This window comes from Streptomyces sp. M-16 (genome assembly GCF_052114405.1).
In the GTDB taxonomy this organism is placed as follows: domain Bacteria; phylum Actinomycetota; class Actinomycetes; order Streptomycetales; family Streptomycetaceae; genus Streptomyces.
Window position 1 is genome coordinate 1 of sequence record NZ_JBFRER010000093.1, and the last position, 49335, is coordinate 49335.

The following is a 49335-nucleotide window of genomic DNA, read 5'->3' on the forward strand; positions in this document are numbered from 1 at the left end:
GAGCGGGGGCGGGGGGGCGGAGCGGAGCGGGGGCGGGGGGGCGGAGCGGAGCGGGGGCGGGAGGGCGGAGCGGAGCGGGGGCGGGAGGGCGGAGCGGAGCGGGGGCGGGAGGGCGGAGCGGAGCGGGGGCGGGGGGGCGGAGCGGAGCGGGGGCGGGGGGGACCCGGGGTCCGGGCCTCGGGGCGGCGCGAGCGCGGACACCGGGCCGCGCGGCCCGGGCATGGGGTGCGGGGTACGGATCCCGGGCCCGGCCCGCACGGAAAGCGGGCCCGGGTGCGGAGCCCGGGTGCGGAGCCCGGTGCGGGGTCCGTGTCCGAGTCCGTGTCCGACGGGGGGCGGCCCCCGGCCCGCCCGAAAGGACTGCGGAAGGCGGCCACGAGAGGGCACCACGGCCTCGCGGTCCCCCTCGACGGGTCGATCGCGGAACCGGGCCCGGGACTCGGCCCCGGGCTCGGGGTGAGGTCACCCGGACCGGGCGGCACTCCCCGCGGAGGGACCCGTCACCCGATCAGGACCGCGCCTATGGACCCCCCGCCCGCCGGGCCGGCGGCCGGAGCGGCACGGACGGCGACTGCGACTGCGACGGCTGAAGCGGCGACGACGGCGATGACGGCGGCCATGGGCGTCCGAGACTCCTCGCATGGGGGGACCGGGCGGGCAGAACGTCCTGCCAGTGATCAACACCCTCCGCGAAAGCCCGCCCCCGCGCGCGCCGGACGCACTGTTGGAGTGACGGCGCCGCCGCCACCCGCCGCCCCGTCGGCCCCACCGGCCCCCACCGCCCGTGCGGCATCATCGTCTCCGTGACGACACGACGCCTGATGCTCCTGGACACCGCCTCCCTCTACTACCGCGCCTACTTCGGCGTGCCGGACTCCGTGAAGGCCCCCGACGGCACCCCGGTCAACGCGGTGCGCGGGCTGCTCGACTTCATCGGGCGCCTGGTCCAGGACCACCGCCCGGACGACCTGGTGGCCTGCATGGACGCCGACTGGCGGCCCCACTGGCGGGTGGAGCTGATCCCCTCCTACAAGGCGCACCGGGTCGCGCAGGAGACGGAGACCGGCCCCGACGTGGAGGAGACCCCGGACACCCTCGCCCCGCAGGTGCCGATCATCGAGGCGGCCCTGGACGCCTTCGGCATCGCCCGGGTCGGCGTCGCCGGGTACGAGGCGGACGACGTGATCGGCACGCTCACCGCACGGGCGACCGGCCCGGTGGACATCGTCACCGGCGACCGGGACCTCTACCAGCTGGTGGACGACGCCCGGCAGCGCCGCGTCCTGTACCCCCTCAAGGGCGTCGGCAGCCTCCAGGTCACGGACGAGGCCTGGCTGCGCGAGAAGTACGGGGTGGACGGCCCCGGCTACGCGGATCTCGCACTGCTGCGCGGCGACCCGAGCGACGGCCTGCCGGGCGTTCCCGGCATCGGCGAGAAGACGGCGGCGAAGCTGCTGGACGCGTACGGGGACCTCGCGGGGATCCTGGCCGCGGTCGGCGACCCGAAGTCGAAGCTGACCCCCACCCAGCGCAGGCGGCTGGACGAATCCCGGCCGTACCTGGCGGTGGCGCCCAAGGTCGTCAAGGTGGCCTCCGACGTGCCGCTCCCGGCCTTCGATCCGGCCCTTCCGCACCTTGCGGCACAGCCGGAACTGGTTGACGCCCTCGCCCATCGGTGGGGTTTGGGAGGAGCCGTGTTCCGCCTGAGCAGCGCACTGCGCCCATGAGGTGCTAACTTAGGTAATCCTAAGCTTCGTGAGTTCAGGGGAGACGCCGTGGCAGAAGGACGCGCCCGCACTGTCGGCACCGCAGTCGTCGTACGCACCGAGCGGCTGACGCCGCACATGGTCCGGCTCGTGCTGGGCGGTGACGGGCTGGCCGACTTCGGCGCGGGCGTGTACACCGACCACTACGTGAAGCTCCTGTTCGCCCCCGAGGGCGTGCGCTACGCGGAGCCCTGGGACCTGGACCGGATCCGCGCGACGCACCACCGCGAGGCCTGGCCGCGCCAGCGCGCTTACACGGTCCGCGCGTGGGACCCGACGCACCGGGAGCTGACCCTGGACTTCGTCGTCCACGGCGACGAGGGCCTGGCCGGCCCCTGGGCGGCCCGCGTCCAGCCGGGCGAGCGGGTGCACTTCCTCGGCCCGGGCGGCGCCTACGCCCCCGACCCGATGGCCGGATGGCACCTCCTGGCGGGCGACGAGAGCGCGCTTCCGGCGATCGCCGCCGCCATGGAGCGGATGCCGGCGGGCGCGCGGGTGCACGCCTTCATCGAGATCGACGGCCCGGCCGACGAGCAGAGGGTCGCCACACCGGACGGGATCGTCCCGGTCTGGCTGCACCGCGGGGACCGTCCGGTGGGCGCGGCCCTCGTGGAGGCCGTCACCTCGCTGGAGTTCCCCTCCGCGGACGTCCACGCCTTCGTCCACGGCGAGGCGGGCTTCGTCAAGGAGCTCCGCCGCCACCTCCGCCTGGACCGCGGGATCACGCGCGACCGCCTGTCGATCTCGGGCTACTGGCGCCAGGGCGAGACGGACGAGGGCTGGCGTGCGATCAAGCGCGACTGGAACGCCACGGTGGAGGCCGAACAGGACCTCACCTCGGCCGCGGCGGCCTGACCGCGACCGCCCGGCCCCGATCCCGCGGGCCCCGGGCCGCCGCGCTTCCCCCCTCACCCCCTACGACGGCGACACCTTCCGCTTCGTGACCACCGGCGAGAACGCCGTCGGCCGCACCGGCGTCCCTTCTCGAAGGGCACGGTCCGCGTCGAGCGCCTGGACGGGAACCACCTCGGCACCTTCACCCGACGCAGCCCCCTACCCTGGTCCCGATGAGCCGCAGATCCCACATCCCGCCCGCACCGCTCCCCCAGATCGCCGGCATCGACCCGGTCCGCATGCGCCTGCCCCCCGATCCGGACGGGCGGTGGCGGCTCCTCGGCGACTACCTGACCGAGCGCTACGCCGGCACGCGCGGCGCCGAATCGATGGCGCGGCTGCTGTCCGGCGGCCGGGTGCTCGGCCCGGGCGGCCGGGTGCTGCGCCCGCAGGACCCGTACGAGCCGGGCGGCTGGCTCTGGTTCCACCGGGACATGCCCCCCGAGCCCCGCGTACCGTTCCCGATCGGTGTCGTGTACCGCGACCGGCACCTGCTGGTGGTGGACAAGCCGCACTTCCTCGCGACCATCCCGCGCGGCAGCCACGTCACGCAGACCGCCCTGGCCCGGCTGCGCGAGGAACTGGACCTGCCGGAGCTCAGCCCGGCGCACCGGCTGGACCGGATGACGGCGGGTCTGGTGATGTTCAGCATCCTCCCCGAGGACCGCGGCGCCTACCAGCTGCTGTTCCAGGAGCGCCGGGTCCGCAAGGAGTACGAGGCGATCGCCCGCCACGACCCGGCGGTGGAACTCCCCCGCGTGGTCCGCAGCCACATCGAGAAGGTGCGCGGGGTGATGGCGGCGGTCGAGGTCCCCGACGCCGAACCCAACGCCGAGAGCCTGGTCGAGCTCACCGGCACCCGGGGCCCCCTGGGCCGCTACCGGCTGACCCCCCACACCGGCCGCACCCACCAGCTGCGGGTGCACATGAACGCGCTGGGCCTGCCCCTGCTCGGCGATCCGGTCTACCCGGTGGTGGCCGCGGCGGCCGACCCGGCGGACTACCGCCGTCCGCTCCAGCTGCTGGCCCGGACCCTGTCCTTCACCGATCCGGTCACCGGCCTGGACCACCGCCTGGAGACGAACCTCACCCTGCGGGCCTGGGAGGACCCGGAAGGCTGGGAACGGGACCCGGGGCCGGCGACGCCGTGACCCCCGCGATCCGCAGGGCGGCGTCGGCGGCCGCCTCGGCGAAGGCCGCCACCGGGCGGCCCGGAGCGGACCGGTGGATCAGCATGACGCCCTCGATCAGGCCGAACACCAGGTCGTTGCGGAGCGTCAGGCCCTCGGCGTCCCCGGCGAGTTCGGCACCCACGGACGTGGCGTGCAGCAACGTCCGGTAAGCGTCGCGCAGTTCGTCGCGCATCCGCCGGAACGGCGCGAAGCGCGGACCCCGCAGCTCCGGCAGCAGGTACAGGGCGCCGAGGTCGTACGGCCCCCCGCACAGCAGCAGCACGTCCGAGCGGCACAGCTCCCACAGCCGGTGCGCGGCGGGCCGGCCGCCGTCGGCCAGCAGCCGCCGGGACAGGGCCAGGGAGGGCGTGACCGTGGACTCCAGGAGTTCGGCGAGGAGTTCCTCCTTGCCCGCGAAATAGTGGTACATCGTGGCCTGGCGCAGTCCGGCCCGTTCGGCCACCGCCCGTGTGGTGGTGGCCGCGTACCCGCGTACCGTGAAGAGCTCGGCCGCCGCGCAGAGGAGCTCCTCGCGCGGCGGCCGGCCGCTGTACGGTCTCAGCTGGTCGGCACGTGGCCGACCGACCCGTCTCGGTCCTTCGTCCGTTCCCCCACTCATGCGCCGATCGTCGCACAGGACACGCGCGAACGATCATGGCAAGAGATGAGATCCGGCCATCCCGGCCTTTAGAGGAAGACCCAAAAGGACCTATCCGACCGAGCTGTAGGCCACTACACCCCGAAGCAGGGCGTCCACGGCCTTACGGGCATTGCGCGCCACCGTGCTCCCGCCCTCCGAGGACGCCGGGGCCGAGGAGCCCGGGGCCGCCGCGGCGATCTGCCCCAGGACGTCGATGACCTGCTTGCACCAGCGCACGAAGTCACCGGCCGGCATCTCCGCCTCGCGCAGCACCTCGTCCAGGCTCTTGTCGGAGGCCCACTGGTAGGCCGCCCACGCGAAGCCGAGGTCCGGCTCGCGCTGGCCCACGCCCTCCGCCTGGTTGATGCGGTGCTCCTCCTCCAGCGCGTCGAGCCGGCCCCAGATCCGGACCATCTCGCCGAGCGCCGCCTTGGCCGGACCGTTGGGCACCTTCGGCGGCACGGCGTCGTCCGACTGCCGGGCCTCGAAGACCAACGCCGAGACACAGGCCGCCAGTTCCGCCGGGCTGAGCCCCTCCCAGACCCCCTCGCGCAGACACTCCGACGCCAGCAGGTCGAGCTCGCCGTAGAGCCGGGCGAGCCGCTTGCCGTGCACGGTGACCTCGTCCTCGCGCAGGTAGTCCAGCTCGGTCAGCAGCGCGTGGATCCGGTCGAAGGTGCGGGCGATGGTGTTCGTCCGGCCCTCGATGCGCCGCTCCAGCTGCTGCGTGTCCCGCTTGAGCCGGTGGAAGCGCTCCGCCCAACGCGCGTGGTCCTCGCGCTCGTCACAGCCGTGACAGGGGTGCGCGCGCAGCTCGGCCCGCAGCCGGGCGATCTCGCGGTCGTCGGCCGCCGCCGCCCGGCCCGGACGGTGCCGCTCGGGCGCGATGTGGCCGGCCTTGTTGCGCAGCGCCGTCGCCAGGTCCCTGCGGGACTGCGGCGAACGGGCGTTGAACGTCTTGGGGATCCGCATCCGGTCGATGGCCTCGACCGGCACCGGGAAGTCGATCGCGGCGAGCCGCTTGACCTGCCGCTCCGCGGTCAGCACCAGCGGGCGCGGGCCCTCGGCGTACTCGTACCCGCGCTGGCCGTGGACCCGCCCCGCCGGCACGCCCGGGTCCAGCACCAGCGCGAGCCCGGCGAACTTGCCCGTCGGCACGTGGATGACGTCGCCCGGCTTGAGCCGCTCCAGCGAACTGGCCGCCTGCGCCCGGCGCTGCGCCGCGCCCTGCTTGGCCAGGTCCGTCTCACGGTCCTTCAGGTCGCGGCGCAGCCGCGCGTACTCCTCGAAGTCCCCCAGGTGACAGGTCATGCCCTCGCGGTAGCCCGTCAGGCCCTCCTCGTTGCGCTGGACCTGCCGGGAGATGCCCACGACGGAGCGGTCGGCCTGGAACTGCGCGAAGGAGGTCTCCAGGAGCTCGCGCGAGCGGTGGCGCCCGAACTGCTGGACCAGGTTCACGGCCATGTTGTACGAGGGCTTGAAGCTGGAACGCAGCGGATAGGTACGGGTACCCGCGAGCCCCGCCAGCCCCACCGGGTCCATGCCGCGCTGCCAGAGCACCACCGCGTGGCCCTCGACGTCGATGCCGCGCCGCCCGGCCCGGCCGGTGAGCTGCGTGTACTCGCCGGGGGTGATGTCGGCGTGCTGCTCGCCGTTCCACTTGACCAGCTTCTCCAGGATGACCGTGCGCGCGGGCATGTTGATGCCCAGCGCGAGGGTCTCGGTGGCGAAGACGGCCTTGACCAGACCGCGGACGAAGAGCTCCTCCACGACCTCCTTGAAGGTCGGCAGCATGCCCGCGTGGTGCGCGGCGATGCCCCGCTCCAGGCCTTCGAGCCACTCGTAGTAGCCCAGGACGTGCAGGTCCTCGGCCGGGATGGAGGCGGTCCGCTCCTCGACGATCTCGCGGACCTTCAGCCGCGCGGTGTCGTCGTTGAGCCGCAGGCCCGCGTACAGGCACTGCTGGACGGCGGCCTCGCAGCCGGCCCGGCTGAAGATGAAGTTGATGGCGGGCAGCAGGTTGTCGCCGTCCAGGCGCGCGATGACCTCGGGCCTGCTGGGGGTCCAGATCCGGCCGCGGGAGCGGCGCTCGCGCTCGCGGTCGGCCTCGCGGACCATCTTGCCGCGCCGCCGGTCCTTGGGACTGTAGGTGCGGGTGCTCTCCTCGCGGGCCATGCGCAGCAGGTCGGGGTTGACCTCGCGGCGCGCGGAGCCGCGGCCGCCGTGGTCGGACTCCTCCTCGAAGAGGTCGTAGACCCGCCGGCCGGCCATCACGTGCTGCCACAGCGGTACGGGCCGCTCCTCGGAGACGATCACCTCGGTGTCGCCGCGCACGGTGTCGAGCCAGTCGCCGAACTCCTCGGCGTTGGAGACGGTGGCGGACAGCGACACCAGGGTCACCGACTCGGGGAGGTGGATGATCACTTCCTCCCAGACGGCTCCGCGGAACCGGTCGGAGAGGTAGTGCACCTCGTCCATCACGACGTAGCCCAGGCCCAGGAGCGACTGGGAGCCCGCGTAGAGCATGTTGCGGAGCACCTCGGTGGTCATCACGACCACCGGCGCCTCGGAGTTGACGCTGTTGTCGCCGGTCAGCAGGCCCACCTTGGATGCGCCGTAGCGCTTGACGAGGTCGGCGTACTTCTGGTTCGACAGGGCCTTGATCGGCGTCGTGTAGAAGCACTTGCGCCCCTGTTGGAGCGCGAGGTGCACGGCGAACTCGCCGACGATGGTCTTTCCCGAACCGGTCGGGGCGGCGACCAGGACGCCCTTGCCGGCCTCCAGTGCCTTGCAGGCCTCGACCTGGTACGGGTCCAGGTCGAATTCGTACATCTCGCGGAAGGGGGCCAGGGCGGTGGCCTCTTCGGCGGCGCGGATCCGGGCAGCGGCGTACCGCTCGGCGGGGGAGAGTTCTTCGGTCATCTTGCTGTCGAGCCTACCCGCCACCTCCGACAACAGTCGCGATCATTTAAGTGAGCAGCCGCAGGGCCCCGGGGACGCACCGCGCGGTCACCGGCAGCGGGCCCAGCCGCTCCCCGTCGGCGTAGGCGGTGAGCGCGGCGGACTCCAGGGTGACCTCGGCGGCCCGGTGCACGGTGACCTTGGGGTGGGAGAGGTGCGTCCCCTTGTAGACCTGCGGAAACACCTTCAGCAGGGTGCCGCGGCCGCAGTCGCCGACCACCGTGACGTCGAAGAGCCCGTCGTCCGGCTCGGCGTCCGCGCAGATGCGCATCCCGCCGCCGTACGAGGACCCGTTGCCGACGGCCACGAGCGTGGCCTCCGTCTCGATCACCCGCCCCCCGTCGAGGGTGATCCGGTACGGGAAGGGCCTGAAGGCGGCCAGCTCCGCGAGGATGGCCAGGTCGTACTTGAAGCGGCCGAGCGGCAGCCGCATCCGGTTGCCGCGGTCGTTGACCCGCGAGTCGAAGCCGGAGCACAGCACGGTCCCGTACCAGGTGTCACCGGCGCGGCCGAGGTCGATCTCCCGTATCCGGCCCTCCTTGAGGGCGTCGGCGGCGAGCCGCCCGGCCCGCTCGGGCTCCCGTACGGGCAGTCCCATCGAGCGGGCGAAGTCGTTCCCGGTGCCGGCCGCGACCACGCCGAGCGGGACCGCCGTCCCGGCCAGTGCCTGGAGGGCTAGGGAGACCACCCCGTCACCGCCGACCGCGATCACCGCGCCGGTGCCGTCGCGGACGTCCGCGCGCAGCCGGGCCAGGGCGTCGGCCGCGTCGGTGCCGACCACGGTCCGGACGGAGAATCCGGCCTCCCGGAGCGCGGAAGCGGCCGGCTGCGCGGCGTGCGCGCCCCGGCCGCGTCCCGCGGTGGGATTGACGAAGAGCGTGATCTCGGAGGACACCCCGGGAATGTACCCGAGGGTGATCTCCGCGCTCACCGCCCCCCGGGGTGCGCCTCCCGGCGGTGGCCGGGGGCGCACCCGTCAGGTGGCGTCGTCGTAACCGTTGATCTGCCGACGGCCGCCGTCGGCCTGCTCGGGGAGGGCGGAGGCGGCCGGGGCCCGCTCCGTCGCGCCGATCGGGGCCGGGGTCAGGTCGATCTCGGAGGCCTCGTCGTCGTCGAGGTCGGCGTCGGGGTTGGCGCGCCTGCGGCGCCGGTCGTTCAGCAGGCAGATCCCGAGGGCGATGAAGTACAGGGCCACGATCGGGGAAGCCAGCGTCAGCATGGTGAGCGGGTCGCCGGTGGGCGTCGCGAAGGCCGCGAAGATCGTGATGCCTAGGACCATGGCGCGCCACCAGCTGCCGAGCCGCTTGGCGCTCAGCACACCGGTGAAGTTCAGCAGCACCAGCATCAGCGGCAGCTCGAAGGCGAGGCCGAAGACCACGACCATGCGCGTGACGAGGTCGAGGTAGTCGTCGACCGGCAGCAGGTTCTTGACGTGGTCCGGCGTGAAGCCGAGGAGGATCTCCGCCGTCTGCGGCAGGATCTTGTACGCGAGCACCGCGCCGGCGAGGAACAGCGGGGCGCCGACCGCGACGAAGCTCAGCGCGTACTTCTTCTCGTTCCGGTGCAGACCCGGGGCGGCGAACGCCCACAGCTGGTAGAGCCAGACGGGCGCGGACATCACGATGCCCGCGGACAGGCCGACCTTCAGCGCGATGGAGAAGGGCGCGGTCAGGCCGTTCGTGGTCATCTCGGCGCAGGGGGCACCGTTGCTCTGGTGCGTGGCCCCGTTGGTGCAGCCGACGGACGAGAGCATCGGCTCCAGCAGGAAGTCGATGATCGGCCGGTAGAAGTAGGCCGCGACGATGGTCACCACGACGATCGCCAGCACCGACTTCAGCAGGCGGTTTCTCAGCTCACGCAGGTGCTCGACCAGCGGCATGCGCCCTTCGGCGTCCTTGGCCCGGTCCTTGTTCCCCTGCTTGCGGGCAGACTTGAGCAACCCACGTCCCTTGTCTCGTTACAGATGACTCGTACGACGGGCGACCGCCGGATGTCAGGCCTGGGTGGTGCGGTTCGGCTCGCTGACCGGGCGGGCGCTGGTGACGTCACCCGGAGCGGCCTGGATGGTGCGCGGGGCGACGGGCTGGGCCGGGGCCTGGTCGGCGACCGGAGCGGTGGCCGCGGCGTCCTCGGCCTCGCCGTCCTTCTTCATGGCCTTCGCCTCGCTCTTGAGGATCCGGGCCGACTTGCCCAGGGAGCGGGCCATCTCGGGAAGCTTCTTGGCGCCGAACAGCAGCACGATGACAGCGATGATCAGAAGGATCTCAAGGGGCTTCAGATTGCCGATCATGTGTGTCTTCCTTCTCACCGAAACGGCTGGTTGTGGTGGCCCGGCGCCTCCGGACGGAGCTCCGGCACCTCTCTGACAAGGATCGTAACCCCCGAGGGTTAACGCCCGGCAATCCCCCGGGGTATCCCCGCTTGCTTACCGCACCGACGGTACGGGTCCTCCTCCACGGATTCCATAAGCGCGGGCCGGCGGTCCGCGCGCCCAGGTCCGCGCGCCTAGGGCCGCAGTCCCTGCCCGGCCCGCGCCAGGTCGGCCGCCGCCTGTTCCAGGTCCCCCGAGGCCTGGGTGATCCGGCGGCTGGCCAGGGCCACCTGCCCGGACAGCCGCCGCACCTCCAGGAAGACCCGCGCGGCCAGCACGGCGAGGACGGCGACCCCGAGGAAGCCCAGGACAATTGCGAGCATCGGCCACAGCATGGGACCGAGCCTAGCGCGCCCGCCTCACACGCTGCGCAGCGTGCTCACCCCACCCCCGGTCAGCAACTCCACGATGCGCTCACCTGCGGGTTTACGGACCGGAGCCGAGCATTCGGGGCAGGTGAAGGAGTAGAAGGTGGCCCGCCGRCCGATCGCCAGCCGCAGCGCGTCCGCGGCCAGCTCGAAACGGGCCCGGCACTCGGGGCAGGCCGCCTTGAAGGTGACCGCCGCCGGCCCAGATGATGGCGACATCGCTGCCCGCTCCCCCTAGATCCGTTCCCCGTACCCCGCGAGTGCCTCTGCGGCGGCCTTCCGCGCGCTCTCCGCCAGTTCCGGAGGCGACACGATCCGGCCGTCGCGGCCCAGGCGCAGCGCCAGCCGGCGCAGGGAGGCCGGGTCGGGGCTGCGCAGGGTGATCCGCAGGCCGCCGTCGGGCCGCTCCTCGGCACTGTCGTGCGGGTAGTACTCGGCGACCCAGCGCCCGCCGGGCCCCACCTCGACCACCACCTCCGGGTCCTCGGCGGCCGGCTGCACCAGCCCCTCGGACAGGTCCCGGGGCTCGATCGCCGGCGGCTCGGCCCGCTCGTCGAGCAGCCTGATCTCGGCCACCCGGTCGAGCCGGAAGGTGCGCCGGGCCTCCGAGAGGTGGCACCACCCCTCCATGTAGGTGTGCCCCACGGCGAACAACCGGATCGGGTCGACGGTGCGCTCGGTCAGCTCGTCACGGGCGGGCGAGTAGTAGCGCAGCCACAGCCGCCGCCGCTCCGCGATGGCCCGGTCGACGTCCGCGAACACCCCGCCCTCGGACTCGAAGGTCACCGACAGCCGGGAGCTGGCCCCGGCCGCCTCCCCGGCGGCCGCCTCCAGCTTCGCGGTGGCGCGCAGCAGCGCGTCCCGGTCGCTCTCGCGCAGCCCCGGCAGGGTCGACACCGCGCGGGCGGCGACCAGCAGGGCCGTCGCCTCGTCGGCGGCCAGCCGCAGCGGCTCGGCCGTGGACTCCCCGGAGGCGTCGGGATTGCGCCACCAGATGCGCTCTCCGTCGGTGTCGATGTCGAGCAGGTCCCCGCCGCGGAAGCTGGTCCCGCACATGGGCAGCACGTCGAGGTCCGAGATCAGCTCGTCCTCGGTGATCCCGAAGGCGCGGGCGACGTCGGCGACGTGCGCGCCCGGCCGCTCGCGCAGGTAGGTCACCAGGGACAGCATCCGGCGGGTCTGGTCGATGGCGTTGGCAGCCATGCTGGTACGTCTCCCCCTCAGGGCGTTGCTACGGATGGTGCGGTTCAGCCCCGGGCGACGGCGCGCAGCCGGTCCACCACGTCGGCCCGCAGATCGGCCGGCTCCACCACGACGACGTCCGGGCCGAACTCCACGAGCCAGGCGTCGAGCCCGTGCCCGTACGGGATCTCCAGCTCGTCCCAGCCGTCGGCGCCCTCGCGCACGGCGGTGGCCTTGGCCCGCAGCGGGTACCCGGCCCCGGCCCGCAGGCGGATCAGCGCGGAACGCTCGCCGCCCTCCCCGGCCCAGCTCGCCACGGTCTCCCGCACGGTCACCACGTCGGGCACCTCGGCGGTGTACTTCCCGGCCCGGGAACGGACCTTCCCGGTGATCCGCGACAGCCGGAACACGCGCTCCGCCCCGCGGTCGCGGTCGTAGCCGGCCAGGTACCAGTGGCCGCGCCAGCACTCCAGGGCCCACGGCTCGACCTGACGGGGCTCGGGCCGGGCCGCGTTGGACTTGCGGTACTCGAAGGCCACCGGCCGCCGGTCGCGGCAGGCCAGCATCAGCGGCTCGAAGGCCGCCTCGTGGACCGGGATGCGCGGCTCGATGGCACTGTGCTGGCCCTCGTACGGGTCCCCGGCCTCGGGCATCCCGCCGGCCCGCAGCTTCTGCAGGGCGCCACTGGCCGCCCCGGCGAGCCGGGCCTGCTGCCACACCTTGGCCGCCAGCCCCAGCGCGGCGGCCTCCTCGGCGTCCAGCGAGACGGGGGGCAGCCGGTTGCTGTCCCGGCGGGCCAGGTACCCGATCTCCCCCTCCAGGTTCTCCACGGTCTCGATCACCAGACCGAGTTCGCGCAGATCGTCCTTGTCCCGCTCGAACATCCGGTTGAAGGATTCGTCGTTCCCGGCTTCCAGGTAAGCCTCGATGGAACCGCGCAGCTCGCGCTTGCTGAGGGGACGACGGGTCCCCAGCAGACACAGCGCCAGATTCATCAGCCGCTCGGCCTTGGCAATCGCCATCGACGCCGTTCCCCCGCTCCTCGACACACACTCGTGACCGTTGACCGTACCGCCCCGGCCGTCCCGGACAAAAGCGAGGGCCCCCGCCTCACGGCGGGGGCCCTCACGACGACTGCCGGTGAATCAGGCGGCCATCAGGTCACAGACGAAGATCAGCGTCTCGCCCGGGGCGATCGCATCGCCCGCGCCGCGGTCACCGTAGGCCATGTGCGCCGGGATCGTCAGCTTGCGACGGCCGCCGACCTTCATGCCCGCGATGCCCAGGTCCCAGCCCGCGATGACGCGGCCGGCACCGAGCGGGAACTGCAGCGCGGAGCCGCGGTTCCACGAAGCGTCGAACTCCTCACCGGTGGAGAAGGCCACGCCCACGTAGTGGACGGAGACCATGGAACCGGCCTTGGCCTCGGCGCCGTCGCCCTCCCAGATGTCCTCGATGACGAGGTCGGTCGGAACCGGGCCCTCGGGGAAGTCGATCTCGGGCTTCTCGAGCTTCTGGCTCACGGAACTGCTCCTCATACGTACGAAACGGTCAACCGGAACAGTCTTACACTGCCCCGACGATGTCCACGACGAAGACCAGCGTCGAGTTGGCCGGCAGGTCCTCACCCTTGGCCTGATCCTTGTACGCCTGCTCCGGCGGGATCACCAGCAGCACGCGGCTGCCGACCTTCTTGCCCACCAGGCCCTTGTCCCAGCCCTCGATGACCTGGCCCTGACCGATCGCCGTCGAGAACGGCGCCCCGGTCTTCCAGGACGTGTCGAACAGCTTCGCCGCGTCCTTGCCCTGGTTCGGCGCCCACGCCGCACCGCTGTACTGCATGTACACGGTCTGGCCGGACTTGACCTCAGGACCCTTGCCCTCGATCAGGACCTTGTCGACCAGCTCCTTCGGAGGGTCGTTCTTCGGGACCGTGATCGTCGCGGCCTCGTCCTTGTCCGCCTTCACCTGCGGCAGGTCGGACGGGATCGGCGCCTGCGTGCCCTCGGCCTTCTTCGGCATCACCGAATCCAGGTCCAGCACGAACACCAGGTTGTCGGTCGGCCCGACCCCCAGCTGGGGCTGGCCCTGCGCACCGAACGCCGCCGCCGGCGGGGCGACGACCAGCACACGGCTGCCGACCTTCTTGCCCACCACCGAGTCACTGAACAGCGGCAGGATCGACTGCGAACCGGCCGGCACGACCAGCGGCTGGCCGTCCTTGTCGTAGGAACCCTGGAGGTCCTTGCCGCTCTTCCAGACCTTGCCGGTGTACTTCGTCAGGACGAGGTCGTCCTTCTTGATCTCCGGGCCGCTGCCCTCCGTGACGGTGTGCACCACGAACTTGCCGCTCGGCTCGCCCTTGGGGACGGTGATCTCCGCCTTCTTCCCCGCCTCACCCGCCACCGATGGCATCGGGTCCGCGGAGTCCACCGGCTTCGGAACGTCGGCGGGCTTCGAGGCGTCGGCCGACGGAGACGCGGAGTCCTTCTTCCCGGAGTCGTCGCCCCCTCCGCAGGCCGCGGTGAGCATCAGAGCCGGCACGATGAGCGCGGCAGCAAGTCGGCGTCGCACAATGGTCCTCAGGGTCGCTGGAATGGTCCGTCCTCGCGGCCCACTCTACGGGCTGCCCCCTCCGCGACAAGGCGGTGGCGTGCGAAGACCCCGCACGCCACCGCGCACGGGGTCCCCGGGCCACCGGCCTCACATGCCGGCGATGAGCTTCTCCACCCGGTCGTCCACCGACCGGAACGGGTCCTTGCACAGCACGGTCCGCTGCGCCTGGTCGTTGAGCTTCAGGTGCACCCAGTCGACGGTGAAGTCCCGCCGCTGCTCCTGCGCCCGGCGGATGAAGTCGCCGCGCAGCCTGGCCCTCGTCGTCTGCGGGGGCACCGACTTGCCCTCGAAGATCTTCAGGTCGTTGCAGACCCGCGCCGCCTGCCCCTTGCGCTCCAGCAGGTAGTACAGCCCCCGCCGGCGGTGGATGTCGTGGTACGCGAGGTCTATCTGCGCGACCCGCGGATTGGACATCGTCATGTTGTGCTTGGCCCGGTACCGCTCGATCAGCTGGTACTTCATGACCCAGTCGATCTCCGTGCCGATCCGGTCCAGGTCCTCCGCCTCCACGGCGTCCAGGGTCCGGCCCCACAGCTCCAGGACCTGCTCCACCACCCCGGTGCGGATGCCCCGCCGCTCGGCGAAGTCCAGCGCCTTCTCGTAGTACTCGCGCTGGATCTCCAGGGCCGACGCCTCGCGACCGCTGGCCAGGCGCACCTTGCGCTGACCGGTGATGTCGTGGCTGACCTCCCGGATCGCCCGGATCGGGTTCTCCAGGGTCAGGTCCCGCATCACCGTGCCCGCCTCGATCATGCGCAGCACGAGGTCGGTGGCCCCGACCTTGAGCAGCATGGTCGTCTCGGACATGTTCGAGTCCCCGACGATCACGTGCAGGCGCCGGTAGCGCTCGGCGTCCGCGTGGGGCTCGTCCCGGGTGTTGATGATCGGCCGGGACCGGGTCGTCGCGGAGCTGACGCCCTCCCAGATGTGCTCCGCCCGCTGGCTGRCGCAGTAGACCGCGCCCCGCGGGGTCTGGAGCACCTTGCCCGCGCCGCAGATCAGCTGGCGCGTGACGAGGAAGGGAATCAGGATGTCCGCCAGGCGGGAGAATTCTCCGTGCCGGGCCACGAGGTAGTTCTCGTGGCAGCCGTACGAATTGCCCGCCGAGTCGGTGTTGTTCTTGAAGAGGTAGACGTCGCCCGCGATTCCCTCCTCGTGCAGGCGACGTTCTGCGTCGACGAGCAGGCCTTCGAGAATGCGCTCGCCGGCCTTGTCGTGGGTGACCAGTTCGATCAGGTTGTCGCATTCGGGAGTTGCATATTCCGGATGCGATCCCACGTCGAGGTACAGACGGGCGCCGTTCCGCAGGAAGACATTGCTGCTGCGGCCCCATGACACAACACGGCGGAAGAGGTAGCGCGCCACTTCGTCAGGAGACAGTCGGCGCTGTCCCCTGAACGTGCACGTGACGCCGTACTCGTTCTCCAGCCCGAAAATGCGGCGGTCCATGACTGAACATTACGCCTTCTGCCCTCTTCTGAAACCGGGTTCGAGAGCGGCGTTCCGATCAGTTTTTGATCAGCGGCTCCACGACGCCGTCCACGACACCCTCCACCGGCCCCGTCGAGGACCCCGCCACGGCACGGCTGCGACCCCCACCGGACAGGGCCCGCTGAGTGGCCGTCAGCACCAGCAGCGCCGCGACACCCGCCCCGCAGGCCGCCGCGTAGCCCGCCACCGTGCCACCCGCCTCCACCGCCGGACCGGCCGCGGCCGTACCGATGGCCGCACCCACGCCGAAGAAGGTCACCAGCCAGGAGAAGGCCTCCGTCAGCGTGCCCGCCGGAGCGTGCCGGTCCACCACCACGAACGCACACGCCAGCGACGGAGCCAGGAACACCCCCGCCAGCGCCGACAGCCCCACCATCGCCACCGTGCCCACCGGCACCATCAGCGGCAGGTAACACACCGCCAGCAACGCCACCAGCAGCCGCAGCCGCCGCTCCGGCGCACCCGCCCACTGCCGCGCCCCGTAGAACACGCCGCCGAACAGCGCGCCCAGCCCCAGCGCCGCCAGCAGCCAGCCGTACACCGCCTGACCGCCGTGGCCGTCCGCGTACGACACCGCGGCCACCGTGATCGCCCCCAGCGCCATCCCCACGAAGAAGAAGGCCCCCAGCAGCGCCAGCAGCCCGCGCGAACGCAGCGCCCCCAGCCAGTGCGCCTCACGCGGCTCCGAGCGCCACGTGCGCGAAGGCTCCGACACCACCACCGACAGCGCGCCCAGCACCCCCAGCGCGTTCAGCGCCAGCAGCGCCACCGCCGGCGACCACAGCGCCACGAACAGGGTCACCAGCAGCGGCCCGACCGTGTACATGATCTCCTGCGCCACCGCGTCCATGGCGTACGCGGCGTGCACCCGCTCCTCCTTGCCGCCCAGCACCGTCGGCCACAGCGCCCGCAGCCCGCCCTCCAGCGGCGGCGTGAACAGACCCGCGATCACCACCGCCGCATAGGCCACGACGGCCGAACCCGTACCCGCGAGGGCCAGCCACACCATGCCCAGCGCCGAGACCACGGCCGCCGGCAGCTGCACGCGCGGCTGCCCGTACAGGTCCACCGCCCGGCCCAGCAGCGGCTGACCCACCGCGTTGGCCAGCCCGTACGCCGCCGCGAGCGCGCCCGCCAGGCTGTAGCTGCCGCCCTCGGCCCGGGTGAAGAGCACGATCGCGATCGGCCCCGTGCCGTTCGGCAGCCGGCCCATCAGCGTGCCCGCCAGCAGCCTCGCCGCGTGCCGGGTCCTGAGCAGCTCCGCGTATCCCGCGGCCATGTCCGCCCCCTTCTGCCCGGACCCTGCCGGAGTAATACGTATAACTTGACCCGTCATACGTACCATGGCGGCAGTCCACAGGTCCACCCGCCGAACCGCCCCCACCCCCTCCCACCTCGCACTTCAGGAGCACCGTGTGACGAGACCCACCAGCCGCGACGTGGCCACCGCCGCCGGGGTCTCCCAGGCCACCGTCTCCCTGGTCCTCGGCGACAAATGGCGCGGCCGCGTCTCCGAACGCACCGCCACCCTCGTCCGCGAAGCCGCCACCGAACTCGGCTACCGCCCCAACCTCGCCGCCCGCAACCTCCGCCTCGGGAGCACCCGCACCGCCCTCCTCGTCGTCCCCGCCCTCACCAACGAATTCTTCGCCCGCGTCTACACCGGCGCCGCCCGCGTCGCCGCCGACCACGGCTTCGGGGTCGTCCTCTACCCCTCCCCCGACGGCACCGGCCCCGCCCGCGACCCCTTCGCCTCCGCCCGCGCCGCCCTCGACGGAGTCATCGCCTCCTCCATGGCCGCCGACGCCCTCGCCGCCATCGGCGGCGACGACCTCCCCCTCGTCATGCTCGACAGCGACCCCACCTCCACCGGCGCCGCCGCCCACGTCAACCTCGCCATGGCCGACGGAGTCCGCCAGATCTGCGCCCACCTCCGCGGCCACGGCCACCGCGACATCCTCCACCTCGCCTCCGCCATCGACTCCTGGACCTTCGAGGTCCGCGCCGAAACCCTCGCCGCCCTCCTGGACCCCACCACCCGGCTGCGCACCGTACGGGCCGAGCTCACCGTCGAAGCCGCCCGCACCGCCATGGAGACGGCCCTCGCCGCCCCCCACGACCGCCCCACCGCCATCGTCTGCGACGACGACATCCTGGCCGCCGGCGCCTGCAAGGCCGCCCGCCGCCTCGGCCTGCGCATCCCCGAGGACCTCTCCGTCACCGGCTTCGACGACCTCGCCCTCGCCACCGCGGTCGAACCCGAACTCACCACCGTCCACCTCCCCGCCGAACAGGTCGGCGAGCAGGGCATGACCGCCCTCCTCTCCGTCCTCGAAGGCACCCCCTGGACCGCCCCCGACATCCCCGTCGACCTGATCGTCCGCGACTCCTCGGGTCCCGCCCCCACCCCCTGAACGCGCCGGGGCCCCGGCCCGCCGAAAACGGCGGACCGGGGCCCCACACACGCACACGCCCTACTGGGCGTCGTCCTCCGGCGCCTCGTCGTTCGAGACGGCATCCGCCTGGGCGGCCGCCGGAACGTCCGCCTCCAGCAGCCTGGACAACTGCCGGCCGCGGATCCGCTTGAACTTGCGCTGCTGCGACCGCGTACGGTCCAGCACCGCCACCTCCAGCCGCTCCGCCGGAATCGCCTTGTCCGCGCCGTTGGCCTGACTGGACAGCGCCTGCACCGCCAGCTTCAGCGCCTCGGACAGGGTCATCCCGTCCTGGTGCCGCTGGTCGAGGAAGGTGCTGATCTGCTCGGCGTTCCCGCCGACCGCGACCGAGCCGTGCTCGTCCACGATCGAGCCGTCGTGCGGCAGCCGGTAGATCTGGTCCCCGGCCGCCGTGGCACCCACCTCGGCGACGACCAGCTCCACCTCGTACGGCTTCTCACCGGCCGAGGAGAAGATCGTGCCGAGCGTCTGCGCGTACACGTTCGCCAGCCCACGGGCCGTCACGTCGTCACGGTCGTAGGTGTATCCGCGCAGATCCGCGTACCGCACACCGCCGATCCGCAGGTTCTCGTACTCGTTGTACTTGCCGGCGGCCGCGAAGCCGATCCGGTCGTAGATCTCGCTGAACTTGTGCAGCGCGCGGGACGGGTTCTCGCCGACGAACACGATGCCGTCGGCGTACTGCAGCACGACAAGGCTGCGACCGCGGGCGATGCCCTTCCGGGCGTATTCCGCCCGGTCGGCCATGGCCTGCTGGGGTGACACATAGAACGGAGTCGACACCGGCTGTCCGTCCCTTTCTTCTGGGCTCCTACGGGGCGACGGATGGTCAGAGCAGGGCGGCGCGCGGGCCGTCGGGCTGCTCGAGACGACGGTTGGTGACCGTACGGGCGAGTTCCTGCGACTCGTCGTCGGTCAGCCTGCGGAAGCCCTCGTCGGTGATGACGGTGACGATGGGATAGATGTGCCGGTACAGGTCCGGCCCACCGGTCGCCGAGTCGTCGTCGGCGGCGTCGTACAGCGCCTGCACGACCAGCGTGGTGGCCTGCTCCTCCGTCAGGTCGGGACGGAACAGCTTCTTCATCGAGCCCCGGGCGAAGATCGAGCCCGAACCGGTGGCGGCGTAGCCGTGCTCCTCGGAGCGGCCGCCGGTCACGTCGTAGGAGAAGATCCGGCCCTTCTCCTTGGCCTCGTCGTACCCCGCGAACAGCGGCACGACGGCCAGCCCCTGCATCGCCATGCCCAGATTGCTCCGGATCATGGTGGAGAGCCGGTTGGCCTTGCCCTCCAGGGAGAGGGTCGTCCCCTCCACCTTCTCGAAGTGCTCCAGCTCCAGCTGGAACAGCTTGACCATCTCCACGGCCAGACCGGCCGTACCGGCGATGCCCACCGCGGAGTACTCGTCGGCCGGGAACACCTTCTCGATGTCCCGCTGCGCGATCATGTTCCCCATGGTCGCCCGCCGGTCACCGGCGAGCACGACCCCGCCGGGGAAGGTGGCGGCCACGATGGTCGTCCCGTGCGGCGCCTCGACGACGCCCTCGGGCAGCTTGCGGTTGCCCGGCAGCATCTCGGGCGAGTGGGCGCCCAGGAAGTCCATGAAGGACGACGACCCCGGCGTCAGGAAGGCTGCCGGTAGACGCCCTGTGCTACGAGTGTTGGGTTCCACAGGTTTCCTTCCACGTAAGCGGCTGCACGCCGTATGACGTCCGGCCGATCCTTGAACTGCCCCAAGGCTGCGTTACAGCTGAAGCACAGTACGCCTCGGACCTTACCCGTCTGATGATCGTGATCAACGTGCTCGGCCGGAGCAGTCCGGCAGAGCACGCAGACCGGGCGTTCCTCTGCATTCGCCGTGCGGCTTGACCACGGCACACCGCCGGCACAGCTCGTGGCCGGGCCGGACGGGACGTCCACCTTCTCCTTTACGGCCTTGCCCCCCGGCGGCGCCGGTAGCGCTGGGCGCCGTACTCCGCCACGCACTCCCGGCACCGCGGCTGCAGGCCGTCACCACGATTTCGATCCGCGGCGAATCCGCTCAGCGGCACGTCCCGGCAACAGCCGCGACACACTTGGTTCCATTGGACATGCCCAAATGGTGGCGAGTTCGCCTTGGATTCGAAGGCTATTCGCCGCCTTTTTGTACGAAGCTCCGAACGAAATCTTCGGCGTTCTCCTCGAGCACATCATCGATTTCGTCGAGTACCGAGTCGACGTCGTCGGAGAGCTTCTCCTGACGCTCCTTGAGGTCGGTCGATTCCTCGACCGCCGCCTCCTCGACCTCCTCGGTCGAGCGCGTCGCCTTCTGCTGTCCGCCGCCGGTGTCCTTGGTCGCCATGTCTACCTCACCCCGCTCGGTTCGCACGCCCACATGGAAAGGCCCCGGGATTCGGGACCTCTCAAGATCAGACCCTACGTCGGACCCTACAAGGAGGGCCCGACATTCGTCCCCGCACTTTCATAACGTCCGGGCATTCTCATGATTCCCGGACCGGAGCCATTTCAGGCCACCTTCGGGTGCCTCACTGCCCCGAGAGCACCCGCACCAGGTCCTCCGCCGTCCGACAGCGGTCCAGCAGCTCCTTGACGTGGTTGCGGGTCCCCCGCAGGGGTTCCAGGGTCGGGACCCGCTGGAGCGAGTCGCGGCCCGGGAGGTCGAAGATCACCGAGTCCCAGGAGGCCGCCGCCACGTCGTCCGCGTACTGCTCCAGGCAGCGCCCGCGGAAGTACGCCCGGGTGTCCTCCGGGGGCTTGCTCTCGGCCCGCTCCACGGCCGGCTCCTCCAGGAGCCGCTTCATCTTCCCGCGGCCGACCAGACGGTTGTACAGGCCCGTCTCCGGACGCACGTCCGAGTACTGCAGGTCGACCAGGTGCAGCCGGGCCGCGTCCCAGCCCAGTCCGTCGCGCCTGCGGTAGCCCTCCAGGATCTCCCGCTTGGCGATCCAGTCGAGCTCTCCCGACAGGCTCATCGGGTCGGTCTCCAGCCGGCCGAGTACGTCCTCCCACCGAGTGAGGACATCCTTGGTCTGCTCGTCCGCGTCCGACCCGAAACGCTCGTCCACGTACTTCCTGGCCAGCTCGAAGTACTCCATCTGGAGTTGTACGGCGGTCAGGGTGCGCCCGCTGCGCAGGGTGATGAGGTGCCGGAGGTCCGGGTCGTGGGAGACCTGGTGCAGGGTGCGCACCGGCTGGTCCACGGCCAGGTCGACGTTGATGAACCCGTCCTCGATCATCGACAGGACCAGCGCGGTCGTGCCGAGCTTGAGGTAGGTGGAGATCTCCGAGAGGTTCGCGTCGCCGATGATCACGTGGAGCCGGCGGTACTTCTCGGCGTCCGAGTGCGGCTCGTCGCGCGTGTTGATGATGGGCCGCTTGAGGGTGGTCTCCAGCCCCACCTCGACCTCGAAGTAGTCCGCGCGCTGGCTGATCTGGAAGCCGTGCTCGCGGCCGTCCTGGCCGATGCCGATGCGGCCCGCACCGGTGACGACCTGGCGGGAGACGAAGAAGGGCGTCAGGTGGCGCACGATCTCCGAGAAGGGGGTCTCCCGCTTCATCAGGTAGTTCTCGTGCGTGCCGTACGAGGCGCCCTTGTTGTCGGTGTTGTTCTTGTAGAGGTGGATGGGCTGGGCGCCGGGAAGCTGGGCGGCCCGCTCGGCCGCCTCGGCCATGATCCGTTCGCCTGCCTTGTCCCAGAGCACGGCGTCGAGCGGATTGGTGACCTCCGGCGAGCTGTACTCGGGGTGCGCGTGGTCGACGTAGAGCCGTGCGCCGTTGGTGAGGATGACGTTGGCGAGGCCGATGTCCTCGTCGGTCAGCTGGCTGTTGTCGGCGGCCTCGCGGGCGAGGTCGAAGCCGCGGGCGTCCCGCAGCGGATTCTCCTCCTCGAAGTCCCAGCGGGCGCGTCGCGCCCGGTGCATCGCCGCCGCGTAGGCGTTGACGATCTGGGACGAGGTGAGCATGGCATTGGCGTTCGGGTGCCCCGGAACGGAGATCCCGTACTCCGTTTCGATCCCCATTACTCGCCGTACGGTCATGCGGCCCTCCTTGCCCGGCGGCGCTCCCGTTCGGGAGCGGCGCTCAAGTACCGCTTGTTCTCCGGTGGGTCATGTGCGGTGTCCGTCCCCGCACTGCGGAGGAGGCGGTACGGAAGAGCCTAGAACCACTCCGCGCTGGTGGGGAGATCATTTCAGTCATTGACTTTGCCCTGTCACCGGCCGAAAAGGGCGGGCGGCAATGCCGGGGGTAAAGCAGTCGGCTGCGGGTGCCCGGTGAGGGCACCCGCAGCCGCCCCGCTCGGTCAGAGGTACTGGCCGGTATTCGCCACCGTGTCGATGGAGCGTCCGGTGTCCGCGCCCTGCTTTCCGGTGACGAGGGTGCGGATGAATACGATCCGCTCGCCCTTCTTTCCGGAGATCCGGGCCCAGTCGTCCGGGTTGGTGGTGTTCGGCAGGTCCTCGTTCTCCTTGAACTCGTCCACGCAGGCCTGGAGGAGGTGGGAGACGCGCAGGCCCTTCTGGTTGTGCTCCAGGAAGGCCTTGATCGCCATTTTCTTCGCGCGGTCCACGATGTTCTGGATCATCGCGCCCGAGTTGAAGTCCTTGAAGTAAAGGACTTCCTTGTCGCCGTTGGCGTACGTGACCTCAAGGAAGCGGTTTTCCTCGGTTTCGGCGTACATCTGCTCGACGACGGTCTGGATCATGCTGTGGACGGTGCCGGCCGTGGAGCCCTGGTGCTCGGACAGGTCGTCCGTGTGCAGGGGCAGCGAGGCCTTGAGGTACTTGGCGAAGATGTCCTTGGCGGCCTCCGCGTCCGGGCGCTCGATCTTGATCTTCACGTCGAGGCGGCCGGGGCGCAGGATGGCGGGGTCGATCATGTCCTCGCGGTTGGAGGCGCCGATGACGATGACGTTCTCCAGGCCCTCCACACCGTCGATCTCGGCGAGCAGCTGGGGGACGATGGTGTTCTCCACGTCCGAGCTGACGCCGGATCCGCGGGTGCGGAAGAGGGACTCCATCTCGTCGAAGAAGACGATGACGGGGGTGCCCTCGCTGGCCTTCTCACGGGCCCGCTGGAAGACGAGGCGGATGTGCCGCTCGGTCTCGCCGACGTACTTGTTGAGGAGTTCGGGGCCCTTGATGTTCAGGAAGTAGGACTTCCCGGCGGGCTGGCCGGTCACCTCGGCGACCTTCTTGGCAAGGGAGTTGGCGACGGCCTTGGCGATGAGCGTCTTGCCGCAGCCGGGAGGGCCGTACAGCAGGATGCCCTTCGGGGGCCGCAGTTCGTGCTCCTTGAAGAGGTCGGGGTAGAGGTAGGGGAGCTCGACGGCGTCGCGGATCAGCTCGATCTGGTCGCCCAGGCCGCCGATCTTGTCGTAGTCGATGTCCGGGACCTCTTCGAGGACGAGTTCCTCGACCTCGCTCTTGGGGACCACTTCGTAGACGTAGCCGGAGCGGGGCTCCAGGAGCAGGGCGTCGCCGGGGCGGATGGTGATGTCCAGGAGCGGCTCGGCGAGCCTCACCACCCTTTCCTCGTCGGTGTGCCCGACCACCAGGGCGCGCTCGCCGTCCTCCAGGATCTCCTTGAGGGTGACGATGTCGCCGGCGCGCTCGAACTCCATGGCCTCGACCACGTTGAGCGCTTCGTTGAGCATGACCTCCTGGCCGCGCCGGAGGTCCTCCGGTTCGACGCTGGGGCTCACGTTCACGCGGAGCTTGCGCCCCCCGGTGAAGATGTCGACGGTGCCGTCCTCGTTCGCCTGCAGGAAGACACCGAAGCCGGCCGGCGGCTGTGCGAGCCGGTCGACCTCTTCTTTGAGGGCCACGATCTGGTCGCGGGCCTCACGGAGGGTGTTCGCCAGTCGTTCGTTCTGCGCGGAGACGCCTGCCAGATTCGTCTGGAGCTCGACGATCCGCTCTTCGAGAATCCTCGTGTGACGCGGAGAGTCGGCGAGCTTGCGTCGCAGGACGGCGATTTCCTGCTCTAGATAGGCAACCTGGCCAGCGGGGTCCTCAGACCCTCGCCCGGGCCGGATGCCGCGGTTGATGTCGTCGTCGTGGGCTGCCACGGTCCTCACCTCCTCCAAGGGGAGCTGGACGCTTCCTGACCCTACCTGGGCTGGTGGTGATTGAAACCCCTAGATCACAAAGACGGTAGAGGTGTGTCCGATCTTCACCCTTGCGTACTCCCTCACGCCAGGGAAATACCCACCCTTCAACATCGGAAAGCAGCCGGTTGTAAGGTCGAACTGTTCAACACCCGTCAGGGCTCGCGCGACTTGTCGCGAGTTGTGTCCGGGACGGATCACTCAGGGCAGGAAACGGCAGGAGATATGACCGTGCAGCAGGAGGCTCCGACGGGCGGTACCGGCGAGGCCGGGGAGCCGCTTGAGGTCTGGATCGACCAGGACCTCTGCACCGGGGACGGCATCTGCGTGCAGTACGCGCCGGAGGTGTTCGAGCTGGACATCGATGGTCTGGCGTACGTGAAGACCCCGGAGGACGAGCTGCTGCAGGACGCGGGGGCGACCACTCCGGTTCCGCTGACGCTGCTCCAGGACGTGGTCGACTCGGCCAAGGAATGTCCGGGCGACTGTATTCACGTAAGGCGCGTTTCGGACAGGGTCGAGGTGTACGGCCCGGACGCGGAGTGACGCTTCAAACACGCGTGGCGGCCGAGTCCGTCAGCTCCTGGCGGAATTTCCCGCCGGTCCAGCGCCACTTGGCGAGCTGCTTCACGTCCGGGCTGTAGCGCGGGACCGAGGGCGAGGAGTAGCCGAGGAGGCGGGCGGTGACGGTCCGGTCGCTCACGGTGAGCCCGGTGGCGGTCTGCCGGCGGGCGGCGTCGAGGAGGGTGGCGACGACGCGGGGGGCGGCGCCCTGTTGCCCGTCCCGGGCGAGTACGTAGATCGCGTGGGGCGGGGTGCCCGAGCCGGCGTCGCAGCGTACGGCGGCGACCGTCTCCGGGTTGCCGTCGCCGTCGAGGTCGCCTTCGGCCGTGTCCGTGACGGCCTGTGGGGCCCCCTTGCAGTCGAGGGGGTACGTGACGGCGTGCGCGTCGGGGGCGGGGGCCGGCGGGCCGCTCGCCGCGGTGGGTCCGGGGGTGGCTCCGGTGGCCCGGTCCGGTTGGAGCAGTCCCCCGCCGGCTATGACGGCGGCCATGGCGCAGGCGGTGGCGACCCAGTGGACGGGGCGGGTGTGGTGGTGCGCCAGGACGTCCAGTGCCGGGGCCGGCGGGGTGGGGCTGTGCAGCACGCGGGGTGTCTCCTGTGCGAAGGGTGACGGGGAGCCAGCATCGTGCCATACCTCACACGGGGGTGGAACGGCCGGGTCCGGGTGGGTTTCCCCGGTGCAACGAAAAGGCGCTGTGGCGCAGTTCCCGGGTTGGCCGGGGAACTGCGCCACAGCGCTTTCGTGTTGGGCGTGAGGACGGGTCCTAGGCGGAGCGGTCGCTGCCGGGGCCCTCGTAGTCCTCGCCGTAGGCGCCCTTGGAGGGGCGGCGGCGGCGCATGGGGGGCTCGACGCCGTCCGCGAGGCGGCGGGCGGTGACGAGGAAGCCGGTGTGGCCGATCATCCGGTGGTCCGGGCGGACGGCGAGGCCCTCGACGTGCCAGTTGCGGATCATCGATTCCCAGGGCTGCGGTTCGGCGTAGCAGCCGAATTCGCGGATGGATTCGACGGTGCGCGAGAGCTGGGTGGTGGTGGCCACGTAGCAGCAGAGGATGCCGCCGGGGACGAGTGCCTTGGAGACGGCCTCCAGGCACTCCCAGGGGGCGAGCATGTCGAGGATCACGCGGTCGACGTCGGTGTCGGACAGGTTGTCCTGGAGGTCGCCCACGGTCAGCTGCCACGCGGGGTGGGGGCCGCCGAAGTAGCGTTCGACGTTGGCCGTGGCGATCTCGGCGAAGTCCGCGCGGCGCTCGTAGCTGTGGAGCATGCCCTGGTCGCCGATGGCGCGCAGCAGGAAGCTGCTCAGGGAGCCGGAGCCCACTCCTGCTTCCACGACGCGGGCGCCGGGGAAGATGTCGGCGAAGGCCAGGATCTGGCCCGCGTCCTTGGGGTAGACCACGGCGGCGCCGCGGGGCATGGACAGGACATAGTCGGGGAGCAGGGGGCGCAGCGCGAGGTACGCGACGTTGCCCGTGGTGCGGACAACACTGCCCTCGGGAGCACCGATCAGCTCGTCGTGCGGGAAGGAACCCTTGTGGGTGTGGAAATTCTTCCCGGCTTCGAGCGTGAACGTGTAGTGGCGGCCCTTGGGGTCGGTGAGCTGAACCTGGTCCCCGACCTCGAAGGGCCCGCGTCGGCGGGCGGCACCGGTCGGTTCGGACATGTGACCAGTGTATTGGGTTCAGGACTGGGGCCGCGCCATGGCCTTCACGAAGGCCTTCTCGACGTCGAGGGTGGACAGGACGCCGTAGATCTCGCCGCCGGTTTCGAGGACGAGGTATTCGCTGGCGGGGGTGGCGCGGAGGTGGTCGAGGAGTTCTTCGCCGGTGAGCTCGGCTGAAACCTTCATGCCGTCGGTGAGGTCCTGGGCGAGGGTGCTGACGGCGACCCAGGGCCGGCGGTGTTCGGGGACGGAGGCGATGGCGGTTTCGCGGACGATGGCGGTGGGGTCGCCGTGGCCGTCGACGACGACGAGGGCGCGGGCTCCGGCTTCGTTGGCGCGGCGGAGGGCTTCGGAGAGGGGGGTGGCGTTCTCGACGGGGATGGCGCGGCGGGTGAGGGCGCGGGCCTGGAGTTCGGGGAGGTGTTCGCGCAGGCGGGCGAGGCGGAGGCTGTTGCCTGCGCCGGTCCAGATGATCGCGGCGAGGATGGCGGCGAGGAGGGCGTCCATGACGGTGTCCATGCCGCCGATCTCCTGGGTGCGGTTGCCGAGGAGCCCGGTGTGGGTGAGGAGGGGGAGGCCGAGGAGGACGGTGACGGCGAGGCCGCGGCCGACCCAGGCTGCGGCGACGGTGCCGGTCATGGGTTTGCCGGTGATGCCCCAGATCACCGCGCGGAGCATGCGGCCTCCGTCGAGGGGGAGGCCGGGCAGGAGGTTGAAGGCGGCGACGAGGAGGTTGGAGATCATGAGGCCGGCCAGGAGGACGCCGGGGACGGTGGCGGGGTCGACGGCCTTCATGCCGAGGTAGAAGAGTCCGGCGAGGACGAGGGAGAGCAGGGGGCCGACGAAGGCGAGGACGAATTCGCGGCCGGGCGTCTCGGATTCCTTCTCGATCTCGGAGACTCCGCCGAAGAACTGGAGCTGGATGCGGCGCACGGGGAGTTTGAAGCGGAGCGCGGCGACGGTGTGGGCGAGTTCGTGGACGAGGACGGAGGCGTAGAAGGCGACGGCGAAGAAGAGGGAGACGAGGTAGCGGGTCGGGCCGAGGTCGGGCAGGACCTGGTCGAGCCGGTCGCCGAAGACCCAGGTGATGAGGGCGGCGACGAGGAACCAGCTGGGCGAGACGTAGACGGGTACGCCGAAGGGGCGGCCCATGAGGATCCCGCCGCCCGGGTCGGAGCGCTTGGCCGTGCGCTCGCCGGTTTCGTCGGTGTCTGCCACGGTTGTCCTTCGTTCGGTGCCGGTGGTTCCAGTGTGGTCCATGTCGTGGGTGCGCCGCTTGGTGCGGTAGCGCGGTGTGATGCTCCGATCATGCAGTGCGAGGGCGCCGGAGTCGATGGTATGCGCGTGCTGTCGGCGGTGGGCCGTAGGGTTTCACGCATGACGACGATCCCCGGTGCCGATCCTTCCCCGGCTGCTGCCCGGCCCACCTCGCTGTCGCCTTCGCGGGCGGGTGATTTCATGCAGTGCCCGCTGCTGTACCGGTTCCGGGTGATCGACAAGCTGCCGGAGAAGCCGAGCGCGGCGGCGACGCGGGGCACTCTGGTGCACGCGGTGCTGGAGCGGCTCTTCGATCATCCGGCGGCGGAGCGGACGGCGCCGGTGGCGAAGGCGTTGGTCCCGGGGCAGTGGGACCGGTTGCTGCGGGCGAAGCCGGAGCTGGCGGAGCTGTTCCCGGAGGGGGACGAGGGTGCGGGCCTGGCGCGGTGGCTGACGGAGGCCGAGGCGCTGGTGGAGCGGTGGTTCACGCTGGAGGACCCGACGCGGCTGGAGCCGGTGGAGCGGGAGTTCTTCGTGGAGACGGAGCTGGAGTCGGGGCTGCGTCTGCGGGGGATCATCGACCGGGTGGACGTGGCGCCGTCGGGTGAGGTGCGGATCGTCGACTACAAGACGGGGAAGGCGCCGCGGCCGGAGTACGCCGAGGGCGCGCTGTTCCAGATGAAGTTCTACGCGCTGGTGGTGTGGCGGCTGAAGCGGGTGGTGCCGCGGCGGCTGCAGCTGGTGTACCTGGGCAGTGGGGACGTGCTGACGTACGACCCGGTGGTGGCGGATCTGGAGCGGGTGGAGCGCAAGCTGCACGCGTTGTGGGAGGCCATCCGTGAGGCGACGGAGACGGGTGACTGGCGGCCGCGGCCGACGAAGCTGTGCGGCTGGTGTGATCATCAGGCGGTGTGTCCGGAGTTCGGGGGRACTCCCCCGGCGTATCCGCTGGTGATCACGCCGAGGCCGGCGGCGGACCGGCCGGCCGATTCCTGATCGTCCGGTCAGGGCACAATGGGCGGGGTCCGCCGATGCCGTCCGACGAATTCGAGGTACACCCCGTGGCGATCCGCGTCCTGCTGGTCGACGACCAGCCACTGCTGCGCACCGGTTTCCGGATGATCCTGGAGGCCGAGCAGGACCTGGTGGTGGTGGGTGAGGCCGGGGACGGTCTGCAGGCGCTGGACCAGGTGCGGGCGCTGCAGCCCGATGTGGTGCTGATGGACATCCGGATGCCGCGGATGGACGGGGTGGAGGCGACGCGGCAGATCACGGGTCCGGAGCGGAACGGGCCGGCGAAGGTGCTGGTGCTGACGACGTTCGACCTGGACGAGTACGTGGTGGAGGCGCTGCGGGCGGGGGCGAGCGGCTTCCTGTTGAAGGACGCCCCGGCGAACGAGCTGGTGCAGGCGATCCGGGTGGTCGCGGGGGGCGAGGCGATGCTGGCGCCGAGCATCACGCGGCGGCTGCTGGACAAGTACGCGGGGCACCTGCCGTCGGGTGAGGAGAGCCTGCCGGACACGCTGGGGACGCTGACGGAGCGCGAGGTGGAGGTGCTCAAGCTGGTGGCCCGGGGGTTGTCGAACGCGGAGATCGCGGCGGACCTGTTCGTGAGCGAGACGACGGTGAAGACGCACGTGGGTCACGTGTTGACGAAGCTGGGGCTGCGGGACCGGGTGCAGGCGGCCGTGTACGCGTACGAGAGCGGGCTGGTGCGTCCGGGCGCCCAGTAGCGGGGCCCGATCGCGAAAGGGCCGGCGGCCGCGTGTGCGGCCGCCCGCCCAGGCCGGTGACGTTCTGGCGGGTGACGGCGTACTGCTTGCCCTGCCAGAGCGGGATGATCGGGAGTTCGTCGGCGACGATGTCCTGGAGACGGGTGTAGTCCGTGTTGGCCGCGGTGCGGTCGGACTTGGTGTTGGTCGCCGGGATGAGGGTCCCGGTGATCTCCTTGTTGTCGTAGTTGTTGTGCAGCACGTTGTCCGGGCCGAAGAACGGCTGCGTGAAGTTGTCGGCGTCCGGGTAGTCGGGGACCCAGCCCTTGACGTAGACGCCGTACTTGCCGTCCTGGATGTCCTTCTCGTACTGCTCGTACTCGACGGACTTCATGTCGGCCTCGAAAAGGCCGCTGTCGTTGAGCTGCTTCGCGATGACCTGGAACTGCTGGTCGGTGGAGGGGCCGTAGCGGGACGGCGTGGAGTACAGGGTGAGCTTGATCTTGCCGGTGATGTTGGCGGCCTTCAGGACCGCCTTGGCCTTCTCGACCTGGGGGCTGCCGCCGTAGCGGTCGAAGAAGGGGGTGGTGTGTCCGGCGATGCCCGCGGGGACGATCGAGTAGAGCGGGGCGGCGGTGCCCGCGTACACGTCCTTGACGAGCGCTTCGCGGTCGATCAGGTAGGCGATGGCCTTGCGGACGGGGAGCTTGCCGACGACGGGGTCGTTGACGTTGAAGACCATGTGCTCGACTTCGGCGCCGGTGCCCTGGACGACGTCGACCTTGTTGTCGCCGGTCTTGACCGAGGCGAGGGCGGCGATGTCCTTGGCGGCGAGACCGCGGAAGGCGAAGTCGACGTCGCCGCTCTCCAGGACCGTCTTGAGGCCGGCCTGGTCGCCGTTGAAGAACTTCAGCGTGACGCCGGTGTTCTTGGCCTTGGCCTTGCCGCTGTAGGCCTCGTTGACGGAGAAGCTGGCGCTCTTCTCGTTGATCGAGTCCAGCTTGTACACGCCGGAGCCGATGGCCTTGCCGTCCGTGCGGAGCTTGTTCGCCGGGTACTCGGCGTGGTCGACGATGGAGCCCGCGCCAGACGCGATCTTGCTGGGGAAGGTCGCGTCGGACGTCTTGAGGCGGAAGACGACGGTCTTCTCGTCGGGGGTGTCGATGCCGGCGATCGAGGACAGCATGACGGCCGGACCGGCGTCGTCGTTGATCTTCAGCGTGCGCTCGAAGGAGAACTTGACGTCCTTCGAGGTGAGGCTGTGGCCGTTGCTGAACTTCAGGCCGGTGCGCAGGACGCACTTGAACTGCTTGCTGTCGGCGCCCTCGAAGGCGCAGGACTGCGCGGCGTCGGGCTCGGGGGTCGTGCCGCCCTTGGGGAAGCTGAGCAGCGACTGGAAGACGTTGTTGAAGAGCAGCCAGGAGCCCGGGTCGTAGCCCGCCGCCGGGTCGGTCGACTTCACCTTGTCGGATATCCCCATGACCACGCCCTTGCCGCTGCCGGCGTTGGCGCCATCGGTCGAACCGCAACCGCTGAGCAGCGCGGCGGCGGTGGCCGCGCCGAGCGGGGCCGCCAACCACTGGTTACGTCTCTTCACGCGAATGTCCTTCACAGTCTTGTCTGGTCGTTGCGCCGGCCTGCGACGTCCGCCGCCGGTTGCTGCCGGGTCTCAGCCGCTGACACCCCGGCCGAGTTCCCACAGCTGGAGGTCGGAGATGGCGTTGACCGACCACTCCACCCCGGTGATCCCGTCGCGTGCGGCGACGTACTGCTTGCCCTGCCACAGGGGCAGGACGGGTACGTCCTCGGCGACGATGTCCTGCATGTCCGCGATCGCGGGTGCGGCGGTGTTGCGGTCGGCCGCGCGCCGGGAGTCGGGGATGAGCCTGGTGCGCACCGTGCTGTTGGCGTACGGCGTGCCCAGGAAGTTGTCGGCCTCCAGGAAGGGGGCGAGGAAGTTGTCGGCGTCCGGGTAGTCGGGGAACCAGCCGAGCCCGTAGGCGGCGTAGTCGCCCTTCTTCTGCGCGGGCCGGAAGTCGGACCAGTCGTTGCCCTGGACGGTGATGTCGAACAGCTGGGTGGAGTTCAGCTGGGTCTTCAGGGCCTCGAACTCGGCGGCGGTGCCGTCGCCGTAGTGGTCCTTGGTGTAGTTCAGGGTGAGCTTGACCGGGGTCTTGATCCCGGCGGCCCTCAGCAGGTCGGCTGCCTTGGCGGTGTTGGCCTCGCCGTACTTGTTGAAGAACGAGTTGACGTGGCCGGTCACCGTGGTGGGGACCAGCGAGTACAGGGGCTGCGCGGCCTTGCCGTAGACCTTGGAGATGACGTTGTTGCGGTCGACGGCGGCGGCGAGGGCCTGGCGTACGGCCTTGTCCTTGACGACCGGGGCGTCGGTGTTGAAGCCGAGGTAGCGGATCTCCAGGCCGGGCAGGGGCACGAGCTTGACGCCCTTGGGCGGCTTCGCGGAGAAGTCGGCGATCTGGGCGGGCGCCAGGGTGCGCGAGACCATGTGGACGGAGCCGTCGGTGAGGGCCTTGCCCATGGAGGCGGAGTCGGCGAAGGTGCGCAGTTCGACCTTGTCGTTCTGCAGCTTGATGTCGCCCTTGTAGTTCGGGTTCTTGGTGAAGACGGCCCGGACGAGGTGGTCGTCCTTGACCTCGGCCTTCATCGTGTAGGGGCCGGAGCCGTCGACGGCGAAGCCGGGGCGGAGCTTCTTGGCCTCGTAGTTCTTCTCGCTGACGATGCCGGCGGCGGGGGTGGAGAGCTTGTACGGGAAGGTCGCGTCGGCGGTCTTCAGGTGGAAGACGACGGTGTCGGCGCCCTTGACCTCGACGGTGTCGAGGGTGGAGAGGAGGGAGGAGGGGCCGTTCTCGTCCTTGATCGCGAGGACGCGGTCGATGGAGAACTTGACGTCCTTGGCGGTGAGCGGGTCGCCGCTCGCGAACTTCAGGCCGGGCCGCAGGACGCAGCGGTAGCTCTCGTTGCCCGTGTCGGTGAAGCGGCAGTCGGACGCGGCTTCGGGGACGGGCTGGCCGCCGCCACGCGGGGTGTGCATCAGCGTCTGGACGGTCTGGCGCAGGACGTTCCAGGCGCCGGCGTCGTAGGCGTAGGCGGGGTCGAAGGGGGCGGGGGCGTAGTCGGCGGCCTCGAACCGGTCGGTGGTACCGACGACGATCGCTCCGGACGCTGCTCCTCCGCCACTCGCGCTGCCGCATGCGGACAGCGCGGGGGTGAGCAGGCCGATCGCGGCCGTCAGCACCATGGTCTTGCGGTTCATGCTGGAAGTACTCCCTCACCCGGCACTTGGTCAAAGCGGCGTAGAGGGCACTTCGCGGCGGTCGCCCGTTCAGGGCGGAACGATCGGGCCGGTGTTTGACGATCGGTCCACGCGGTACCGGCGCAGGGGTGTGCGGCCAGTGCGGCAGAGGTGCGTGCGGAGTGCCCGGATCGACATTAGTGGCCCGGGACGGGATGGCTTGAACCGGCAGGAGTTGGGGCGTAATCGCACGGTGATGGGAGCGGACTGACCGCTTATGCCGGAGTCTTCGCAGATGTGGTCAGGAGATGATCAATCCGGACACATGGGAAGGGCTCGGGGCACTCCGACGGGCCCGTCCCGGTCTCCCCGGGTGACCAAGGTCACCCACTGCAACATTCCCCGGCAGGATGGAATTTCGGCCTCCGGGGGCGGGCGCGGAAGATCCTCTCGTGGGACCGCGACCGCACCCCCGTTCCGTTCGGTACGGAGCGTGCGCGGTCAGTTCAGCGGAGTGATGAGGGACCGCAGGAACGGCAGGTCCACCTCTTCGAGCGAGGCCACCACGGTGCGGCCCGGGGCCGGCTCGATCCGGCCGACGGAGGGCACGGCCACGACGCGGCAGCCGGCGGCCTCGGCGGCCGCGACACCGGTGGGGGTGTCCTCGATGACCGCGCACCGCGAGGGGTGCGCGCCCAGGGTGCTCGCGGCCAGCAGGTACGGGTCGGGGTGCGGCTTGGTGCGCGGGACCTCGTCCCCGGCGACGGTCATGGTGAACCGGTCGCGGCCGAGGGTGAGCAGCACCTGGTCGATGACCCGGCGGTGGGAGGCGGAGACCAGGGCGGTGGGCACGTTGTGCCGGGCCAGCTCGCTCAGCAGCCGCTCGGCGCCGGGCATCAGCGGGACCTGGTCGGCGATGCGGGCCTCGAAGCGCTCGTTGAGCAGCACGCTCAGCTCGGCGAGGCCGATGGCGGCGCCGGTGGCCTCGATGAGGAAGGCCGCGCTGCGGCTCATGGGGCCGCCGACGACGATGTCGCGCCAGGCGTCGTCGAGCCGGTGGCCGAGTTCCCGGAAGATCTCCGCCTCGATCTCCCACCAGAACCCCTCGGTGTCCACGAGGGTGCCGTCCATGTCGAGGAGCACCGCCTGCAGGGCGTGCCCGTCTGCCGTACGGGCGACGGGAGCGGGAACGGTGCTGGTCATGCGTACGCCTCTCGCAGGGGACGACAAGGCCGGTCACCTCGCCGTGGGGGCAACCCCTCGGTAGCAGGTGACCGGCCTGTATGGGACCGACCAGTGTACGCCGGTCCGCGTCAGCGTGCGTTGAAATACTTCGCTTCGGGGTGGTGAATCACGATGGCGTCGGTGGACTGCTCGGGGTGGAGCTGGAACTCCTCCGAGAGGTGGACGCCGATCCGCTCCGGCTGGAGGAGGTCGGCGATCTTCGCCCGGTCCTCCAGGTCGGGGCAGGCGCCGTAGCCGAGGGAGAAGCGGGCCCCCCGGTACTTGAGGTCGAACATGTCCTCCACGGCGGCCGGGTCCTCGCCGCCGAAACCGAGCTCGGCGCGGACGCGGGCGTGCCAGTACTCGGCCATGGCCTCGGCGAGCTGGACGGAGAGGCCGTGCAGCTCCAGGTACTCGCGGTAGGAGTCGGACTCGAACAGCTTGGCCGTGGCCTCGCCGATCTTCGAGCCGACGGTGACCACCTGGAGGCCGACCACGTCGGTCTCGCCGGACTCCTCGGGGCGGAAGAAGTCCGCGAGGCACAGACGGCGGCCGCGGCGCTGGCGCGGGAAGGTGAAGCGGGTCCGCTCGTTGCCCTGCTCGTCGAGGATGATCAGGTCGTCGCCCTTGGAGACGCAGGGGAAGTAGCCGTAGACCACGGCCGCTTCGAGGAGGTTCTCGGTGTGGAGCTTCTCCAGGAGGCCGCGCAGGCGCGGACGGCCCTCGCTCTCGACGAGCTCCTCGTACGTGGCTCCGCCCGCGCGGGCCTGCTTGAGGCCCCACTGGCCCTTGAACAGGGCTCCCTCGTCCAGCCAGGATGCGTAGTCCTTGAGCGGGATGCCCTTGACCACGCGGGTGCCCCAGAAGGGAGGGGTGGGGACCGGGTTGTCGACGGACACGTCGGAACGGCCGCCCGGCTCCTGGGGCTCCTCCACCTGGAGCGCCGGGGTGTCCCGCTTGGCCACGCGGCGCTGCTTCAGCTCGGGCAGCGAGGCGCCGGGGACGCCGCGCTTGACCGCGATGAGGGCGTCCATGAGGCGCAGGCCTTCGAAGGCGTCGCGGGCGTAGCGGACTTCGCCTTCGTAGATTTCGTGGAGGTCCTGTTCGACGTAGGCGCGGGTGAGGGCGGCGCCGCCGAGGATGACGGGGTAGTCGGCGGCCAGCTTGCGCTGGTTGAGCTCTTCCAGGTTCTCCTTCATGATCACGGTGGACTTGACCAGGAGACCGGACATGCCGATGACGTCGGCCTTGTGTTCCTGGGCGGCTTCCAGGATCGCGGAGACCGGCTGCTTGATGCCGATGTTGACGACGTTGTAGCCGTTGTTCGTCAAGATGATGTCGACGAGGTTCTTGCCGATGTCGTGGACGTCACCGCGGACCGTGGCCAGCACGATCGTGCCCTTGCCCTCGTCATCGGTCTTCTCCATGTGCGGCTCCAGATAGGCCACCGCCGTCTTCATCACCTCGGCCGACTGGAGGACGAACGGCAGCTGCATCTGACCGGAACCGAACAGCTCACCGACGACCTTCATGCCCTCCAGGAGGGTGTCGTTGACGATGTCCAGGGCCGGCCTGCTCTCCAGCGCCTCGTCCAGGTCCCGCTCCAGGCCGTTCTTCTCCCCGTCGATGATCCGCCGCTGCAGCCGTTCGTCCAGCGGCAGCGCCAGCAGCTCCTCCGCCCGGCCCGCCTTCAGCGACTTCGTGTTCACCCCCTCGAACAGCGCCATCAGCTTCTGCAGCGGGTCGTAGTCACCCTCACGCCGGTCGTAGATCAGATCCAGGGCAGTGGTGACCTGCTCCTCGTCGAAACGGGCGATCGGCAGGATCTTCGACGCGTGCACGATCGCCGAATCCAGACCCGCCTTCACGCACTCGTCCAGGAACACCGAGTTCAGCAGGACACGGGCGGCCGGATTCAGCCCGAACGAAATGTTCGACAGACCCAGCGTCGTCTGCACGTCCGGGTGACGGCGCTTGAGCTCGCGGATCGACTCGATCGTCGCGATCCCGTCCTTGCGGGACTCCTCCTGCCCCGTGCAGATCGTGAACGTCAGGGTGTCGATGAGGACGTCCGACTCGTTGATGCCCCAGTTCCCCGTCAGATCCGCGATCAGACGCTCCGCGATCGCGACCTTGTGCTCCACCGTGCGGGCCTGGCCCTCCTCGTCGATCGTCAGCGCGATCAGCGCGGCGCCGTGCTCCCGGGCCAGAGCGGTGACCTTCGCGAAACGCGACTGCGGACCGTCACCGTCCTCGTAGTTCACCGAGTTGATGACCGCACGCCCGCCCAGCTTCTCCAGGCCCGCCTGCAGGACCGGGACCTCGGTGGAGTCCAGCACGATGGGCAGCGTCGAGGCCGTCGCGAAACGGCCCGCCAGCTCCTTCATGTCCGCGACCCCGTCACGGCCCACGTAATCCACGCACAGATCCAGCATGTGCGCGCCCTCACGGATCTGGTCCCGGGCCATCTCCACACAGTCGTCCCAGCGGGCCTCCAGCATCGCCTCACGGAACTTCTTCGACCCGTTCGCGTTCGTCCGCTCACCGATCGCCATGTACGCGGTGTCCTGCCGGAACGGCACCGTCTGGTACAGCGAGGACGCACCGGGCTCCGGCCGGGGCTCACGGACGGCCGGACTCAGGCCGCGGACCCGCTCCACCACCTGCCGCAAGTGCTCCGGCGTCGTACCACAGCAGCCACCCACCAGAGAAAGACCGTACTCACGGACGAACGTCTCCTGGGCGTCCGCGAGCTCGGGGGCGGACAGCGGGTAGTGCGCGCCGTTCTTGCCGAGGACGGGCAGGCCGGCGTTGGGCATGCAGGAGAGCGGGATGCGCGCGTTGCGGGCGAGGTAGCGCAGGTGCTCGCTCATCTCGGCGGGGCCGGTGGCGCAGTTCAGGCCGATCATGTCAATGCCGAGCGGCTCCAGCGCGGTGAGCGCGGCGCCGATCTCGGAGCCGAGCAGCATGGTGCCGGTGGTCTCGACGGTCACGGAGCAGATGAGCGGCACGGAGACGCCGAGGGCCTCCATCGCGCGGCGGGCGCCGATGACGGAGGACTTGGTCTGGAGCAGGTCCTGGGTGGTCTCCACCAGGAGGGCGTCCGCGCCGCCGGAGATCAGGCCTTCGGCGTTGATCTGGTAGGCGTCGCGGATCTGCGCGTAGGTGATGTGGCCGAGGGTGGGGAGCTTGGTGCCGGGGCCGATGGAGCCGAGCACCCAGCGCTGCTGTCCGGTCGTGGCGGTGAACTCGTCGGCGACCTCGCGGGCGATCCGGGCACCGGCCTCGGAGAGCTCGAAGTTGCGCTCGGGGATGTCGTACTCGGCGAGGGCGGCGAAGTTCGCGCCGAAGGTGTTGGTCTCGACGCAGTCCACGCCCACCGAGTAGTAGGCCTCGTGGACCGAACGCACGATGTCGGGGCGGGTCACGTTCAGGACCTCGTTGCAGCCTTCGAGCTGCTGGAAGTCCTCCATCGTGGGGTCCTGCGCCTGGAGCATGGTTCCCATGGCTCCGTCGGCGACGACCACGCGGGTCGCGAGCGCCTCTCGGAGGGCATCGGCCCGGGTCTGGGTGTCTGCGGGCGGGTTCGGCAACGAGGCCATGGTTGAGCTCCCTGGGATGCGACGGCTGTCGGCTTTGCACCCCCTCTGTGTCAAGGGTGCACGCGGTCAGGGTAACCGCGCCGCACCGGACCCGGTGCGGTCGTCCCACGTGGCGGACTGCATTCTGTGCGCGGGGCCCGGACGGGGGATGGTGCGGCGCGCGGCGCGCCGGAAGCCGCCCGACCATACACAAGGTCGGCATCGACCGATAGTGTTCAGCATTGTCGAACTACGTCAGCAGGAGGCTGCGCGATGGCACGGAACATCCAGTCGCTCGAACGAGCCGCTGCGATGCTGCGGCTCCTGGCGGGCGGGGAACGCCGGCTGGGTCTCTCGGATGTGGCGTCCTCCCTGGGCCTGGCCAAGGGCACGGCGCACGGGATCCTGCGCACGCTGCAGGCCGAGGGTTTCGTGGAGCAGGACGCGGCCTCGGGCCGCTATCAGCTGGGCGCGGAGCTGCTGCGCCTGGGCAACAGCTACCTGGACGTGCACGAGCTGCGCGCCCGCGCGCTGGTCTGGACGGACGACCTGGCCCGGGCGAGCGGCGAGAGCGTGTACGTGGGGGTGCTGCACAAGAGCGGGGTGCTGATCATGCACCACGTGTTCCGCCCGGACGACAGCCGTCAAGTGCTGGAGGTGGGGGCGATGCAGCCGCTGCACTCCACGGCGCTGGGCAAGGTCCTGTCGGCCTACGACCCCGTGGCGCACACGGAGGCCGTGGAGGCGGAGCGGGAGGCGTTCACCCCCCGTACGGTCACGGACGCCGCGGGTTTCGAGGAGATCCTGGACCTGACGCGGGCGCGGGGCTGGGCCGCGGACGTCGAGGAGACCTGGGAGGGCATCGCCTCGGTGGCGGCGCCGATCCACGACCGGCGGCGGATGCCCGTCGGCGCCGTCGCGGTGGCGGGGGCCGTGGAGCGGGTCTGCGGGGATTCCGGGGAGCCCCGGGCGGCGCTCGTGGCCTCCGTACGGGACTGCGCACGGTCGGTTTCGCGCGACCTCGGAGCGGGCCGGTTCTGAGCTTGACCTGATCCACCTGATCCACCCAGCGGCCACCCTGTGGGCCGTTTGGGTGGATTTTGTCTTTTACCGATCACCCATTGGCCGATTTTGGCTGATCGCACCTAGTGGTAACGATCCGGTTCTTTGACCTGGCCAGCCCTTGACGCGTTCTTCACCCAGGCGGAAAACTGCCGTTCATCGGTCGGCATTGTCGAACACCTACCGGCAATACGCGTTAGGCTATGGCGAGGCCAAGGACCGGTGCARCACTCACCGAGTGCGTGGACCACCGGAGGGACCCGGTGTCCGCCCACCCCTGGACGTAAGACAAAGGAGTCGCGGGTGTCCAGCTCCGACATCTTCATCGGCGAGACCATAGGTACCGCCCTGCTCACTCTGCTCGGTGGTGGCGTCTGCGCCGCCGTCACCCTCAAGAGCTCCAAGGCCCGCAACGCGGGCTGGCTCGCGATCACCTTCGGCTGGGGTTTCGCCGTCCTGATCGCCGCCTACGTCTCCGCACCGCTCTCCGGCGCGCACCTCAACCCGGCGGTCACCGTCGGCATCGCCGTCAAGACCGGCGAGTGGGGCGACGTCCCGGTCTACCTCGCCGGCCAGCTCCTCGGCGCCATGATCGGCGCGGTCCTGATGTGGATCACGTACTACGGCCAGTTCCGTGTGCACCTGTCCGACCCGGAGCACATCCGCGACGCCAAGCTCGGTCCCGAGGACCCGCACCCGCACGACACGGCCGGTCCGGTGCTCGGCATCTTCTCCACGGGCCCCGAGATCCGTAATGTCGTGCAGAACCTCGCGACCGAGATCATCGGTACCGCCGTCCTGGTGCTGGCCATCCTGACCCAGGGCCTCCAGGACGACGGCAAGGGGCTCGGTGTCATCGGCGTCCTGATCACCTCGTTCGTGGTCGTCGGCATCGGCCTCTCGCTGGGCGGTCCGACCGGCTACGCCATCAACCCGGTGCGCGACCTCGGTCCGCGCATCGTCCACGCCCTGCTCCCGCTGCCCAACAAGGGCGGTTCGGACTGGGGGTACTCCTGGATCCCGGTCGTCGGCCCGCTCGTCGGTGCCGCCCTCGCCGGTGGTCTGTACAACATCGCGTTCGCCTGATCAGCATCGGCAAGATCGCAAGATCCGCACCGCCCTCCTGATTCCGCCAACTCTTCAGACCTGCCAGGAGCAGCCACCATGACCAGCAGCACCGGCCCCTTCATCGCCGCGATCGACCAGGGCACCACCTCCTCCCGCTGCATCGTCTTCGACCGCGACGGCCGCATCGTCGCCGTCGACCAGAAGGAGCACGAGCAGATCTTCCCGAAGCCGGGCTGGGTCGAGCACGACGCCACCGAGATCTGGACCAACGTCCAGGAGGTCGTCGCCGGAGCCATCGCCAAGGCCGAGATCACCTCCGCCGACGTCAAGGCGGTCGGCATCACCAACCAGCGCGAGACCACCGTCCTGTGGGACAGGCACACCGGCGAGCCGGTGCACAACGCGCTGGTCTGGCAGGACACCCGCACCGACTCCCTCTGCAAGGAGCTCGGCCGCAACGTCGGCCAGGACCGCTTCCGCCGCGAGACCGGCCTCCCGCTGGCGAGCTACTTCGCGGGTCCGAAGGTCCGCTGGCTGCTCGACAACGTCGAGGGCCTGCGCGAGCGCGCCGAGGCCGGCGACAYCCTCTTCGGCACCATGGACTCGTGGGTCATCTGGAACCTCACGGGCGGCGCCGAGGGCGGTGCGCACGTCACCGACGTCACCAACGCCTCGCGCACCATGCTGATGAACCTGCACACCCTGGCCTGGGACGACAAGATCGCCGAGTCCATGGGCGTCCCGCTCAACGTCCTCCCGGAGATCAAGTCCTCCGCCGAGGTCTACGGCCACGTCAAGGAGGGCGTCCTCGCCGGCGTCCCGGTCGCCTCGGCGCTCGGTGACCAGCAGGCCGCCCTGTTCGGCCAGACCTGTTTCGCCGAGGGCGAGGCCAAGTCCACGTACGGCACCGGCACGTTCATGCTGATGAACACCGGCGACAAGGTCATCAACTCCTACAGCGGCCTGCTGACCACGGTCGGCTACCAGATCGGCGACCAGAAGCCGGTCTACGCCCTGGAGGGCTCCATCGCCGTCACCGGCTCGCTCGTCCAGTGGATGCGCGACCAGATGGGCATGATCAAGACCGCGGCCGAGATCGAGACCCTCGCGCTCTCGGTCGAGGACAACGGCGGCGCGTACTTCGTGCCGGCCTTCTCCGGCCTGTTCGCCCCGTACTGGCGCTCCGACGCCCGCGGTGTGATCGCCGGCCTCACCCGGTACGTCACCAAGGCGCACATCGCCCGTGCCGTCCTGGAGGCCACCGCCTGGCAGACCCGCGAGATCACCGACGCCATGACCAAGGACTCGGGAGTCGAGCTCGCGGCCCTCAAGGTCGACGGCGGCATGACCTCCAACAACCTGCTGATGCAGACCCTCTCCGACTTCGTGGACGCCCCCGTGGTCCGTCCCATGGTCGCGGAGACCACCTGCCTCGGCGCCGCCTACGCCGCCGGCCTGGCCGTCGGCTTCTGGCCCGACACCGACGCCCTGCGCGCCAACTGGCGCCGCGCGGCGGAGTGGACCCCGCGCATGCCCGCCGAGCAGCGGGACCGCGAGTACAAGAGCTGGCTCAAGGCCGTGGAGCGGTCCATGGGCTGGGTCGACGACGAAGACGCCAGCTGACCGCACCAGCTGAGTCAATCGACGAGGAGCTGAAAGAGATATGAGCACCCTGCAGAGCGTTCCCGCCCTGGGTACGCACCCGACCGCCGGTTCGAACCCGAGCCGCGCCGAGACCCGTGAGCAGCTGTCGAAGGCCACCTACGACCTGCTCGTCATCGGCGGTGGCATCCTGGGCACCTCGGTGGCCTGGCACGCCGCGCAGTCGGGTCTGCGGGTCGCCATGGTGGACGCCGGCGACTTCGCCGGCGCCACCTCCTCCGCCTCCTCCAAGCTCGTCCACGGCGGTCTGCGCTACCTGCAGACCGGCGCGGTCAAGCTGGTCGCCGAGAACCACCACGAGCGCCGGGTGCTGGCCAAGGACGTGGCCCCGCACCTGGTCAACCCGCTGACCTTCTACCTGCCCGTGTACAAGGGCGGTCCGGTCGGCGCGGCGAAGCTGGGCGCGGGCGTGTTCGCGTACTCGGCGCTCTCGGCCTTCGGCGACGGGATCGGCAAGGTCATCTCGCCGGCCCGCGCCGTCGCCGACAACCCCGGTCTGAAGACGGACAACCTGAAGGCCGTCGCGGTCTACTACGACCACCAGATGAACGACTCCCGCGTCGCCGTCATGACGGTCCGCGCGGCCGTCGAGTCCGGCGCGGTCGTCCTGAACCACGCCGAGGTCACCGGTCTGCGCATGACGCGCGGCCGGGTCTCCGGCGCCGAGCTCAAGGACCGCCTCGACGGCACCGAGTTCGGGGTCGACGCGCGCGTCGTGCTCAACGCCACCGGCCCGTGGGTGGACCACCTGCGGCGCATGGAAGACAAGCACGCGATGCCGTCGATCCGCCTGTCCAAGGGCGCGCACATCGTCATGAAGCGCAAGTCGCCGTGGAAGGCCGCCATGGCCACCCCGATCGACAAGTACCGCATCACCTTCGCCCTCCCGTGGGAGGACCAGCTGCTCCTCGGTACGACCGACGAGGTCTACGAGGGCGACCCGGCGGACGTGCGCGCCACCGAGTCGGACATCCAGCAGATCCTCGACGAGGCGGCCTTCTCCGTGAAGGACGCCGACCTCGACCGCTCCCTGATGACGTACGCCTTCGCCGGCCTGCGGGTGCTGCCCGGCGGCCCCGGCGGCGTCGAGAAGGCCAAGCGCGAGACGGTGGTCTCCGAGGGCGCGGGCGGCATGCTGTCGGTGGCCGGCGGCAAGTGGACCACGTACCGGCACATCGGCCGTGTGGTCATGGACAAGCTGGCCAAGCTCCCCGGCAGCCCGCTCACCGAGGACATGGAGCCGGTGAAGTCCCTGGTGCGCCGCATCGCGCTGCCCGGCGTCGCCAACCCGAACGCGGTCGCGCACCGGCTGCTGGTGGACCGTGAGCCCGGCACCCGGATGGACCCGCTGACCGCCCGTCACCTGGCCTCGCACTACGGCTCGCTGGCCTTCGACATCGCCCGTCTGGCGAACGAGGACCCGGAGCTGGCCGAGCGGATCCACCCGGACGGTCCCGAGATCTGGGCGCAGGTCGCCTACGCCCGTGACAACGAGTGGGCCGAGACGGTCGACGACGTGCTGCGCCGCCGTACCACCGTGACGGTCCGCGGCCTGGACGACGAGGCCGTACGGACCCGGGTCCAGGAGATGCTGGGCCGCAAGGCATAGCTGTCCCGCAGGTGGGGAAGAGGGGCGGTTCCGAGGGGAACCGCCCCTCTGTCGTGGGCTGTGGCCGGTGCCTCATCAAGGCTTAGGCTGGCCCACGTACGCAAGGGAACTTCGGAAGGAGACCTGGGTGATCGAGCTTGAGGGCGTGCCCGAGCTGATCGACCCGGTCATGGTGGCCGCGTTCGAGGGCTGGAACGACGCGGGTGACGCCGCCTCCGGTGCGGTGGCGCACCTGGACCGGGAGTGGAAGGGCGAGGTCTTCGCGGCGCTGGACGCCGAGGACTACTACGACTTCCAGGTCAACCGGCCGACGGTGTGGCTGGACAACGGGGTAAGGAAGATCACCTGGCCCACGACGCGGCTGTCGGTGGTCCGGATCGGCGGTGCGAAGCCGCGGGACCTGGTGCTGGTGCGGGGCATCGAACCGTCCATGCGGTGGCGGTCGTTCTGCGAGGAGATCCTCGGCTTCGCCGTCGAGCTGGGCGTGGAGATGGTGGTCATCCTGGGCGCGCTGCTCGGGGACACCCCGCACACCCGGCCGGTTCCGGTGAGCGGGGTGACCTCGGACGCGGACCTGGCGCGGACGATGGACCTGGAGGAGACCAAGTACGAGGGTCCGACCGGGATCGTGGGCGTCCTGCAGGAGGCCTGCACCCATGCCGGGATGCCGGCGGTGTCGCTGTGGGCGGCGGTGCCGCACTACGTGTCGCAGCCGCCGAACCCGAAGGCGACGCTGGCGCTGCTGAACCGGCTGGAGGACCTGATCGACATCCGGATCCCGCTGGGCGAACTCCCGGAGGACGCGCGGGCCTGGCAGCTGGGCGTGGACCAACTGGCCGCCGAGGACAGCGAGGTGGCGGAGTACGTCCAGACGCTGGAGGAGGCGCGGGACACCGCCGACCTGCCGGAGGCCTCGGGGGACGCGATCGCGCGGGAGTTCGAGCGGTACCTGAGGCGACGGGATCCGTCGGCGGGTCCGGAGACGGCCGGCGACACGGGCTCCTACTTCCGCGACCTGTCGGGCGGCCCCCGGCCCCCGGCGAAGCCGAAGCCGGACGGCCCGGCGGACCAGGACGGCCCCTCCGGGCCGGACGTCACCGGCGCGGGCGACGAGGGCGGCCCCGAAGGCGGCCCCGAGGACCACGCCTAGCGGCCCCAGCGGCCCCGGGCCGTCCGCTCGGCGTGGTCTCCGTCTTCCGGTGACCCGGCGCCTCGGTGGGCGGTGGAACGCGAGGAGCGCGCCCCCSGCCCCCGGGCGGGGGGGCGCGCCACGCGGACGGCGCGGGTGCGGCCGGGGCGTCCAGGTCCTTCGACAGGGCCTCGCGGACCTCCTCGACGAGGGCGTCCGCCGGCAGGCCGTCCGGCCGGGAGACCGCCGCGCGCCACCGCTCCAGCCGGGCCACGGCCTCGGCGAGGACCTCGTCCGTCCACTCCCAGTCGGCCCGGTAGTGGTGTGCGAGGAGGGCCAGCCGGATGGCGGCCGGGTCGACGCCGGCCCGGCGCAGCGCGGAGACGAAGACCAGATTGCCCTTGGACTTGGACATCTTCTCGCCGTGCAGCGCGACCATGCCCGCGTGGACGTAGGCCTTGGCCATCGGGAACTCGCCCGTCAGGGCCTGCGCGTGCGAGGCGCCCATCTCGTGGTGCGGGAAGGCCAGGTCGGAGCCGCCGCCCTGGATGTCGAAGCCCATGCCCAGGTGGTCCAGGGCGATGGCGACGCACTCGATGTGCCAGCCGGGGCGGCCGCGGCCCAGGGAGCCGCCGTCCCAGCTCGGCTCGCCGGGCCGTGCGGCCATCCACAGCATCGGGTCGAGGGGGTTCTTCTTGCCCGGACGGTCCGGGTCCCCGCCCCGCTCGGCGGACAGCAGCCGCATCGCACGGGCGTCGAGGTTCGAGACCCCGCCGAAGTGCGGATCGGACTCCACGGAGAAGTAGACGTCCCCGTCGAGCTCGTAGGCGGCCCCGGCGTCGCGCAGCCGCTCGACCAGCGGCACGATGCCGGGTATGGCCTCGACGGCGCCGATGTAGTTCCGCGGGGGCAGCATCCGCAGGGCGGTCATGTCCTCGCGGAAGAGGGCGGTCTCGCGTTCCGCGAGCTCGGTCCAGTCGTGGCCGTCGCGCAGCGCCCGCTCCAGGAGCGGGTCGTCCACGTCCGTGACGTTCTGGACGTAGTGAACCTGCCGCTTGTTGTCGAGCCACACGCGCTGCACGAGGTCGAACGCGTTGTAGGTCGCCGCGTGACCGATGTGGGTCGCGTCGTACGGGGTGATCCCGCAGACGTAGATACGGGCGACGGGACCGGGGTCGAGGGTGATCGTCCCCTGGGTCGCGGTGTCGTGGATCTGGAGGTCGCGGCCCTTGCCGGGCAGGGCGGGGACCTCAGAAGCGGGCCAGGCATGCATGCACCGAGCCTAACCGGACGAGTGTTCCGGAAACGAACCGGAGCAGCACTGTTGGCTTGATCGGCCGTCTTGCGGTCTGGCCGGTTCTGTGCGTCGCGGGCCGTGGCCGCTCAGACGGGTGGCCAGGGGATCGCCGGCCACTGTCCGGAGGGCTTCGGGTGCGTCCCGTTGCGCAGCAGCAGGGCCACACGGGCCCGTACGGCGCCCAGCTCGACCGGGGTGATCAGTTCGGCCAGCCGGGTGGCCAGCGGGCCCCCCTCTGCCAGCTGGGCCTCCAGGGAGCCCAGCACCCGCCGGGCCTCGTCGGTGAGGGGCTCCCCCGCCCAGCCCCACAGCAGGGTGCGCAGCTTGTCCTCGGCGTGGAAGGTCACGCCGTGGTCGATGCCGTAGAGCCGGCCGTCGGGGGCGGGCAGCAGGTGACCGCCCTTGCGGTCGCCGTTGTTGATCACCGCGTCGAGTACGGCGAGGCGCCGCAGCCGGGGGTCGTCGGCATGCACCAGCAGGGCGGTGCGGCCCTCCCCCACCTCGGCGAAGGCGACCGGCTTCCAGCCCTCCCCCGCCTCCTCGCCCTCGACGAGCGCGAGGAGACCGGCCTCCGGCGATTCTCCGGCGTCGATCCAGTGCTGGACCATCCCCTCCCCGTACGGGCCCTCGCGCAGGACCGTCGCGGGGACGAGCCCCCACCCGGTCGCCTCGGAGACCAGGTACGCGGCGCGCTCGCGGCGGGCGAGGTTGCCGTCGGGGAAGTCCCACAGCGGGCGCTCGCCCTTGACCGGCTTGTAGACGCAGTCCGCGCTCGCGCCCTCGTGGGCCACCGTGCACAGCAGTACGGCGTTGGAGGCCTCGGCGATGCGGCCGCGGACGGTGAGCTCACCGCGGGTGAGCAGTTCCTCGATCGGGGTCTCGGCGCTCACACCTGGCGCCGGTACCCGTTCTGGCGCGGGCACACGTGTCCCTCGGGGTCGAGCGGCAGACTGCACAGGGGGCACGGGGGGCGGCCCGCGTTGACCACGTCCAGGGCCCGCTTGGCGAAGGCGCGGGCCTGGGCGCCGGAGAGGCGCACGCGCAGCATCGGCGGGCCGTTCTCCTCGTCCTGGAGGAGGCGCTCCTCGGCCTCGGCGAGGTCCTCGTCGGTGCCCGCGTCGAGTTCGACGAGGGCCTGGGCCTCGACGATCATCCGCTGCTCCTCGCCGTCCCAGGCGAGGGCCATGGTGCCGACGCGGAACTCCTCCTCGACGGGGACGTCGAGGGGGGCGGTGTCCGCTGCCTCGGTGGAGGCGACGGCGGGGACGGGCGCGTTTCCGCCGGTGCGCCGGACGACCTCGTCGAGCAGCTCGTCCATCCGCTCGGCCAGTGCGGCGACCTGGGTCTTCTCCAGGGAGACGCTGGTGACCCGGGCTCCCGCGGAGGCCTGCAGGAAGAACGTACGGCGTCCAGGCAGACCGACCGTGCCGGCCACGAAGCGGTCCGGCGGGTCGTAAAGGAACACCTGACGGGGCACGACCGGTCTCCAAGTCTGAGGCAGGGCAGGGCAGGGCCGCGCCCGTGTGGGGGCGCCATGCCACCCTACTGCGCCGTTCGATCAGGCCGCGCCCGCGCCGCCGCCCACGACGGCGTTCCCGCCGTCCTCGGTCGTGGTGTCGGGGGACGGGGCGGTGCGCGGGACGAGGGGCGAGAGGTCCCCGGTGTCGCCGAGGCGCAGCAGGAAGGGCCTGGTGGGGGTGTAGCGGATCGCGGTGACCGAGCAGGGGTCGACGTGGATCCGCTGGAAGAGGTCGAGGTGCATGCCGAGGGCGTCGGCGACGAGGGACTTGATGATGTCGCCGTGGGAGCACATGAGGTAGACGGCGTCGGTGCCGTGCTCCTCGTCGATCCGGGCGTTCCACTCGCGTACGGCGTCCACGGCGCGCGCCTGCATGGCGCGCATGGACTCGCCGCCGGGGAAGGCGGCGGCCGAGGGGTGCTGCTGGACGATCTTCATGAGGGGTTCGTCGGCGAGTTCGGAGAGTTTGCGGCCGGACCAGTCGCCGTAGTGGCATTCGCCGATGCGCTCGTCGGTGTGCAGGGGCAGCGCGGGGCGGGCGGCGAGCAGCGGGGCGAGGGTCTCGTGACAGCGCTGGAGGGGGCTGGTGACGGCGGCCACGAGGGGCACGGCGTGGAGGCGCCCGGGAAGCGCGGCGGCCTGGGCGACGCCGTGGTCGTCCAGGGTCACCCCCGGGGTCCATCCGGCGAGCACGCCCGCGGTGTTGGCGGTGGACCGCCCGTGTCGTACGAGGATCAGCATGGCCATGGGGGAAGCCTATGCCGTGCCGTCGTTGTACGGGTGGGCCCCGGTCGGGGGAGAATGCCCGGCGTGATTGTCGACTGCGCGATGTACCGGAACGGCCGCCGCTCCGCGGCACCAGAGGACTTCTCCGATGCCCTCGACGAGGCGCGGGCCTCGGGTGACGCGTTCGTGTGGGTGGGCATGCACGAGCCGACGGCGAGCGAATTCGATCATGTGAGCCGGGAGTTCGGGCTGCACGCGCTGGCGGTGGAGGACGCGCTGACCGCGCACCAGCGGCCGAAGCTGGAGGTCTACGACGACTCGCTGTTCGTGGTCCTCAAGCCGGTGCTCTACGACGACGACACGGACACGGTGACCACCGGCGAGCTCATGGTCTTCATAGGCGACTCGTTCGTGGTCACCGTCCGGCACGGCGAGGGGGCCGCGCTGGCGGCCGTGCGGCACCGGCTCGAACAGGAGCCGGAGGTGTTGCGGCACGGGCCGACCGCCGTGCTGTACGCCGTGTCCGACGCGGTCGTGGACCACTACATCGAGGTGGCGGCCGAGCTCCAGGCCGACCTGGAGGAGCTGGAGGCGGAGGTGTTCGCGCCGAACGCCTCGGACTCCAAGAACACCGCCGCGCGGATCTACGGCTTCAAGCGGCAGGTGCTGGAGTTCCGCCGGGCGACGAGCCCGCTGCTGCAGCCGATGGACCGGCTCGCCTTCGGGCAGGTGCCGTTCGTGCACGAGCACTCCCAGCCCTTCTTCCGTGACGTCGCCGACCACCTGACGAAGGCCAACGAGTACATCGAGGGCCTGGACCGGCTGCTGTCGGACGCGCTGGCCGCGCACCTGGCGCAGATGGGAGTCCGGCAGAACGACGACATGCGCAAGATCTCCGCCTGGGCCGCCATGGCCGCCGTCCCGACGATGGTCGCGGGGATCTACGGGATGAACTTCGACCACATGCCGGAGCTGCGGCAGGGCTGGGGCTATCCGGCGGTGCTGGCGCTGATGGCGGGCCTGTGCGCGGGCCTGCACCGGCTGTTCAAGCGGCGCGGCTGGCTGTAGCGGCGGCCCCGGCCGGCGGGGTCCGCGGGAAACGGCCTACGCGTGGCCGCGCGCGGTGGCGGGTGTGCCGCCCAGCGCGTCGCGCCGCTCCGGCGGGCGCAGGCCGACCATCCGGTGCCAGCCGCCGAAGCGCTCGTACGCGTACACCCCGCGGATGCCGGCGGCCAGCGCGGCGGTCTTGGGCGCGGGCCAGCGGAGCAGCCGGCCCATGTGGGCCATGACGGCGAGGCTGACGTCCCGGTGGACGGCGATCTCGGCGAGCGCGCTCTCGCGCAGCACCCGCTGGATGGTCCGGCCGTGACCGGCGCGGGCGAGGCGCAGCAGTTCCTCGTGGCAGTAGGCGAGGTGGTTGTCCTCGTCGCCGCTGATCTGGCGGACGGCCTTGCCGATCTCGGGGTGGTCGCCGAAGTGGTTCACCAGCAGGACCATCTGCTCGGAGGCGCGCTGTTCGGTGACGCGGCTGTGCGCGAGGTAGACGACGATGTCCCGTTCGCTCAGCGCTTGCTCGCGGCGCAGCCTGTCGTGCGCGAGGCCGATGCCGCGGCGCTCCAGCAGCATGGTGTAGTCGGTCTCGGGCGGTACGGGGACGGGGGCCAGGCCGCGGTTGCGCAGCAGGGCCCGGAAGATCCGGCCGTGTTTGTCCTCGTCGGCGCCGTGCCGGGTGATCTTGGGTGCGAGGTCGCGCATGCCGTCGGGGACGAGGGCGGCGATCCTGGCGTTCTCCCAGCCACCCTGGGACTCCCCGCTGGCTGCGATGGAGCAGAACAGCTGGAAGGAGTCGTCGTGGCCGACGATCTCCTGGAACAGGCTGCGGGCAGAGAGCATGGAACGAGTCAAATGCGGATCTGCCGGGCGGGCAACCGAGGGCTCGCCCGACTCGGCCGAATGAACGAGCCGCGCGGCGGGGCCCCGGGGCGTAACCC

43 protein-coding genes and 1 pseudogene are annotated in these 49335 nt (G+C 70.7%); 13 read left to right on the forward strand and 31 right to left on the reverse strand.

The window, feature by feature from the left end:
- The first annotated feature begins 821 nt into the window (after positions 1 to 821).
- The 3 genes from AB4039_RS31115 (at position 822) to AB4039_RS31125 (ending at position 3811) form a co-directional block, all read left to right on the forward strand.
- Positions 822 to 1727: a 5'-3' exonuclease gene (locus AB4039_RS31115; RefSeq protein WP_266841509.1), complete on the forward strand. Its 906-nt coding sequence runs from the start codon at positions 822 to 824 to the stop codon at positions 1725 to 1727.
- Between the two features lie 48 nt (positions 1728 to 1775).
- The gene (locus AB4039_RS31120; protein WP_266838140.1) at positions 1776 to 2621 is read left to right on the forward strand and encodes a siderophore-interacting protein; all 846 of its coding nucleotides are present in this window, start codon (positions 1776 to 1778) and stop codon (positions 2619 to 2621) included.
- Positions 2622 to 2833: 212 nt separating this feature from the next.
- Positions 2834 to 3811 (forward strand): pseudouridine synthase, encoded by a 978-nt coding sequence (locus tag AB4039_RS31125; protein ID WP_266838142.1) that lies wholly within the window; start codon positions 2834 to 2836, stop codon positions 3809 to 3811.
- On the opposite strand, the gene AB4039_RS31130 is transcribed toward AB4039_RS31125, so the two are convergent.
- The 13 genes from AB4039_RS31130 to AB4039_RS31190 form a co-directional block, all read right to left on the reverse strand.
- Positions 3747 to 4451, reverse strand: a complete 705-nt coding sequence (locus tag AB4039_RS31130) for a TetR/AcrR family transcriptional regulator (RefSeq protein ID WP_266838144.1) — start codon at positions 4449 to 4451, stop codon at positions 3747 to 3749. The genes AB4039_RS31125 and AB4039_RS31130 overlap by 65 nt on opposite strands.
- A gap of 90 nt (positions 4452 to 4541) precedes the next feature.
- On the reverse strand, positions 4542 to 7394 hold the full coding sequence (locus AB4039_RS31135) for a DEAD/DEAH box helicase (RefSeq protein WP_442272348.1): 2853 nt from the start codon (positions 7392 to 7394) through the stop codon (positions 4542 to 4544).
- Positions 7395 to 7440: 46 nt separating this feature from the next.
- Complete coding sequence (locus tag AB4039_RS31140) at positions 7441 to 8328, reverse strand: diacylglycerol kinase (RefSeq protein ID WP_266838148.1); 888 nt, start codon at positions 8326 to 8328, stop codon at positions 7441 to 7443.
- Between the two features lie 81 nt (positions 8329 to 8409).
- Positions 8410 to 9372, reverse strand: a complete 963-nt coding sequence (gene tatC / locus AB4039_RS31145) for a twin-arginine translocase subunit TatC (RefSeq protein ID WP_266838150.1) — start codon at positions 9370 to 9372, stop codon at positions 8410 to 8412.
- A gap of 54 nt (positions 9373 to 9426) precedes the next feature.
- Positions 9427 to 9723 (reverse strand): Sec-independent protein translocase subunit TatA, encoded by a 297-nt coding sequence (gene tatA, locus AB4039_RS31150; RefSeq protein ID WP_266838152.1) that lies wholly within the window; start codon positions 9721 to 9723, stop codon positions 9427 to 9429.
- Between the two features lie 215 nt (positions 9724 to 9938).
- Entirely contained in the window at positions 9939 to 10139 is a 201-nt protein-coding gene (locus tag AB4039_RS31155; protein ID WP_266838154.1) for a hypothetical protein, read from the reverse strand.
- 24 nt (positions 10140 to 10163) lie between these two features.
- On the reverse strand, positions 10164 to 10391 hold the full coding sequence (locus AB4039_RS31160; protein ID WP_266838156.1) for a hypothetical protein: 228 nt from the start codon (positions 10389 to 10391) through the stop codon (positions 10164 to 10166).
- A 15-nt stretch (positions 10392 to 10406) separates the two neighbouring features.
- Complete coding sequence (locus AB4039_RS31165; RefSeq protein WP_266838157.1) at positions 10407 to 11375, reverse strand: WYL domain-containing protein; 969 nt, start codon at positions 11373 to 11375, stop codon at positions 10407 to 10409.
- A gap of 44 nt (positions 11376 to 11419) precedes the next feature.
- Positions 11420 to 12376: a WYL domain-containing protein gene (locus tag AB4039_RS31170; RefSeq protein ID WP_266838159.1), complete on the reverse strand. Its 957-nt coding sequence runs from the start codon at positions 12374 to 12376 to the stop codon at positions 11420 to 11422.
- 123 nt (positions 12377 to 12499) lie between these two features.
- Positions 12500 to 12892 (reverse strand): FKBP-type peptidyl-prolyl cis-trans isomerase, encoded by a 393-nt coding sequence (locus AB4039_RS31175; protein ID WP_266838160.1) that lies wholly within the window; start codon positions 12890 to 12892, stop codon positions 12500 to 12502.
- Between the two features lie 28 nt (positions 12893 to 12920).
- On the reverse strand, positions 12921 to 13928 hold the full coding sequence (locus AB4039_RS31180) for an FKBP-type peptidyl-prolyl cis-trans isomerase (RefSeq protein WP_266838162.1): 1008 nt from the start codon (positions 13926 to 13928) through the stop codon (positions 12921 to 12923).
- 129 nt (positions 13929 to 14057) lie between these two features.
- On the reverse strand, positions 14058 to 15419 hold the full coding sequence (pafA, locus tag AB4039_RS31185; RefSeq protein WP_442272349.1) for a Pup--protein ligase: 1362 nt from the start codon (positions 15417 to 15419) through the stop codon (positions 14058 to 14060).
- Positions 15420 to 15477: 58 nt separating this feature from the next.
- Positions 15478 to 16740, reverse strand: a complete 1263-nt coding sequence (locus tag AB4039_RS31190; protein ID WP_442272350.1) for an MFS transporter — start codon at positions 16738 to 16740, stop codon at positions 15478 to 15480.
- Positions 16741 to 16876: 136 nt separating this feature from the next.
- On the opposite strand from AB4039_RS31190, the gene AB4039_RS31195 reads away from it, so the two are divergent.
- Positions 16877 to 17875 (forward strand): LacI family DNA-binding transcriptional regulator, encoded by a 999-nt coding sequence (locus tag AB4039_RS31195; RefSeq protein ID WP_266838164.1) that lies wholly within the window; start codon positions 16877 to 16879, stop codon positions 17873 to 17875.
- A 60-nt stretch (positions 17876 to 17935) separates the two neighbouring features.
- Here AB4039_RS31195 and prcA read toward each other — a convergent pair whose 3' ends face one another.
- The 6 genes from prcA to arc form a co-directional block, all read right to left on the reverse strand.
- Positions 17936 to 18700: a proteasome subunit alpha gene (prcA, locus tag AB4039_RS31200; RefSeq protein ID WP_266838166.1), complete on the reverse strand. Its 765-nt coding sequence runs from the start codon at positions 18698 to 18700 to the stop codon at positions 17936 to 17938.
- Positions 18701 to 18746: 46 nt separating this feature from the next.
- The gene (gene prcB / locus AB4039_RS31205) at positions 18747 to 19586 is read right to left on the reverse strand and encodes a proteasome subunit beta (protein ID WP_030233611.1); all 840 of its coding nucleotides are present in this window, start codon (positions 19584 to 19586) and stop codon (positions 18747 to 18749) included.
- Positions 19538 to 19909 carry an endonuclease VII domain-containing protein gene (locus AB4039_RS31210; protein WP_442272351.1) on the reverse strand — a complete coding sequence of 124 codons (372 nt, stop codon included), beginning with the start codon at positions 19907 to 19909 and terminating at the stop codon, positions 19538 to 19540. Before AB4039_RS31210 ends, prcB begins: the two co-directional genes overlap by 49 nt.
- A 133-nt stretch (positions 19910 to 20042) precedes the next feature.
- Positions 20043 to 20255, reverse strand: a complete 213-nt coding sequence (locus AB4039_RS31215) for a ubiquitin-like protein Pup (protein ID WP_030233608.1) — start codon at positions 20253 to 20255, stop codon at positions 20043 to 20045.
- A gap of 184 nt (positions 20256 to 20439) precedes the next feature.
- On the reverse strand, positions 20440 to 21951 hold the full coding sequence (gene dop, locus AB4039_RS31220) for a depupylase/deamidase Dop (protein ID WP_442272352.1): 1512 nt from the start codon (positions 21949 to 21951) through the stop codon (positions 20440 to 20442).
- Between the two features lie 263 nt (positions 21952 to 22214).
- The gene (gene arc, locus AB4039_RS31225) at positions 22215 to 23981 is read right to left on the reverse strand and encodes a proteasome ATPase (RefSeq protein WP_266838169.1); all 1767 of its coding nucleotides are present in this window, start codon (positions 23979 to 23981) and stop codon (positions 22215 to 22217) included.
- 264 nt (positions 23982 to 24245) lie between these two features.
- Between arc and AB4039_RS31230 the strand changes: the two genes are divergently transcribed.
- Positions 24246 to 24566 carry a ferredoxin gene (locus AB4039_RS31230; RefSeq protein ID WP_266838171.1) on the forward strand — a complete coding sequence of 107 codons (321 nt, stop codon included), beginning with the start codon at positions 24246 to 24248 and terminating at the stop codon, positions 24564 to 24566.
- Positions 24567 to 24570: 4 nt separating this feature from the next.
- Here the strand turns inward: AB4039_RS31230 and AB4039_RS31235 are convergent, their stop codons facing one another.
- From AB4039_RS31235 to AB4039_RS31245, 3 genes are all read right to left on the reverse strand, one after another.
- Positions 24571 to 25167, reverse strand: a complete 597-nt coding sequence (locus AB4039_RS31235; protein WP_266838172.1) for a hypothetical protein — start codon at positions 25165 to 25167, stop codon at positions 24571 to 24573.
- A 181-nt stretch (positions 25168 to 25348) separates the two neighbouring features.
- On the reverse strand, positions 25349 to 26245 hold the full coding sequence (locus AB4039_RS31240) for a tRNA (adenine-N1)-methyltransferase (protein WP_007263187.1): 897 nt from the start codon (positions 26243 to 26245) through the stop codon (positions 25349 to 25351).
- Positions 26246 to 26263: 18 nt separating this feature from the next.
- A complete protein-coding gene (locus AB4039_RS31245) occupies positions 26264 to 27397 on the reverse strand; it encodes a site-2 protease family protein (protein ID WP_266841511.1) in 1134 nt (377 codons plus the stop codon).
- Positions 27398 to 27622: 225 nt separating this feature from the next.
- Here AB4039_RS31245 and AB4039_RS31250 point away from each other — a divergent pair, with 225 nt between their 5' ends.
- Positions 27623 to 28498: a RecB family exonuclease gene (locus AB4039_RS31250; protein WP_266838175.1), complete on the forward strand. Its 876-nt coding sequence runs from the start codon at positions 27623 to 27625 to the stop codon at positions 28496 to 28498.
- Positions 28499 to 28563: 65 nt separating this feature from the next.
- A complete protein-coding gene (locus AB4039_RS31255; RefSeq protein WP_030233586.1) occupies positions 28564 to 29235 on the forward strand; it encodes a response regulator in 672 nt (223 codons plus the stop codon).
- Between the two features lie 49 nt (positions 29236 to 29284).
- Here the strand turns inward: AB4039_RS31255 and AB4039_RS31260 are convergent.
- The 4 genes and pseudogenes from AB4039_RS31260 to metH form a co-directional block, all read right to left on the reverse strand.
- Positions 29285 to 30811, reverse strand: a pseudogene (locus AB4039_RS31260) (ABC transporter substrate-binding protein); the annotation flags it as partial.
- A gap of 72 nt (positions 30812 to 30883) precedes the next feature.
- Complete coding sequence (locus AB4039_RS31265; RefSeq protein ID WP_266838178.1) at positions 30884 to 32488, reverse strand: ABC transporter substrate-binding protein; 1605 nt, start codon at positions 32486 to 32488, stop codon at positions 30884 to 30886.
- 480 nt (positions 32489 to 32968) lie between these two features.
- Entirely contained in the window at positions 32969 to 33670 is a 702-nt protein-coding gene (locus AB4039_RS31270) for an HAD family hydrolase (protein WP_266838180.1), read from the reverse strand.
- Positions 33671 to 33780: 110 nt separating this feature from the next.
- On the reverse strand, positions 33781 to 37293 hold the full coding sequence (gene metH / locus AB4039_RS31275; RefSeq protein ID WP_442272353.1) for a methionine synthase: 3513 nt from the start codon (positions 37291 to 37293) through the stop codon (positions 33781 to 33783).
- 252 nt (positions 37294 to 37545) lie between these two features.
- Here metH and AB4039_RS31280 point away from each other — a divergent pair, with 252 nt between their 5' ends.
- The 5 genes from AB4039_RS31280 (at position 37546) to AB4039_RS31300 (ending at position 43823) form a co-directional block, all read left to right on the forward strand.
- On the forward strand, positions 37546 to 38313 hold the full coding sequence (locus AB4039_RS31280; RefSeq protein WP_266838183.1) for an IclR family transcriptional regulator: 768 nt from the start codon (positions 37546 to 37548) through the stop codon (positions 38311 to 38313).
- A 324-nt stretch (positions 38314 to 38637) separates the two neighbouring features.
- Complete coding sequence (locus AB4039_RS31285; RefSeq protein ID WP_266838185.1) at positions 38638 to 39420, forward strand: MIP/aquaporin family protein; 783 nt, start codon at positions 38638 to 38640, stop codon at positions 39418 to 39420.
- A gap of 78 nt (positions 39421 to 39498) precedes the next feature.
- Positions 39499 to 41025 (forward strand): glycerol kinase GlpK, encoded by a 1527-nt coding sequence (glpK, locus tag AB4039_RS31290; RefSeq protein ID WP_442272354.1) that lies wholly within the window; start codon positions 39499 to 39501, stop codon positions 41023 to 41025.
- 40 nt (positions 41026 to 41065) lie between these two features.
- Entirely contained in the window at positions 41066 to 42673 is a 1608-nt protein-coding gene (locus AB4039_RS31295) for a glycerol-3-phosphate dehydrogenase/oxidase (protein ID WP_266838189.1), read from the forward strand.
- A 127-nt stretch (positions 42674 to 42800) separates the two neighbouring features.
- Positions 42801 to 43823 carry a PAC2 family protein gene (locus AB4039_RS31300; RefSeq protein ID WP_266838191.1) on the forward strand — a complete coding sequence of 341 codons (1023 nt, stop codon included), beginning with the start codon at positions 42801 to 42803 and terminating at the stop codon, positions 43821 to 43823.
- On the opposite strand, the gene mshC is transcribed toward AB4039_RS31300, so the two are convergent.
- From mshC to AB4039_RS31320, 4 genes are all read right to left on the reverse strand, one after another.
- On the reverse strand, positions 43768 to 45075 hold the full coding sequence (gene mshC / locus AB4039_RS31305) for a cysteine--1-D-myo-inosityl 2-amino-2-deoxy-alpha-D-glucopyranoside ligase (protein WP_442272355.1): 1308 nt from the start codon (positions 45073 to 45075) through the stop codon (positions 43768 to 43770). The genes AB4039_RS31300 and mshC overlap by 56 nt on opposite strands.
- Positions 45076 to 45185: 110 nt before the next feature.
- Entirely contained in the window at positions 45186 to 46022 is an 837-nt protein-coding gene (locus tag AB4039_RS31310) for an SCO1664 family protein (RefSeq protein ID WP_266838195.1), read from the reverse strand.
- Entirely contained in the window at positions 45986 to 46576 is a 591-nt protein-coding gene (locus AB4039_RS31315) for a DUF3090 domain-containing protein (RefSeq protein ID WP_266838197.1), read from the reverse strand. The genes AB4039_RS31310 and AB4039_RS31315 overlap by 37 nt, the downstream gene beginning before the upstream one ends.
- 81 nt (positions 46577 to 46657) lie before the next feature.
- The gene (locus AB4039_RS31320; protein ID WP_266838199.1) at positions 46658 to 47365 is read right to left on the reverse strand and encodes a histidine phosphatase family protein; all 708 of its coding nucleotides are present in this window, start codon (positions 47363 to 47365) and stop codon (positions 46658 to 46660) included.
- Positions 47366 to 47419: 54 nt separating this feature from the next.
- Between AB4039_RS31320 and AB4039_RS31325 the strand changes: the two genes are divergently transcribed.
- Positions 47420 to 48412, forward strand: coding sequence for a magnesium and cobalt transport protein CorA (locus AB4039_RS31325; RefSeq protein WP_266838201.1), 993 nt, complete (start codon positions 47420 to 47422; stop codon positions 48410 to 48412).
- Positions 48413 to 48448: 36 nt separating this feature from the next.
- On the opposite strand, the gene AB4039_RS31330 is transcribed toward AB4039_RS31325, so the two are convergent.
- Positions 48449 to 49237: a ferritin-like domain-containing protein gene (locus AB4039_RS31330; protein WP_266838203.1), complete on the reverse strand. Its 789-nt coding sequence runs from the start codon at positions 49235 to 49237 to the stop codon at positions 48449 to 48451.
- Between the last annotated feature and the right edge of the window lie 98 nt (positions 49238 to 49335).

Excerpts from the sequence above, each read along its gene's own strand:
- dop (WP_442272352.1), bottom strand. The coding sequence starts at position 21,951 with ATGACCGTACGGCGAGTAATGGGGATCGAAACGGAGTACGGGATCTCC.
- AB4039_RS31190 (WP_442272350.1), bottom strand. The coding sequence starts at position 16,740 with ATGGCCGCGGGATACGCGGAGCTGCTCAGGACCCGGCACGCGGCGAGG.
- metH (WP_442272353.1), bottom strand. The coding sequence starts at position 37,293 with ATGGCCTCGTTGCCGAACCCGCCCGCAGACACCCAGACCCGGGCCGAT.
- AB4039_RS31270 (WP_266838180.1), bottom strand. The coding sequence starts at position 33,670 with ATGACCAGCACCGTTCCCGCTCCCGTCGCCCGTACGGCAGACGGGCAC.
- AB4039_RS31325 (WP_266838201.1), top strand. The coding sequence starts at position 47,420 with ATGCCCGGCGTGATTGTCGACTGCGCGATGTACCGGAACGGCCGCCGC.
- AB4039_RS31265 (WP_266838178.1), bottom strand. The coding sequence starts at position 32,488 with ATGAACCGCAAGACCATGGTGCTGACGGCCGCGATCGGCCTGCTCACC.
- AB4039_RS31115 (WP_266841509.1), top strand. The coding sequence starts at position 822 with ATGCTCCTGGACACCGCCTCCCTCTACTACCGCGCCTACTTCGGCGTG.
- AB4039_RS31320 (WP_266838199.1), bottom strand. The coding sequence starts at position 47,365 with ATGGCCATGCTGATCCTCGTACGACACGGGCGGTCCACCGCCAACACC.
- tatA (WP_266838152.1), bottom strand. The coding sequence starts at position 9,723 with ATGATCGGCAATCTGAAGCCCCTTGAGATCCTTCTGATCATCGCTGTC.
- AB4039_RS31240 (WP_007263187.1), bottom strand. The coding sequence starts at position 26,245 with ATGTCCGAACCGACCGGTGCCGCCCGCCGACGCGGGCCCTTCGAGGTC.
- AB4039_RS31165 (WP_266838157.1), bottom strand. The coding sequence starts at position 11,375 with ATGGCTGCCAACGCCATCGACCAGACCCGCCGGATGCTGTCCCTGGTG.
- AB4039_RS31230 (WP_266838171.1), top strand. The coding sequence starts at position 24,246 with ATGACCGTGCAGCAGGAGGCTCCGACGGGCGGTACCGGCGAGGCCGGG.
- AB4039_RS31295 (WP_266838189.1), top strand. The coding sequence starts at position 41,066 with ATGAGCACCCTGCAGAGCGTTCCCGCCCTGGGTACGCACCCGACCGCC.
- AB4039_RS31130 (WP_266838144.1), bottom strand. The coding sequence starts at position 4,451 with ATGAGTGGGGGAACGGACGAAGGACCGAGACGGGTCGGTCGGCCACGT.
- AB4039_RS31170 (WP_266838159.1), bottom strand. The coding sequence starts at position 12,376 with ATGGCGATTGCCAAGGCCGAGCGGCTGATGAATCTGGCGCTGTGTCTG.
- AB4039_RS31155 (WP_266838154.1), bottom strand. The coding sequence starts at position 10,139 with ATGCTGTGGCCGATGCTCGCAATTGTCCTGGGCTTCCTCGGGGTCGCC.
- AB4039_RS31135 (WP_442272348.1), bottom strand. The coding sequence starts at position 7,394 with ATGACCGAAGAACTCTCCCCCGCCGAGCGGTACGCCGCTGCCCGGATC.
- AB4039_RS31280 (WP_266838183.1), top strand. The coding sequence starts at position 37,546 with ATGGCACGGAACATCCAGTCGCTCGAACGAGCCGCTGCGATGCTGCGG.
- AB4039_RS31215 (WP_030233608.1), bottom strand. The coding sequence starts at position 20,255 with ATGGCGACCAAGGACACCGGCGGCGGACAGCAGAAGGCGACGCGCTCG.
- AB4039_RS31125 (WP_266838142.1), top strand. The coding sequence starts at position 2,834 with ATGAGCCGCAGATCCCACATCCCGCCCGCACCGCTCCCCCAGATCGCC.
- AB4039_RS31330 (WP_266838203.1), bottom strand. The coding sequence starts at position 49,237 with ATGCTCTCTGCCCGCAGCCTGTTCCAGGAGATCGTCGGCCACGACGAC.
- AB4039_RS31175 (WP_266838160.1), bottom strand. The coding sequence starts at position 12,892 with ATGAGGAGCAGTTCCGTGAGCCAGAAGCTCGAGAAGCCCGAGATCGAC.
- AB4039_RS31245 (WP_266841511.1), bottom strand. The coding sequence starts at position 27,397 with ATGGGCCGCCCCTTCGGCGTACCCGTCTACGTCTCGCCCAGCTGGTTC.